We start from the raw sequence: 57,671 nt of genomic DNA, 5'->3' as shown, positions 1-57,671 counted from the left end.
GAATAAAATATTAGCCATACTATTCCTTCTGTTTTTATCACTAACCACTCATGCTCAAAACTTTAACTTTGGATCAATCACTTATGACGATTACGAATTCGACAGAAAAAAATTAGACAGCAATGCGAATGCTGTTGTTTTAAAAGAATTTGGTACCGCATCAATTCAACGCGACGACATTACAGGCAGTTTAGAGTTGATTTTTGAACAGCATGTAAAAATTAAAATCTACAATAAAGAAGGCTTTAAAGAAGCTAATATTGTTATTCCAACCTATAAAGATGAATCCCGCGAAGAGACGATTAGTGATTTAAAAGCTTCTACCTTTAATTATGTAGACAATAATTTTGTTGAAACCATTATGGACAGGAAAGCCATTTTCACCGAAAATCGGTCGAAATACACCAGACTAACCAAGTTTACCCTTCCGAACCTCAAAGAAGGCTCAATAATTGAATATAGTTACAGGTTAAAATCGCCCAACTTATTTAATTTCAGAACATGGGAGTTTCAAGGCGACATTCCAAAGGTGATTAGTGAGTATTTGGTTTATATTCCAGGGATTTACAACTATAACGTTTCTCTACGCGGATTTCAAAAACTGACTGATCAAAAATCAGAATTGAGCAAAGAATGTTTAAGGCTTTCAGGCGTTGCTATCGATTGCTCAAAAATCACCTACGTGATGAAAAATATTCCGGCATTTATTGAGGAAGATAACATGACTGCTCCGAGTAACTTCAAATCGGCCATCTACTTCGAGCTTTCTGATGTTCAGAATTTAAACGGTAGTAAAACGTCCTATACCAAAACGTGGAAAGATATTGATTATGAGCTCTCATCCTATAAAACACTGGGCGACCAGATGAAAAGGAAAGATGTTTTTAAAGACCTCATTCCAGAAATCACAAAAGGAAGTTCAACGGATTTAGACAAAGCAAAAGCCATTTATAATTATATCAAAAAACAGATCAAGTGGAATAATTATTACGGAAAATACGCAGAAGATAATATTAAAAAAGCATTGGAAAACAGATCTGGCAATGTGGCAGATATTAACCTGAGCTTAATTGCAGCACTTTCTGCAGCTGGTTTGGATGCGGAAGCCGTTATACTCTCTACCCGTGATAATGGAACGGTAAACAAGCTTTATCCGGTTATGAGCGATTTTAATTATCTGGTTGCAAAAGTGAATATTGCCGATAAAAGTTATTTGTTGGATGCTACAGAACCACTGTTACCCTTCGGTTTGTTACCACTACGGTGCATTAACGACCAGGGAAGGGTAATCAATTTGAAAAAACCATCTTACTGGATTGATTTAAAGGCCAGCCAGAAAACAACTACCAGTTATATTCTTATGGGAAAAATGACTACCGATGGGAAAATTACCGGCACTTTAACTACCTACACAATGGGTTACGCGGCATATAGCAAACGTAAAGATATTCTTCGATACAATTCTCCGGATGAATATGTCGAGAAACTTGATGAACGTTTAACCAGAATTAAAATACTGGATCATCAAATTTTGAACCTGGATAGTGTAGAAAATTCTTTGATAGAAAAATATGAGGTGGAATTTACCATAAACGATGGTACCAATAGAGATCAGTTTTATTTTAGTCCATTTTTTATCAATACCATTTCAAAAAATCCGTTTAATTTAAACGAACGCACCTATCCTGTTGATTTAGGCGCAGCGTCTGACGAGCGCATCGTCATCAATGTACTTTTACCGGAAAAATACCAATTGCTGGAAAAACCAAAAGATATGGCTATTGCTTTGCCGGATGCTGGTGGAAAGTATTTACTACAGACGGGTTTGGATGAAAACACCATTTCCGTAAGTCAGATTTTACAGTTTAACAATGCTATTTATCAACCAGGAGAATATCTTTTCTTAAAGGAATTTTATAGCAAGATCATCCAGAACCAGAAAACAGAATTTTTATTAAAAAAGGCAAATTAAATGAGATTCTTATTTACCGTATTTTTCTTGCTTTTAATTTCTGCTGTTGGCTTTGCGCAAGACAACTATGATGTCGATTTAATTCCCGCTAACCTGCGCAACCGGGCCAATGCCTGCATCAGAAATGAAGAAACAACCATTGATATGCGCTCGCCTGATAATGTAATGCTCAATGTAAAAAAAGCCATTACGGTATTTAACCAAAATGGAGAGGATGAAGCCCGGCTGGTACTCTATTACGATAAAAACATTTCGATCAAAAGCATAAAGGGAGAAGTTTACAATAGCGTTGGTAAACTTACTAACAAGTTTTCTCAGAACGATTTTGCTGATATGAGCGCTGCCGACGGATTCTCTTTATTTGTTGATAGCCGCGTAAAACACTATCTGCCATCAATAAACCAATATCCTTACACCCTGGTTTACAATTATGAAATTAGAAATAAGCAAAACCTGATTATTCCAGATTGGAGTCCAAAACCAGCAGATGATGTTTCTGTAGAGAAAAGTACCTATACCTTTATTTGTAAGCCAACAGATCAGGTAAGAATAAAAACACAGAATTATAGTGCAACACCAGAAATACTAACTGATGATAAGCAGAAAAAAACAATTTGGAAAGTAAATAATATCCTGGCCGTTAGAACTGAACCCTATAGTCCGGCTCGCGAAACTTATGCCACCAATATCCAGATTGCGCCGCAAGCATTTTATTATTACAACCATAAAGGCAGTTATACCAACTGGAAAGAGCTGGGTAAATGGATTTATGAAGATTTATTAGCAGAACGCAAAGCCTTGCCACCTGCAACCGTTGAAATGGTAAAAGATCTGGTAAAAAACGAAAGAACGGACAAAGATAAAGCGCGTAAAATCTATCAGTATTTACAAGACAAAACAAGATACATCAGCGTACAAATTGGTATTGGGGGTTTTCAGCCCATTGCGGCCGGCGAGGTAGACCGCCTAGGTTATGGCGATTGTAAAGCTTTGGTAAACTACATGCAAAGCCTGTTGAGTGCAGCCGATATAGAATCGCATTACTGTGTGGTAGAAGCTGGTTCTGAAAAAAAGAGTATGGATCCGAAATACGCCAGTATGGTGCAGGGTAATCACATTATTCTTTGTATGCCTTTAAAAGGCGATACCACCTGGCTGGAATGTACCAGCCAAAAAATTCCGTTTGGTTTTTTAAGCGATTTTACTGATGATAGACTGGTACTGGCCTGTACTGCCGATGGCGGAAAACTATTGCGTACGCCAAAACTAACAACAGCTGAGAACTTGCAGACACGTAAAGCCGAGTTAACTGTTCAACCAGATGGAAGTATTTCAGGCAAAATGAGTACCGTTTATGCCGGCTCCCAGTACGAAAATCAGGAATCAATGATTGGTAAACCTGTAACCGAACAACATAAGTTATTAAAAGAAACTTACAACATTGATAATATCGATTTTGAAACAGTTTCTTTCGCTCAGAAAAAAGATATTAACCCTAAATTAATAGAAGATCTAAAAATCAATATCAGAAATTATGCACCAGTAAATGGGAATAAGATGTTTTTACAGCCCAATGCTTTTAACATAAAACGATCAATCCCAGAAATAAAGAACAGAACGCTACCCGTTTACATTAACCGGGGTTATACTGATGAAGATACGATTGTATACACCCTGCCTGATAATGTAGACACCAAATTAATTATAGGACAGGATAAAACGTTTAAAAGCGATTTTGGGCAATATGTGTGTAAAATATCTATAGAAGGCAACAAATTAACCTATCACCGAAAATTTGTTTTAAATGATGGAACATTCCCGGCGGAACAGTACTCAGCATTTTCGAAATTTATAAATGATGTAAATTCGGCTGATTATTTAAAACTTGCCCTTAGCTTAAAGAAATAGACCACTTTTTTAATAATTGTAAAAATCTGCGCTTCTTTTCTGCGTAATCTGTGGGAAACAAAGCGCCCTTAGCTTAAAAAAATAATCCCCAAACCGATTCCAATAATCATAATGAGGTACATTAGGATTTCTGTAGAAGCAAATTTCTTGTACTTAGTCCAGAAGGAATAATCATTTTCGTCGTTTGGCATTTTACTACTTTTGCGACAAAAATAGGCAAATATATTTAATTATCGGGCCTGTAAGTGGTAATCTGCCGTGCCATTCCCTTAAATAAAATAATATGGAATGGCCACATGGCATACCAATATACTCTGCCCCATAAACCTTTTGGTCTGAAAGTAGCGATTTGCGATAAAAAAGCTTTTCCATGAAACTCCACCAGCTTCAATTCGAGCCATGCTTCGCCGGGCACTTTCATTTCGGCATATAATAACAATCTTTTACTCTTTTTATCGGCAAGCAGTACACGCCAGAAATCGAGCACATCTCCTGCCTGTAAGTCAGTATTGCTGGTCCTGCCTCTTCTGGTACCTACCCCACCAAACATTTTATCTAAAAAGCCACGCAAATGCCAAAGCCAATCCATAAAATACCAACCTCTACTACCCCCAATGCTCCAGATATTATCAAAAACTTCTTCCGCTTTGCGTTCAAAAGGCATTTTAACTTTATATTGCAAGGTGCCGTTTTGTGGTACCTTAATCTGGTCCATAAAATTCGAATCGAGATAACCTCGATTCAAAGCATCTTTCCAGCTCGAAACAATAGAATTCTGGTCAATCTTTTCGAAGGCAAGATGTAATGATGCTGCATAACTTAAACAATCCCGGGGTACCACTTTCTGAATACTGTTATCCTTACATATCACTTCATTTTTCATGCTATCCACCAAACTCCTTGCAAGCGAATATGGTACAGGTGTAATCATGTTTAGCCATAAAGAAGACAACCGTGGCGTGAGTACAGGTACGGTAACAATCCACCTCTTCAAATCCCGTTCTTTTGCGTAACCTAGAAGCATTTCTCTATAGGTTAATATATCAGGTCCACCGATATCGAAAGTTTGATCATAAGCTTTATCATTATGCAGTACACCGATCAGATAAGCTAAAACATCGCGTATGCCAATTGGCTGACAGCGTGTTTCGACCCATTTTGGGGTGATCATAAAAGGGATTTTCTCGGTTAAATCACGTATAATTTCAAATGAAGCACTTCCAGAGCCAATAATAATGGCTGCCCTTAATATGGTGCAGGCTTTTCCCGATGATTTAAGTTCTTCCTCCACTGCTAACCTCGATCCTAAATGTTTGGATAAATGTTCATCGTTGGCTATGCCCGTTAAATAGATGATCTGCTTACAATTTGTCTTTTTAACCGCTTCTGCAAAATTTTCGGATGAGGCCTTTTCCATATCCGAAAATCCGGTCTGGCTGGATGACATGGAATGCACCAGGTAATAAGCGGCATCGATATCTTCAGGAATCTCGTTTAAGGTTTCAGCTTCTAACAAATCACCTGTAATAATCTTTACCTGATCGCTTAATTCAGATTCGGAAATGAACCGACGCTTATCCCTGACCATACAAATAATTTCATGCTTTTCTTCCAGAAGAAGTGGAAGCAATCTTGTTCCGATATAGCCATTTGCACCAGTTAATAAAATTTTCATAGTCCGGGATTTAAGAGATAACACTAAATAAATGGCTTTGTTAGCATAATTTTCTGAATAAAGAGAAATTCACATGCTTAACGGCTATATAATCACCGCTTAAGTCATGAGAGTGTAAAACAACCTGTATTTTTATTCCTACAAAATAAATATGGGCAACATTTAAGTAGAACTACCGTATAAATAACTCATTATCAAACCAAACTGAATGAAGAAATACATCCTGGACATTGCTACGATTTTTTTAGCGGGTATGAGCATTGTCGGAACAAGTTGGAAAGCGATAGATCGACCCCAGATACAACAAGATACGATTAAAAATATAGCGGCAGACAGTCTGTACAATCAATACATCTTAAATATATACCACGAAATTCATTTAGATTCTGCAGGATTAAATGAACAGGTTTTTGAAAAGGCATTAACCGGGTTTTATAATATGAAATATTCTGGTTTATTACATGCTAAACCTATTTTAACAATTGCCGATTTCGATCAGGAAAGTACAAAAAAACGTCTGTACATAATCGATTTAGCCTGTAAAAAGCTAATCTTAAACACCTGGGTAGCGCACGGACAAAATAGTGGTGGCGATAAACCTTCATCTTTCTCGAATAACATCAACTCAAACCAGAGCAGTTTGGGCTTCTATTTAACCGGCGAAATTTATAATGGTAAACATGGTCGTTCGCTCAAGTTGGATGGAATGGATCAAGGTTTTAACAGCAATGCCAGAGAAAGATCAATTGTGGTTCATGGCGCAAGTTATGTAAGCCAGAAAAGTATAGATGAATTGGGTAGACTGGGCAGAAGCCAGGGTTGCCCCGCTGTTCCCGCTAAACTGGCAGATCATGTGATTAATACTATCTCAGACCGAACAGTACTTTTCATCAATAATTCAGAGCAGTTATATTATTCTTCCTTTTTAAACGAAACCCTTGCATCCAGCGTAGCTTTAAACCAATCACAGTTTTTTGCATCACAAATGGATTAATAATGCTTAATATTTTTGGCGTTTAGGTTTTTGGGCAGGATGTTAATGAAAAGTGATTGGCTGCCTGCAAGCAAATCCCAAACCCAACGGTTGCTGTCTACCTCTTTTTCGCCGCAATCCACCACCTCGGCACGCTTGAGCAGTTTTTTAACGATATTCTGAATCCATCTTATTTGTATAATGCGGTTAAAGTATAAACCCAGGTAATCGCAGTATACATGTACCAGAATTTCTACAATCAGCGAAGCATTAGAAATAGCAAGTTTTTTACCAAAATGCTGTTCATAGTCGGCTTTAATTGTATTGACCAAAAGCTCGAATCGCTCAAGTCTTGCATCTGCTTTTCCTGCCAGATAAGCCCACAGTTCAGCATTACTGTACACACGGATTAATTGAGGCTCTAGTCCAACTTTAATTTTGTTTCCTTTCAGTTCGTAAATTTTATCCATTCATTAAAATAATAGCAGCGTTTAGATGGAGATATTACTGGATTGTTAATCAATTCAATATAAAAATTGCCGATCCAGATAATGGACAAAGTTATCTGATAATTGTTTACCAAAATGAATGTTAAAAGGCATTGTGAGTAATTTTTTTAATCTGTTGCCAATATTTTAATCATCTTTGGGCTTGAAAAGATAAGCCCATTCATGAAGATTGTAATTGCAGAAAAGCCTTCTGTTGGTCGCGAACTTGCTAAAGTTTTTGGAGCAACCACCAGAAAAGATGGATACATTGAAGGTAAAGGATATTCTTTTACCTGGGCATTTGGACACTTATTACAATTAGCTCCTCCTCAGGATTATGGTTTTATTGGCTGGAGGAAGCAGCATTTACCCATGCTTCCACAAAAATTCAAACTTGCTGTCAGAAAAATTAAAACGAAAGATGGTTTTGTAGAAGATCCAGCAGTACGCAAACAATTAGATACGATAAAAAAACTTTTTGATGAGGCCAGCGAAATTATTGTGGCAACGGATGCAGGGCGTGAGGGTGAATTAATTTTCAGGTACATTTATTATTACCTGAAATGCAAAAAACCATTCAAACGCCTTTGGATCTCTTCACAAACAGATGAAGCCATAAAAGATGGATTCAGAAATTTAAAACCCGGAACAGATTACGATACTTTATTTAATTCAGCCCATTGTCGCTCGGAGTCGGATTGGCTGGTGGGCATGAATGCTACTCAGGCACTAAGTATTTCTGCAGGCAATAGAACAGTTCTTTCTTTGGGAAGGGTACAAACACCTACTCTAGCCATGATCTGTGCCCGTTTTTTAGAGATTAAAAATTTCGTTCCTCAAACCTATTACCAGATCAGCATTTTACTGGCTAAAGATGAACAGGTTTTCAAGGCGATATCAACCTCGAACTATAAGGAAAAGGAAGAGGTAGAAAAGTTATTTGCGCTTGTAGAGGATGTGGCCTCTGGCTTTCCAACAGGTGGAAACATTACTGCTGTAGAAGCTAAACCAAGAAAAGAGCCCCCTCCGCTACTGCACGATTTAAGCAGTTTGCAGCAGGAAGCCAATAAGAAAAAAGGATATACTGCGGATCAAACACTTAATATCCTGCAGAACCTGTATGAGAGTAAATTGGTTTCTTATCCCCGTACCGGATCGCGCTATATTGGTGATGATGTTTTTGCCGGCGTTCCGGATCTGATTGCTAAATTCACCGATCATGCTGATTTTGGAAAACAGGCACAGTTTCTGCAAACCATTGCCTTAAATAAACGAAGTGTTAATGCTAAAAAAGTAACCGATCACCATGCTGTTTTACCGACAGGCGAACAGGCTTATGGATTGAGTCCGGATAAACAAGCGGTATACGATATGGTTGTTGGACGTATGATCGAGGCATTTCACCAGGAATGTATCAAGGAGTTAACCAAAATAACCATTCAATCAGGAGTTACTTTTGTGGCCAACGGAACCGTAATCCGATCTGCAGGCTGGCGGGCTGTTTTTAACGACCCTGAAGATGATAAGAAGGATGAAGACAATGCAGCATTACCAAAAGTTGCTGTTGGCGAACAATTGCCTGTCACAGAAAAATCTCTTTTAGAAAAACAAACGAAACCTAAGCCAATGTACAACGAAGCTTCCTTATTAAAAGCGCTCGAAACATGCGGCAAGGAGATTGAAGATGAAGAATTACGCTACGCCATGAAAGATAGTGGTTTAGGTACGCCGGCAACACGTGCATCCATTATCGAAACCTTAATTACCAGAGAATATATTACAAGGGAAAAGCGAAATCTTGTCCCTACCAATAAAGGTTTGGCTGTTTACGAAGTAGTGAAGGATAAACAGATCGCACAGGCTGAACTTACCGGACAATGGGAAAAAAGACTGGAAGAAATCCGCTCAGGTTCATCAGTAAAAGATTTTAAATCCGAAATTACAGAATACACCAAAACCATTACGCACGAACTATTGATTGCAGGGGCAAGTATATCGGGCAAGCTTGAAGAAGAAAAGAAACTGGAAAAGGTTTAACTTACTTACAGGTCTATAAACTCCCAGGCACTGTGGTAGGCATTCAATTGTTCTGCATAGTGAATAAATTCTGCATAAAAATTAGATTTCGATAATGTAGCGCTATCCCCAATCACAACCAGCTTTTTCCTGGCCCTCGTCATGGCCACGTTCATTCGCCTCGTATCTGATAAAAACCCTATACTTCCATCGCTATTACTTCTGGTCAGGCTGATATAAACCACATCACGTTCCTGCCCCTGGAAACTATCTATTGTATTTACCGAAATTTTATTTCGATATGGAATTAAAATTTCATTTTCCTGAACCAGGGCATTTAAAATCTGAACCTGTTGTTTATATGGAGAAACAATAGCAATAGATGGAAAGCTTTCAGTTGAGGTTTGATCCATCAAACCAGCAACCAGATGCGTAAGATGTTTAACCAAAAACGCAGCTTCATCAGGGTTGGTTGTGCTGGTTCCGTCTAATTTTTCGTCGTAACTACAACCTGCCGTATCGATAAACTGGATCGGTTCATCACCGGTAAATAATAAATTATCGGCAACAGACTGATGGGCTTTTAATGCATTTTTGTAAAATACCCTGGACGAATAACCCATAATATCTTTGTTCATCCTGTATTGTTCATTTAACAACACAACCGATTCTGGATGAAGATTTACAGCTTTTTCTAATAAAGTGGTACCTAAACCATTTCTGGCTGCCTCATTTGATTTTATGGTTGGCGAAAGCTGGAAATGATCCCCGGCCAAGATTACTTTCTGCGCCTTTAAAATCGGTATCCAGCAGGCTGGTTCTAAGGCCTGTCCCGCCTCATCAATCACAATCGTATTATATTTTAAATTCCGAACGGTATAATGGTTAGCCCCTACCAGTGTAGCAGTAATAATCTGTGCTTTGGTAAACAGATTATCCATAATATACTGTTCGGTTTTTTCTACTTCTTTTCCAATTTTGTGTGCTTCATCAAACAAGGCCTTGCGTTGGTCGCGTTCTGCTTTGCCAAAACTACGTTTATATTTGTGGGCCATATTTTTATACTCACTGGCCTGTTTTTTTAAAACTTTAATGGTTTTCATCTCCGGATGATCGGCCATTTGATGATCGAGCGTAGCCGCAAGCAATCTTTCCGAAACCCTTGCCGGGTTACCCACACGGATTACTTTTAACCCTTCAGCAGCTAACTTCTCCGTAAGTAAATCAACCGCAGTATTACTTGGTGCCACCACCAGAATTTTTTGATCACTGTGTTTAACCAACGATTTTATAGCATGTACTAGTGTTGTTGTTTTTCCGGTGCCTGGCGGACCATGAACCACAGCCAGATGATCGGCTGCAATAATTTTATTCACGGCTAATTGCTGCGAGTCGTTTAGTGTATTGGGAATGATAAATTTCTCTTCTCCCTGAAATGAAGGTTTTTCTCCTTTCGTTAAAATATGGATCAGTTTATTTTCCGATTCATTCTCTGCCAAATGCGTAGCCTGTTTAAGGGCATTCTGCATTTCATCATAACTATTATTATCAAAAAGTAAATCAACGCCGAGTTTGCCATCTCTGGTCCAGTCTGGCAGTTCATCCACACGCAAGCTGATTTTCATCCTGTTGCCACTTTGATGATTGATAATCCCCTCTACCCGGTCTTCTTTGGCATCGTGATTAGAAAATAATACCACAGCAGCGCCAAAACGGAACTGATGGGAAAAATCCTGATGGGTAGTTCTTTCCAGCTCAATGGTTAAATAATCACCCCGGCCTATTTCTGTATTCCTGATTGCAATAGGGTACCAGGTTAAACCCAGGGCTCTCCTATCAGCAGCCGAAGTATTTTCAGTAAGTTTTAGGTACGATTGTAAATCTTCGTTGCGTTCGGTATCTAGCAGATCCTGGAGTTTTTTGAAATATTCTTTTGGCAAGGTAGATGGGTTAATTGTGGAAATTAGTTAATTGTTGAATTGCTTGATTGTTAATTGATAACTACCAATTGTAAACTGATTAATTGTTGGATTGTTCAGGAACTGAATATATTTTGTTTTAGAGGTAGTTCAAACGCTTAGCGCCATGCACTTAGCACTTAGCACTATAAAACCAGCTCCTGGTGCAACCTCAATAAAGTCTCTTCCGCATCGTCACAAAATCCGGGGTGCACTTTTGAGCATTGCACTACAGTACTTCTGGTTGCCGTAAGCCACCTAAAACGAGACGCCTGATCGTATTGACCAATGGGGCCAGATCCTTTTGCGGCCGTACTTATTCTTTCAAAAGCACATAAGTTTTCTTTGAGTTCATGTAAATCTATTTCAGTAGAAAAGGCCTTTATTTTTTGCTCATCAAGCGTGAACACACTTTTTAAATACTTTTGCCTGGCACAAAACAAAATAACACCCACATTAATAAATTCTTCACGTTCTACCCTTGGCATTACACGAATTACAGCGTACTCAAATAAGAATTTCTCTGGCATGCTGTGCTTCTTTTAAAAATATAGTTGAATGAGCTAACCTGGTAGAAAGGAAATGTTTATAGGCATTGCGATGCTCCACTCTGCTTTCAAAATTCGTTTCGCCTTCCAGCCAGTTATCAGGAATTAAATTAATTATCGCTGCTATCTTTTCAGGATTGAGTAGTTTACTAAATTCTTCATTTACACTTTCCAGTTCAGAAGCCCATGGCAACAATACATGGTCTTTTACCAAAAAGAAAGGTTTAATGGCCTGCTCTTCCCAATTTTGCCAGGAATGATGAAAATATAATGCGGCACCATGGTCTATTAACCAAAGTTCTTTATGCCACAGTAACATATTGGTATTTCTGCAGGTACGGTCCATATTGGTCAAAAAACAATCAAGCCATACAATTTGCGAAGCAAGTTTAGCATCCACAGTAGTTACTGTTGGATCGAACGTTATCGCTCCTGATAAATAATGTAATGCCAAATTTAAGCCTATACTGGCTTTTAACAAATCCTGAATTTCTTCGTCGGGCTCTGTTCTCCCAAAAGCTTCATCCAAATTAGCAAAAACCAACTCCGGTACACGCAAACCTAAATAACGGGCAATTTCGCCACCAATTAGTTCGGCAATTAAAGCCCGCGGACCCTGTCCTGCTCCTCTAAATTTCAGTACATATAAAAAGTTATCATCAGCCTCGGCAATGGCGGGCATCGAGCCACCTTCGCGCAAAGGCGTAACGTATCTGGTTACATTTACCGTTCTAAGTTGTAAATCGTTCATATCTGCAGGTAGAATGGCCACTTATTTTGTTTATGCACAATTCTAAACTTGCAGCAAATTTAGCAGAATTCCAACAATAAATTGGTCAAAGTTTAGTCGTAAAGATCCTTGTAGGAATGCAATTAATCGTTAAATAGAAAGTTATTTATTTGAAGCGCAATGCCAGTAACCATTATTGAGGGTTCAGTCCTGCTGTACATTACAACCCTTTTGGTTAAAACCATTAAATTAGACAATTCAACGATCATCCAAAAGGGATTTCCATTGCCATCAGGGCTACCGGGGCGCTGGTAGTAGTCAAATTAAAATAATCTTGATATTAAATATAAGATTAAACAGATTCCAAATCATTTTAACCATATAATAACACGCAACCTTATATTTCTAACATGGTTAATATTAAACCTATGCATCTAAGAGTATTAGATTTAGCTACCATCTACAAGTTCCAAATAACGGTTGATTTTTAGTGCAAGCGGGAATTTTAAAACTTATGGCATTAAGATTCCCAATCAAGTTGGGAATGACGATTCATCGAGGATTATTTTCAGTATCGACAGCCACAGGCAGCTTTGTGATCTCAATGCTCCTCACCCTGCGTCATATGTGGTAAACATTGTAATCTGTTCTAATCGTGTCCCAAATAAACAATGCCGGCAGGTGTTATCGCAGACGACCATTGCACCGAATCCCGGTTAATTTTAATCAGGCCCATACTTTCTAATTCTTCATACGCTTCTTCCATCCCGCCCAAAACCGAAGAACTAACCTGTTGATTGATTACCTCAAGTAGAGATATGATTTCTGATCTTTCCATAGAATAAATAATTAACTATATCTTAATTAACATAAATCTAATTAAAATGTTTATTGCTTATTTAAACATTTTCAAGTGTTTAAGGTTGTATTATAATCCGATTTGATTACTATGGAAACACACCTTTATTATCTCTTTATTATGGCTTTGCCTGTAGCTTGCATCGCGTGGACAGTTACCAAAGAAGAAATTTTCAGAGAAGCGCGTGAATTCTGTGTAAATCGCTCTAAAAACTGCAATCAACTGATAAAAAGGAAATTTTTTTATGTATTTACATGCGAATACTGCTTTAGTCACTACGTAACCTTAATACTGCTCTTTATTACCAAATTTACTTTAATTTATCCGGATTGGCGTGGCTATATTATTTCTTTCTTCTCTATTGTATGGATTGCCAATGTTTATATGAGCCTGTACAACATTATCCGTATTGATTTGAAGAAAGAAAAAATCAAAGTTCAGAAAGAAGAATCAACCCTCAAGAATGATTGAAACCATTTATAACGGGCGCTGTTTTTAACGTATAACCTGATATTATGCCGTCATCAGTAATCAAATACTTTAGTTATGATACAGCTACAGAAACATTAAAAATCATTTTTGTAACCGGTATGGTTTATTTGTATAAGAATGTTCCAGGAAAGATTTACGAGATGTTAAAGGCATCCGGATCAAAAGGGAGATATTTTAACAGTAAAATTAAAGATAAATATAAGTTCCAGAAACTGGAGGAAGAATAATATGCCTGAAGGTCCAACAATCGTGATATTAAAAGATTTAATCAAAGCGCTTCATCTGGGTAAGCCGGAAGTACTGAAAGTAGCAGGCAATGCTAAAAATTTCGATAAAGATAGATTGCTCCATCAAAAGATCCAGGATTTTAAAAGCTGGGGCTGATCTTTAAAAACGATGAATTAAATTTCTATACCTGCAAAGTTGACCTCTTGGAAGGGAATGTTAAAAAACATTACAATTGGGAAAATGATGTTATGGCTGATGAATGGAGCAGCAGCGCAGCTATTAAAACATTGAAAGAAAAACCCCTGTCTCTGGTTTGCGACATATTGCTAGATAAGCAAATTTTTAGCGGGGTGGGTAATATTATTAAAAATGAGGTCTTATACCGTAACCGCATACATCCCCTGACCAAAATTGAAAATATACCACCTGCAAAATTAAAAGCATTGGTTAACGATACCCGGAATTATAGTTTTGATTTTTTAAACTGGAAAAAGCAAAATACATTCAGTAAACATTGGCAAGTATACAGTCAGAAAGAGTGTCCGCTTAAACACAAAATAGAGAAAAAGGAACTTGGCAAAACACATCGTCAAACTTACTTCTGCGAAAAATGCCAAAAACTATACCGCTAGCAAAAAAATATTTTTTGTATTAAACTTTTCAGCATATAAACATAAAACACTAATTATTAACCATTTAAATTAGAGTAAAACCTTTTATTAAACAACAAACTATAATCTTAAAGTAAAAGAATTATTAAATTATTGGAATTTTCTAAAGTAGTCCTATATTTGTCCTCGAGAGCGTTAATTTAGATACGGGTATATGGCTTAGGCTGTATGCCCGTTTTTTATTTTAGCCGTTGATGCATGTGCAATTACTTCATCTAAACAGATTCTTAACCAAGGTGTATAGGCATCTGGATTAACCGCAATATCATTTGCTAAAGTATCCAAATCCACATATTTAAAGGAGGCTACTTCATCCTGATTTATAACTGGTAATTTATCGCTCATGCCAAAAAAAACATGGTCTATCTCGTGTTCCGTTAAGCCATTTTCAAATATTGCTTTATATGTAAATTTAAACAAAAAGTTTAACTCGCAGGCAATACCCATTTCTTCCATCAATCTCCTGTTAGCCCCCTGGATACTACTTTCTCCAATCCGTGGATGACTGCAGCACGTATTCGTCCATAAGCCACTCGAATGGTATTTGTTCATCGCTCTTTGTTGCAACAACAATTCACATTTAGAATTAAAAATAAAAACAGAAAAGGCACGATGCAATAAACCTTTTTCATGCGCTTCCATTTTATCCATCTGCCCTTTCGGCACATCTTCCTGATCAACCAGAATAACCTGCTCTTCCATTTAAATTACGTTTAACTTATTACGGATAATCGAATCAAACATCAAACCAACTTTACGGGTGTTCGAAATTCTTATTCGTTCAGTCATTATCTTTTCAGCACTTAAGCGCTTTATCTTAGCAAATAGTTTTTTATAGTAGATATAAGACAAATATACACCATTTCTGGAAGCAACTGGCAATAGCTTAATACCGGTAAGTGCCATGGCAAATTCTGTTTCAATTTCTTCTTCGATTTCCCTTTTCTGATTATCGCAAAATACCGCCAGATTAACATTAGGAAAATAATTCCTGCTAAGTGTTTGATGATCAGCCTTAACATCCCTCAAAAAATTAACCTTCTGAAATGCAGAGCCCAACTTCATGGCATAAGGTTTCAACTGTTCGTAATCTACATCGCTCCTATGGGTAAAAACTTTTAGGCACATCAAGCCTACTACTTCTGCAGAACCTAAAATGTAATCGTTGTAAAGTTCGGGAGTGTATTTTTGTGTAGAAAGATCCATCTCCATACTTCTTAAAAAAAGAACAATAAGTTCAAGATCTATCTGGTATTGATTTACAACCTCCTGAAATGAATTTAAGATGGGGTTTAAACTAATGCCCAGGTTAATGGCTTCGAAAGTATCCTCCTTAAATTTAGCTAACAAAAATTTCTTGTCATAATGATGAAAGCTATCTACAATTTCATCTGCTAAACGTACAAAGCCGTAAATAGCGTGTATGGGTTGTCGGAGTTCTTTACCAAGAAAATAAATACCATACGAAAAGCTGGTACTATATAATTTAGTGGTAAGCCGGCTACAATCGGCAGATAGTTGATCAAAAATTTCTTTCATGTAAAATAAGGGATTCTATTGTTTTTTCGAATTCATCAAGCGTTTTAATCCAGTTGATGTGATCGATATGATTTAGTTTACCAATAACCTGACTATTTCCAGCAAGATGGATTTTAGTGGTCGAGCATATTTCGGATAAATGATCTATATATTCTTGTGCTGCAGGTGCTAATCTGGATTTTACCATAAAAAGCAGCACATGGCTAACATTTAAGGTAGAAAATACCCGTTTAATTGAATCCAGCGGGACTTTGCTACCTAAAAAAATAACATGCTGATGCTGCATTCGCAGCATATAACAGGCAAAAAGCAGCCCAATATCATGATCTTCGTCCTCTGGTAAAAAAAGCAGCCAACTTTGGCCTGAATGCTCATTTATAGGAAGATTATCAATATGGGTAAATATTTTCTGACGGATAATATTTGATAAAAAATGTTCGTGTGCAGGACAAATATCGTCTTTTCGCCACATTAAGCCTAAGCGCAACAACAGAGGATATATTATTTTCCTATAGCAGCCAGAAAGCCCCAATTGACCGATGCATTGATCAATTAAATGATTAAAAGAGGGCTCGTCAAAGGCCAGACCATACTTTATAAGTTGAGAAACATAATAATCATCTTGCTTATCATCAGTAGGATGATATAATTGCTGGTCGAGAAGTTCATCAATCTCCTCATCTGAGAGACTGCAGATTTTAGAAATTTTTAAGCCACTTTTATTTAAGGTTACAATGTTTAATAGTTTTACAAGCTGCTGATCATCATATAAACGCGTATTGCCTTGGGATCGCAACGGACTCAATGCATTATAGCGTTGCTCCCAGATCCTGATGGTGTGAGAATGGATGCCCGAAAGCTGTTCAAGATCTGCAATAGAGTAAGTCATTATTTTGTTTAAATATATTTAATAAAACTTAAACAAAAAAAAAGAAAAAAAAGTTTTCACTACATCTACAGCAAATTTATTTTAAAAGAAAACCTCAAGGCGTTGAGTCAATAGTTCAAAACCAAGAATTAAACGCTTTGATTAGATGAGGCTGTATCAAAAACAAGTCTCCCTAAATATTTTATTATATTGAACCCGTCTTATGCTTAGCTTGAAGAAATATTGGAACGAATTAAATGGCATTAAAGCAGGCCCTCAACAGCATGATCATTCTTTGTTTTACTCGCGTGGCCTATAATAGTTCCGATCAGGTATAGTATTTAAATTTTAGGTTAAGGATAAATTAGAAGACCAGGAAACTACAGATTAAAATAGCTGTTCTGTCAATAATACACCTCTTTCACCATTACCTGTCTCTATAGTATGTACATTTTTGTAAGAATGGCTGAAGAAATCGTAGCCATGTTCTCTCTGTTTAATAGCTACAGTGCCCAACGGATAATTGAAGTTAGTTTGCATACATTGCAAACTACCATTGGCCAGCAGAAGAAAATCACAATCGTAACCTTGCTCCTGTAGTTCAATAACCTTTTTGGTAATAGATACATTTAATCTGTTGATGGTTTGGATTCTATTTTTCATGGGGATATTGTTTTAGATAATTAAGAATAATTACTCTGGTTATTAAATATATCTATTAATTATTACGTTTCAAAATACAATATATTATCATACAAGTCATTATATCTTTTTTTTAGTAAATTTCTGCTTTAATTTTTTGTGTTGTTATTCTTGCCAGCGTTTAGCCAAAGCCAGTTGCAAATGCTTAATTTAAAACAACTTTGCTGGTTTAAACCAGTATTCAGCTAATGCGGTTATAAAATTAAATAAGGAATTGTTTTAATATCTTTAAACAAAAATTTTAAATTATACATAATCTCAAAAAAAACCTATTTTTCCTTGCCGAATACATAAAAATTCATTGCAAATGTGTTTTTTTTTCGTTTTACTTGTCGAAATTGTAATTTGCATTAACTAAACCTATAAGAAATGTCAATAAGTTGTATTGCTATTGATGACGATCCTCATTCCCTGGAAAGCTTAATGGCATATATGGAAAAGCTTCCTGATTTAAAGCTTATCCAAGTTTTCACCGAACCGCTCCAGGCACTGACAGAGATATCGGTATCTAACCCTGTAGACATTATTTTCATGGATATCGAAATGCCCTCACTATCCGGAATCGAACTGGCAACATTGTTAAGGCAAAAAACAACATACCTCGTTTTCACCACTGCACACCCAAGGTATGCCATTGATGCCTTCAAGGTAGAGGCGGATGCTTATTTGCTTAAGCCCTACTCTATTTTACATTTAGCCAAAACGATAAATAACCTTTACCCAACCGGAAAAAAAGCCAAACATCCTTTTTCCATTTTAGACGACCATTTCTTTTATATTCCTTTACATGGAGAAAATAGTGACTTGGTAAGAATAGATTTGAATGAGTTAATTGCTGTTGAAGAAATAGGAGATGATATTGAGTTTAAAACTACAAAAAATGCTTTTTTGAGTTCGAAATCTAATTTTACCAAGACCTTGAAAATGCTTAAAGAGCATCCCGCATTTATTCAGGTTACTCCTTCTGTTGTAATTGCAAAACAGCATATCAAAAGTGTACTTAATCATAAAATATTGCTCTCAGCTGAAGTATCCATTAACATTTCAGAATCCTATGCTGAACTTTTCGAAAATTTTATCAAAAACAATCTGCAACAAGAAAAACCCCGCCCTGACGCCATTATATAGTATTTAATCACCCATGATCAGCATCTTCCATCCATTTTAATGCATAATCAAAACATTACGTCCAAAATTTTGTATTAGGATAATCTATTTATTATTTAATTGATTAATCTGTTTTGAAAAGAGTGCTGATTGTGGATGATGATCCAGATGTATTAGAAGTTTTCCAGGAAGTATTAGAAACTGAGCATTATAAAGTTTATCCACTACTTTCACCACGGTATATTTTTAAAACGATAAAAGATTTTAGACCCGATCTGATTATTCTAGATATCATGTTGAATGGCATGGATGGCCGTGCCGTATTTAAAGAGTTACGGTTAAATCCTGAAACAGCGCATATACCAATTATTATGGCATCGGCCAGATATGATGAAAATTACATCACATCACAAAAATATCACCCCGATGATTATTTAGAAAAACCTTTTAATATAGCAGATTTACTCAGAAAAGTAGATGCTTTAATCGAAAATTAAAAAAATCAGATATGAAATTAAAACTACTAACACCTCTTTTATTGCTGGTTACCATGGTATCAACCAGGGTAATAGCACAAAACAGACCCGACAAACTCTATTCGATGAGTGGAATTGGATTTGCATTCCCTATGGGTGAAACCTCAGATTATTTTAAGCCAAAATTTTCAACATCATTAGGTTTAAACCTGGGTCTAGGCGATGGCGGCTTGTTCCTTTATCCTAAAGTAAGTTTACATGCTTTTACCTTCAACCAGATTACCCCAGATGCAGGATACACTTATACCTTGCAAAAAGGAAGAGCTACCACTTACTTATTAAATGTAGCATTAGGTTACCGTAAGATTGTAAACAAATGGGCATTTTATTGTTTTGCGGGTGCTGGTGGTGGAATTATACTTACCCCACAGGCAGCCGTTAATACATCAACTTTGCAGGTTACGCAGGATAATAAATCAAATGGATTGGGCATTGCCGAAGGTGGTGCAGGTATTGAATACAATATTGGTGGCGCTAATTTATTTGTGGAGGCGAGTTATATGTACGGTTTTAGTAAAATCCAGAACAGAACTTTTAATACTGTACCTATCTCTGTTGGTATTAAGCCTAATTTAAGCAAATTACTCAGTAAACTTAAATAATATCTGCATACAAAATAAAGGCGCGGTTACGTTAAATACGTAGCCGCTTTTTTTATGCTAAAGAAATAATCAAAATTATTTTTATACTAATTATTTTAGCATAGATTTGTATTTCAAATTATTTTAATGTTATACGCAGTTGTAGATATCGAAACCACTGGCGGTCATGCTTCAGCAAATGGCATTACCGAAGTTGCCATTAATATCCATGATGGCAATCAGATTGTTGAATCTTACACTACCCTGATCAATCCAAAACAACCGATCCCGGATTACATTACGGCTTTAACCGGCATTGATAATGCCATGTTGAAGGATGCGCCAACTTTTCCTGATGTTGCGCTGCAGATCTATCAGTTGCTGAATGACAAGGTTTTTGTGGCGCATAACGTAAACTTCGATTATTCCTTTTTAAAGCACCATTTGGCCGCTGTGGGCTACGATTTACAATGTAGAAAATTATGCACAGTAAGATTAAGCAGGAAATTAATTCCCGGTAAATCTTCTTACAGCCTGGGTAAATTGTGTACAGCCCTCCAGATACCGATACAAAACCGGCACAGGGCTGCAGGCGATGCCGATGCCACCAGCATCCTCTTTAATATGTTATTGGATAATGATCTGGAAGGGATCATTCCAGAAATGTTAAAGAAAACTTCGAAAGAACAGGTTTTACCGCCACATTTAGATAAAGCTTCTATTTTAAGATTGCCCAATCAGCCTGGGGTTTATTATTTTAAAGACAGTAAAGGCAAAATTGTTTACGTGGGTAAAGCCAAAGACCTAAAAAAACGCGTAACCAGTCATTTTACGGGGAACACCCCTAACCGGCAGCGGCAAGACTTTTTGCGTACCATACATCATGTCGACTTCGTGATCTGCGGAACTGAACTGATGGCCTTAATTTTGGAAGCCAATGAAATTAAGCGTCTTTGGCCTGAAAACAACCGGGCCATGAAACGTTATGAGCATAAATATGATTTATACGTTTTTGAAGATCAGAACGGCTACCTGCGTTTAGCCGTTGATAAACATAAAAAGAATAATAATGCCATACAGAGTTTTAACAGTTTATTGGAAGGTTATAACTTTTTAACCCAGTTAATTAATAAATACCAACTTTGTGCTAAGCTCTGTTATCTTCAAAAAACAGCTACAAAATGTTATGCACACGAAAACGGGCAATGTTTTGGTGCCTGCAGCGGAATAGAAACCGTGGCCGTTTACAACAAAAAATTAAATGCAGCTTTAAACGATATCCAAAATCAGCAACCCAGTTTCGCCTTGGTTGACGAAGGCAGAAAAGAAGAAGAATTTAGCTGTTTAGTTGTGGAAAACGGAAAATTTTATGGAATGGGTTATTTTACAAATAAAAATTACCTGGCAGATGGATTGGCCCCGATCAAGAACGATTTATCCACTTATCAATCCAATAGTTATATTTTAAATTTAATTCTGAATTACGCAGAGCAACATCCACAGAAATTGTATAAATTGTAGAAAACTCGATTCAATGCTAATGAGGTATTCTGCAATAATCCTGCTATTGTTACTTTCATCTACTTTATGTTTTGCACAAAATGTAATATTCATTGAAAAGAATATTGGGAAGGAGATATTTCAAAAAACGGAAAATGGTGATACCAGATCTACATATCTAGGAAAAATAACAGATAAAAATAAAAGAAATCGATTTTATGTAGTTAAAGAATTTAGCCGAATAAAGGCTGCCATGGTATACCACGGAAATAGCTGGCTTATATTTTACAGTCCAAATAAAAAATTCAAAGCCCGGTATCATTTCAGTATGCCCAATGAATTGCCTTTTAAACTGAATAACAATACCCTTTATTTTTACGACACAGATGAAAAACCTGTTAAAGTGTTAACTCTTAAAATTAATAGCCAATTGCCTAAGCAAATATTCAATAGTTCTTCGATTTCTTTCATGCAATAAAACCAATGGATAGTTTAACTTTTATAGCTTACTGCCTATCTTTTGATGAAGTTATTGAGCTGCCGCATTTCGAAAAAACTTCATTCCGCGTAAATAAAAAGATCTTTGCTACGCTAAATCTTCAAAAAAAACAGGCGACATTCAAATTATCGGCAATCGATCAGTCTGTTTTTTGTGATTTTGACCCGAACAGAATACGGCAAGCTACAGGAGCCTGGGGCAAACAAGGCTGGACAATTTTTGACCTAACGGAATTAGCAGATGAAATGCTTATCGATGTACTTACACTTTCTTATTGTAATGTATCGCTTAAAAGGCTGTCCGAAAAGTACAAAGCTTAAGTACAATTCCTAAGATTATGAGCTGAAATGGCTTTAAATGCCTTACATGGTAAGAATTAGCACAATAAATCACTAACCAATAAGCCTATAAACCACAATTCGATTATTAATATTCCTTTAAAAATCTACTACAGGCATTTTTCTTTCATAGCCGTCACCCTGAATTTATTTCAGGGTCTATTTAGCAGTAAAGATGCTGACGACGTAGTAGCTACAAGACGATTTAAAACACTATTTCTACTTGTAAAATGAATTCAGCATGACGATCGCACTAGTTTCAAGAATTTAAAACTAGTCAATGTGAATAAGTATTAATCGAACTGAGGTTATAAAATTTAAAAACGTAGGCTAATAAAGCATTGTGCTTTATAACGCGCAACATTGCCGCAATACTTTAACCATATAAGGAATAGAAGAAATAAGCTAATCATAATAACCTAAATTGTCTCAAATACCCTTGTAGTTTTTCGCTTTTAGCAAGGTCAACCCCACAATTCGTTACCTATCTTTACTCACAACAAAATATAAAACGTTATGACAAAATCACTCTGGATAAACCTTCCGGTAAAAGACATTAATAAATCGAAAGCATTTTTTACAGCCTTAGGCTTCAACCTTAATCTCCAATATGGCGCACGTGAAGATTCTGCCTGCTTTTTTGTCGGAGAAAGCAATCTAGCCATCATGCTTTTCGAAGAAACATTGTACGAGAGTTTTGCAGGAACCAGCATTGCCGATAAACGAAATGGCGGAGAAGTATTATTCTCCTTTGATACAGAAAGTCCGGAAGAAGTAGACAGCCTGGCTGAAAAAGTGGTAGCTGCAGGAGGTACACTCTATGGCGAGCCTGGTTACAAAGATGGTTGGATGTATGGCTGTGGTTTTGTTGATCTCGATGGTCAAAGATGGAGTATCCTTTATATGGACATGAGCAAGATGCCTTTAGGGTAGTTTTTTTAAAAAAAAAACTAAAATTTGCCTGAGCGGTTAATATACAAATCACTTTATGAGAAGAGATGTATTCAAATCTAATACTGGTTGTGGTGTCGCATTACGACCTAAAAGCACCTGTACTTCTTCTAAAGTCGATTTTTATAGTGAAGTCAGGTGTTACCACCTGACTTATCATATACTTAAAAGATTTGATGAAGTGTAAGATGGTAACATCTTACACCACAGACAATACTTTAGTTTGATTTATAGGTTGCTTTAAGATTCCCACCTGCGTGGGAATGACGACTATTCTAAAAAGACAATTACTAGTCGTAGTGTCTCGCTACGACCTTACAAACTACCTATATTTCTTCTAGTGCTAATTTTATCGTTGCATAAATATAATCCAAATCTTCATCACTGATTATATACGGTGGAAGGATATAGATAATATTGCCCAATGGCCTTAATATAATTCCCTTGTCTAAGAAGTAGGCATACAATAAATTACGCAGATTACTTAAATAAGAAGTTTCATTTCCTGTTTCCCACTCTATAGCGATAATGGTACCGGTTTGTCTAACCGCTTTAGCTTTAGGATGCGCTTTAATCTCCTGTAAAAACATGGCATGTTTAGCCTCTACCCTTTTAATATTGATCAGTGTTTCTTCCCGCAATAAAATATCTAAACTCGCTAAAGAAGCTACACAAGCAATTGGGTTCGCGGTAAAAGAGTGCCCGTGGTAAAGCGTTTTTAATTTATCATCGCTTAAAAAGGCTTCAAAAATCTCATTCGTACAGGTGGTTACCCCTAATGGCATTGTTCCACCGGTTAAGCCTTTGCTTAAACAAATAATATCAGGCTTATTAGTTAATTTCTCGCAGGCGAAGTAGGTGCCTGTCCGGCCAAACCCCGTCATTACCTCATCAGCAATAATTAAGATACCTGCTTTTTTACAGGCAGCAACCAGTTCATCAAGGTATTTCGCTTCGTACATCAGCATGCCACCCGATCCTAGAATGAGTGGTTCGAAGATAAAACAAGCGGTATCTGTAAGATTTGAAATGTGAGAGGTGAGGTATGAGATATTGCCCTCTTCGGGCAGATCGATAAACTCAACATCGAATAATAAACTATTAAAGGCATCTGTAAAAATACTGCGCCCACTTACTGACATAGCGCCAAAAGTATCGCCGTGATAGGCATTTTTAAAGGCTAAAATCTTCGTTTTTGGTGTGCCCTTATTGTCCCAGTACTGCAGGCACATTTTTAAAGCCACTTCTACCGCTGTTGATCCGTTATCGGTATAAAAAACTTTATCTTGTTTGCCCGGTAAAATAGGCAACAACCTTTCTGCCAACAATACAGCGGGCTCGTGCGTAAAGCCTGCAAAAATTACATGTTCCAGTACATTGAGCTGATCGGCTACTTTTTTTGCGATATGAGGGTGTGAATGGCCATGAATATTCACCCACCAGGATGAAACCGCATCGATATACCTTTTTCCATTTTCATCAAAAACATAGACACCCTCACCCCTCACAATCGGGATGTGCGGTAGCGCATTCTTCATTTGGGTATAGGGGTGCCAGATTACTTTTTTATCACGTTCAGTTAAATTTAATGGGGAGGAAGAAGCTAAGGCTTGAGACTTATCGGATATCATAATTATAATTTAGCTGAATATTGATTTTTTAAAAGCTGAGCTACAGTTTTATCGGTTTTAAAGGTGATATCTTCAATACTTAAATCATCTATTTTCACCCATCTGAAAGCCTGAAGAATTTCACCATCTCCATCAAAATCGTAAATGGTATCTTTAAAGGCCAACTGCAACGGAGCTTTTTCCTTAACGACATAATATACGCTAATTACCTGGCTATCATTAAATGAAGATTTTTCAAAAAAATCTGTAGTATAAAAATGAGATAATACTTCAATTTCCGCATTGCACTCTTCCATAAACTCACGTTTTAATCCATCAATTAAGCCTTCGCCAAATTCTAATCCACCACCCGGAAACTTACTGAAACGAAAACCGTATTCCTCCTCATCACTTACCAAAATCTCATTGTCCTGGTTAATTAACAATCCATAAACCCTTACATTAAAGTAGCTCATTTTCGAAATGCTTTTTATTTTTGATTACTATTTCAGGTGTCCACACAATTTCTTTTTTAAAGGCCTCTGCCCTCACCGGACATTCGCTCATGTGGCAATAATGACAGCATTCGGGCAAACATGGATCTGCATGAATAAAGAGTTCTGCTTTACGAACGCCATTTTTATTGATCAATTCATCAATCTGCGATATTTCGCGGTGAACCTTATTTAAGTCAAAATAATAAGGCAACGTTACGTGGCAATCAATGTGAAATTCAGGACCATATTGCTGAGTACGTAGATTATGTACATCAATCCAGGGATTATGCCTGTTCTTCTGCAACACTTCAACCACCTCTTCAACCAGCGTAAAATCGCTTTCATCCATTAAACCACCTACCGAACCCCGGGTGAGTTTATAACCAGAATAAACAATGTAAAAACCTACTATAAAGGAGAGTAAGCTATCTAGCCAAATAATATTTGTCAACTGAATTAAGATTAATCCAATCACAATCGCTCCACTGGTATAAGTATCCGTTAATAAATGTTTGCCATCAGCTTGCAAGGTAACCGAATGCTCATCTTTGCCAACATTAATCAGGTATTGTCCAACTATTAGGTTAATCAAGCCCGTAATACCAATAATTAGTGTTCCGGTTAACAACTCGCCCACTACATGAGGATAAATAAGGTTGTACGATGATTTGAAAATAATCACCACGCCCGCAATCAAAATCAATATTCCTTCCACAAAGGCAGAGAAAAATTCAACTTTTCCATGTCCATAAGGATGATTTTCATCTCGGGGCTGTGTACTCAGGTAGATGCTGTAAAAAGCAAAACTACCTGCTATTACGTTTACAATACTCTCCGCTGCATCTGTTAATATGGCGTTCGAACCTGTAATAAAATACGCAACAAACTTAGCCAGCATCAACACCACACTCACCACCAGGGAAATTATTATCGCTTTCTTTTTTACCGACACAGGAATATTTTTTTCAAAAATACGCTTATCGAATAAATTAAATGAGAAAAACTATGCCTTTTTTAGTGCAGAATAATATTTGGTTTATATATTTGCGCTCAAAGTAATTAACCATGAGCACCTTATCTAAAAGAATCAACAGTCTATCCGAATCTGCAACCCTTAAAATGACCAAACTTGGCCGCGAATTAGCGTCTAAGGGCATTAACATCATTAGTTTAAGCGTTGGTGAACCCGATTTTAATACACCCGATCACGTCAAAAATGCTGCTAAAAAGGCATTAGATGAAAATTATACACGTTACTCACCAGTACCGGGCTATCCAGACCTGCGCCAGGCGATTGTAAATAAGCTAAAGACAGAAAACAACCTGGACTATGATATTTCGCAGATTGTTGTTTCAACAGGTGCAAAACAATCTTTATCAAATGTTATTTTAACCTTGATCGATCCGGACGATGAAGTCATTATCCCAACACCTTACTGGGTTTCTTATTCAGAAATGGTAACCCTTGCAGAAGGAAAATCTGTTTTTATTGACACGGATATCGAAAGTGATTTCAAAATTACTCCTGCACAATTAGAAGCAGCTATTACACCTAAATCGAAATTATTCATGTTTTCTTCGCCATGTAACCCAACAGGTTCGGTTTACAGTAAAGAAGAATTAGCAGCCCTGGTTGCCGTTTTCGAAAAACATCCAAATATCTATATCTTATCTGATGAGATTTATGAACACATCAACTTTGTTGATAAACATGAATCTATTGCTCAATTCAGCAGCGTTAAGGACCGCGTAATCATTGTTAACGGTTTCTCTAAAGCTTTTGCCATGACAGGCTGGAGATTAGGTTACATTGCAGCAAATAAAGAAATTGCAGCCGCTAACGATAAATTACAGGGACAAACTACTTCAGGAACATGCTCTATTGCACAAAGAGCCGGAATTGTTGCTTACGAGCAAGGTTTAGCAAGTGTTCTAGAAATGAAAGAAGCATTTTTACGCCGTCGAGAACTGGTTTATAATCTGTTAAATGAAATTCCAGGTGTAAAAACGAATCTTCCTGATGGTGCATTTTACTTTTTCCCTGAAATCAGTTCTTTCTTTGGCAAAAAAGATGCTGAAGGAAACGTAATTAAAGATTCGTCAGATCTCGCTTTATACCTGTTAAACGTTGGTCACGTAGCAACCGTTGGTGGTGATTCGTTTGGAAACAATAACTACATCCGTTTATCTTATGCAGCATCTGACGAAAGTTTAGTTGAAGCGTTGAGAAGAATTAAAGAAGCTCTGGGTAAATTAGCCTAGTCTTTTACAATTGGCTGTTTTCAGTTAACAGTCATGTAAGCAGAAATCCCCTCATTAATTAAATTTAACGAGGGGGTTTTATATAGTATAATCATCGTCTTACTACATTCCCATCTCCAGGCCGTCATCTCGACCGGAGCACAGCGTAGTGGAGAGATCTATCTCCAGAAATAAAGAAATAAGACGTTCGATGCTCTACTAATTTTCCTCTAGTCGTTGCCTCACCGACTAGCAGAATAGTGTTCCTGATTCTGAAATGGAAGCAAGCATTTCATCGGAGAACCCGGTCCTTCTTTCCGTTACTAGTCCGCACCCGGTGAAAAACCGGCTTTGCGGGCTATCCACTTCAATAAGGTTTATTCACTATGGCAAGTGCAGGTAACTGCAAATTGCGAAATAAAAACTGCCAACTGAATTAACTTCTAATTGCCTCTACCGGATCTAGCCTTGATGCTGAATATGCAGGCCAAAAGCCAGAGATCGTGCCAATAATAATCGATATGCCAATGCCTAAAGCAATATTATTCAAGCCTAATATAATATGAAAATCTGTCGCTGCCCCAATCCCCAAAGCAAGCAGAAAGACCAGTAATAAACCCAGCAAACCGCCTAAAATACATAGCGAAATGGACTCAAAAATAAACTGAAGCAGGATAAAATAGTTTTTCGCGCCCAACGATTTCTGGATACCGATAATATTAGTACGTTCCTTAACCGATACAAACATGATATTGGCAATACTAAAACCACCAACCAAAATCGAAAACCCGCCAATTACCCAACCGGCAATATTTACCATTTTAAACATCGAATCTAACTGATTAGAAATAATGGTGGTTTTATTTAACGCAAAATCTTCTTCCTGGCCTGGTTTAATCCTATGGATGGAGCGCATTAAACCTTTCAATTCACTTTCAACTTCTTCCAGGCTCACATTATCCTTACCACGAACGGTAATTTGCGGACCATAACGTTCACTCTGTATATCTAAAACACCTTTTGCAAAAGCAATGGGAATATTGACGTTTTTATCGAGAGAAGTACCCAACATATCTTCTCCTTCCTTTTTAAAAACACCAATAACCGTTAATCTTCTTCCTAAAATCTGAACCTGCTTACCTACTGCCGCATCTCCATCAAAAAGTCCGTCGGCTATATCAGAACCTAAAATACAAACAGGCGATCCGTTTTTACTTTCATTATCAGTAAAATACCGGCCATCCTGGAGCTCAAAATTCCAGGTTTTATTAAAATCGTGCGATGCCGCCCATACCGAAATCCCTTCAACAGAACTGCTTCTGTATTTAATGGTCCTATCGCTGGTCGATATTTCGAAGGTAACGCCCTGAGCATTTTCAATTCGCTCTCTTAGGGCTTCAAAATCGCGTAATGAAGGCTGAGGACGGTTCATATATTTCCACCATGGGTAATTATCCCCAAAACTCCAGGGCCATTTTTGAATATAAATGGTGTTAGAGCCCAGCTTATCTACACTGGCCTGCAATTTACCGCGAAAGGTATCTACTGCAGAAAATACAGCGATAATGGTAAAAATACCAATTGTTATGGCCAGAAGCGATAACATGGTGCGCAATTTATTCTGGCGCAATGCATCAAATGCAAAACGGAAACTCTCGCCTATTAGCCTAAAGATTATCATAATTAAAGGTTAGATGCAAAGCCTCTCAAAAGGTTACAGCTTATCTTCAAAACTAATTAATTTTACGTCTACAATTGCATTAATCAGGCTGTATTATTTGATTTAAAATGATGAAAACATTATATACACAAATTGCGTTTGATAAAATACGAAAAAGAAAAATTAAATTCGTATTTTTGCACCTCAAAAAATTCATCAAGAATGAAATTATCACAATTCAAATTCAACTTACCTGAATCATTAGTTGCCAACAATCCGGCAGAACAACGCGACGAAGCTCGCCTAATGGTTTTACATAAAGACAGCGGTAAAATTGAACATAAAATTTTCAAAGACGTTTTAGGTTATTTCGATGACAAAGATGTAATGATATTGAACAACACCAAGGTTTTTCCTGCCCGCTTATATGGCAACAAAGAAAAAACCGGTGCAACCATCGAGGTTTTCTTGCTTCGTGAATTAAACAAGGAATTACGTTTATGGGATGTTTTGGTAGATCCGGCACGTAAAATTCGTGTAGGTAATAAATTGTACTTTGGCGACGACGATTTATTAGTTGCCGAGGTTGTAGATAATACCACATCACGTGGTCGTACTATCCGTTTCTTATTTGAAGGTACTGACGAAGAATTCAGAAAAAACGTTGAAATTTTAGGTGAAACTCCTCTTCCTAAGTATATTAAACGTAAAGCTACCGCCGAGGATAAAGAACGTTATCAAACCATTTTCGCTAAACACGAGGGTGCAGTAGCCGCTCCAACTGCTGGTTTACACTTCAGTCGTGAGCTAATGAAACGCCTTGAGCTTAAAGGTGTAGAATTTGCAGAAGTAACTTTACATGTTGGTTTAGGAACTTTCAGAACGGTTGAGGTTGAAGACTTAACCAAACATAAAATGGATTCGGAGCAATTTATCATCGAGCCAAAAGATGCGAACATTGTAAACAAAGCTTTAGAGCATAAAAGAAAAATCTGTGCGGTAGGAACTACTTCAATGCGTGCTATTGAATCGGCTGTTTCTGCTAACAGAACTTTAAAAGCAGCTAACGACTGGACTAGTAAGTTTATCTTCCCTCCTTACGACTTCAGTATTGCAAACTCCATGATAACCAATTTCCACACCCCGGAATCTACTTTATTGATGATGGTTAGCGCATTTGGCGGATATGAGAATGTGATGAATGCTTACGAAGTTGCAGTAAAAGAAAAATATAAATTTTACAGTTATGGCGATGCCATGCTAATTATATAAGTTTTGCGGTTGGCGTTTGGCGGTTTAGCGCTAAACGCCTTACCCTAAACGCTCAACTATGAAATACTACGCTATAATTGTAGCAGGCGGTTCTGGAAATCGGATGCAAACAGAAACCCCAAAACAATTTCTACTGCTCAAAAACCTTCCGGTTTTAATGCATACGATAAAAGCTTTTGCACAAAGCGATACTCAACCTAAAATTTTATTAGTCCTAAACAAGGATCAACAGAGTTACTGGACCAGATTATGCGAGGAATTTAATTTCCATATACCGCATCAGGTTATAGACGGCGGAACAGAGCGTTTTTACTCTGTAAAAAATGCCATTTCCGCTATTGAAGAGGAAAGTTATGTTGCCATTCACGATGCTGTTCGTCCGCTCGTTTCCAAATCTCTTATAGACAACTGTTTTAAAGAAGCTGAATTAAAGGGGAATGTCATTGCAGCCGTACAATCCAGCGATAGCGTACGCTTGCTTAGAAGCAACAAAACAACGGCATTAAAACGTGATGAAATCTTTTTGGTGCAAACGCCGCAAACTTTTAGCCATAATATTCTTAAAGAAGCTTACAACCAAGAGTTCAAAGTCCATTTTACTGACGACGCAAGCGTGGTAGAATCTATCGGGTATGAGATTAATATCATCGAAGGAGAAAGAGGAAATATTAAAATTACTTTCCCTATTGATCTCGAGCTGGCAGAGCTGTTATTGAAGAATTAAAAGTATTAAATTCATCTAATAGACAGCCATAAAAGTTCTGCGGCGATTTAAACACAGCGCTGTCCCCTGATCCGATAGCACTAATCAAAGGAATAAAAAATTAATCAACATCTGATTTTAACATTTAAAAAAAAGAGTTTCAAAAATGAAACTCCTTTTTTTAATCCATCTATTTCAAAGTGTTCCCTACTTCTAAACGAATGAATGTCGGTGCGATATATTTTTACGCTGCCCTGCCAATTACTTTTAATAAGATGGCAATTACTGCGATTACCAATAATACGTGGATTATATTACCAACATCGCCGAAGCCGTGAAATACAAATCCGATCACCCATAGTATCACCAATACTACTGCGACTAAGTACAATAAATTTCCCATAGTGTTAATTTTTTTTAAGTAATGTTACATTTTTGCATTATTAACACACGGCTTTTAGATTTTGTTTAGAAAATGTAAAGATTTCGCTTATCTTGCTGATTTACATCATTAAAATAAATAAACAAAAAAACCTTCCAGTTTTACTGAAAGGTTCTTTTATCTGTTTTAAAATCCTAGTATTCGTCCTCGTTAAAGAAGAAATCTTCTTTAGTTGGGTAGTCAGGCCAAATTTCCTCAATGGTTTCATAAGGTTCGCCATCATCTTCTAGTGCCTGTAAGTTTTCAATTACTTCTACCGGGGCACCAGAGCGGATACCATAATCAATTAATTCGTCTTTAGTTGCAGGCCATGGTGCGTCTTCCAGGTGCGATGCTAATTCTAATGTCCAATACATATCTTCAATTCAATTAAATTCTTATTATTGCGCAAAGTATATTAAAATTTTTGAGCAAAACAAACTTATTTTTCCACTATTATACCCTCGGAATCCAAATGTTTTCTTCCGCGTTAAAATATACGGTCAGTTTTCGTGCCAAAACGAATAAATAATCACTTAAACGATTTAAATAAACTGTTACACGCTCATCTACAAAGCTATTTTCTGCAAGCGCTACTGTCAAACGTTCTGCCCTTCTGCAAACACACCGGGCAATATGGCAGTAAGCAACAACAGTATTTCCGCCAGGTAAAACAAAATGTTTTAAGGCGGGTAGCTTTTCGTTCATCAGATCCATCTCATTTTCCAACAAGGTAATATCTGCATCGTGCAGATCGGGGATCTTCATTTTAGATGTTTCCGGGTCTGCCGCTAGTGATGAGCCAATGGTAAATAACCTATCCTGAATCTCTTTTAGCAATTTCTGGTCCTGCGACTCAATATCCTGACACATAATTAAACCGATGTACGAATTTAACTCGTCAACAGTACCATAGGTTTCGATACGTAAATGATATTTAGGTACACGGGTACCACCTATTAGTGAGGTTTGCCCTTTATCGCCGGTTTTAGTGTAGATTTTCATGTCCCCTAGCCCCCTTAAGGGGGAATAATATGGTTAGTCCTAAAAGTCCCCTTTAGGGAATTTAGGGGTTAATTGATTTTCTCCCAATCGCTGCCGTTATCTTTCAAGGCCTGCAAGCGTGGAGATACATTTTTGATATCGGTGTTTAAATAATCATTTTCAATCAAACCATCACGCATGCGTACAATGCGGTGGGCGTGTTGCGCAATATCTTCCTCATGCGTAACCAGAATAATGGTATTGCCTTTACTGTGAATTTCTTCAAGCAGGCCCATAATTTCTACTGATGTTTTGGTATCTAGGTTACCGGTAGGCTCATCAGCCAGAATAATAGAAGGATTATTGATTAATGCCCTCGCCACTGCCACACGCTGACGTTGACCACCTGATAGTTCATTGGGTTTATGATCCATACGATTACCTAAACCAACATTTTCTAATGCTTTAGCTGCCCTCGCATCCCTATCCTTTTTGCTTGTTCCGGCATAAATTAAAGGTAAAGCAACATTATCTAAAGATGTTGATCGTGGCAATAAGTTAAAAGTTTGAAAAACGAAACCGATTTCCTGGTTGCGTACTTCTGCCAAGGCATCATCACTCATCTGACTCACATTTGTTCCATTTAAAACATAAGTTCCGCTTGAAGGTGTATCCAGACAGCCTAAAATATTCATTAGGGTTGATTTACCAGAACCAGATGGACCCATCAATGCTACGAATTCGCCTTTATTGATATCTAAAGAAACTGATTTTAAAGCGTGAATCACTTCAGATCCAATAACATATTTACGGCCAATTTCTTTTATAGTGATGAGTGGTTTCTCCATGTTTTTTCTTTTTTAGACAGGCATAGCAGGTAAGATGTTACAAGCAATTTAAAAATTACTGCACAAATGTTAATCTTATGATGCTGAATTAACTCCCATAGCTGTGGGATTAGCTTGAAGATAAAGCATTATTTTTCAATAATTTTTGGGACCATAAAAAATTGGTCGGTATGTTTTGCGGCATTTTTCAGACCATCGGCGGTAGAAATTTCTTGTTTCACTACATCTTCGCGCCAAACATTTACCGATTCGTTCATATAAACCAATGGTTTTACATTTGAGGTATCCAATTCGTTTAACTTTTCCATGAATGATAAAATTTTGTTCATTTCAGGAATCAACGTATCCACCTGCTTTTCATCAATATGAATTCGGGCCAGATCGGCTATTTTATGGATGGTTTTTGCGTCTAAATTCATATCTATATTAACTTACTATCGATCAAACTGTAAACCTTTTCTTTCAATATATCAGAATCAACATCAACCAGGGTTAATGTTTTTATAGGTTTGTGGACGTAAATATCGCAAATTCCTGGCTTACTTCCGTATTTTGCGCCATCATCCCAATTAATTTTCCAAACATTGACAATACTTACAGGCACCAAGGGGATATTTTTATCAATGGCTAAACGAAACGGACCATTTTTAAACTCGCCTAACTTTGGTGGATAATGGTCATCAATTTTGCCCTCCGGAAAAATAATCAGGCTCATCCCTTTTTCAAGGTTTTCGCCAGCTTTTTTAAAGGCTTTAAAAGCTGAAATTTTACTGTCGCGGTTCACAGAAATATCAATTGTTTTAAAGAAAATGCCCAATACAGGATTATTCAATAACTCATCTTTTCCCATAAAATGGAATTTACCATGCCCCATGATGCAAAAAATCATAATATCCAGATTAGAGGTATGGTTGGCGCAATAAATATAAGTTTGTTTAGGATCAAGTTTTTCCTCGTATTGATAACGAAAAAAAACGCCTGAAAATAAACTGCATAAAAAACTATTGGCTTTACGGCAAAAGTTTAAAATACCGTAATATTTTTCATTACGTGAAGTAATGTAGTAAAAGGGGTAAAAGAGGGCGAAAAAAAACAGTATCCAGAATAAAAACCAAACCCGGTGTACCTGCCTTAGAAAGTGGATCATAGTTATACCAAAAATATAAAATAGTTTGATATTTCAAACTAAGGATCAAGATTGTGGTGAGGGCCAACAGAAAGAACCAGCTCACAGATCTCTCCACTGCGCTGCGCTACGGTCGAGATGACGATTTAGCTACGGAACTCCGGTCGAGATGACGACCGCTTGATGAAGACTCTAGATTCGATGATGCTAGCAGGTTAAAATGGCTCCATGTTTGCAGAAACATTTGTTTATAAACCTTATTGAAGTGCAAAGCCCACAGCGCAGCGAGGACTTGCAACGGAAAGAAGGACTGAAGCCTCCGATGAAATGCTGACTTTCATTTTCAAATTATAAATACCGTATAGTTGTGCATGAGAGACCAAGCGCTATGAAAAGCATAAGCATAGATCTCTCCACTACGCTGCGCTACGGTCGAGATGACGACTACACTAAAAATTCTTACCATGAAAATTAAGGTGATTTGCGGATTGCTTACATTTTATTTTTAATTTCGTGCCATTATGAAAGAAACAGTGGTGAGCGGCATTCGCTCAACAGGAAAATTACATTTGGGTAATTATTATGGTGCAGTTAAAAACTTCGTGCAAATGCAGAACGAATATAACTGCTACTTTTTTATCGCCGATTTACACTCTTTAACTACACATCCTACTCCAGCCGATTTACACGGAAATATCAAACATGTTTTGGTGGAGTATCTGGCAAGTGGAATTGATCCAGAAAACAGCACCATTTATATACAAAGTGATGTTCCCGAAATTGCGGAGCTATATTTATACCTCAACATGAACGCTTATATGGGTGAATTAGAGCGTAGTACTTCTTTTAAAGATAAAGTACGTGCCAACCCTGATAACGTAAATGCGGGTTTATTAACCTATCCGGTATTGATGGCAGCCGATATTTTAATCCATAAGGCGACCAAAGTACCTGTTGGAAAAGATCAGGAACAACATTTAGAAATGGCCCGTACTTTCGGAAACCGTTTCAACAGATTGTATAGTACAGAATATTTTCCAGAACCTTATGCTTTTAGCTACTCTGATAAACTGGTTAAAGTACCAGGCTTAGATGGAAAAGGTAAAATGGGTAAATCAGAAGGTGAGGCCAATGCGGTATACCTATCTGATGATCCTGAAACCATTCGTAAAAAAGTAATGAGAGCGGTTAGTGACGGTGGTCCGACAGAAGAGAACCAACCAAAACCTGAACCGATCCAGAACCTTTTCGACTTAATGAAAGTGGTATCGAGCGCAGATACTCATCAGCATTTTGACGACCTGTATAATAAAATGCAGATCCGTTACGGCGATTTCAAGAAACAACTGGCAGAAGATATGATCATTGCTACCGCACCAATGCGCGAGCGCATCCAGGACATTGCCAAAGACGATTCTTACTTAAGGCAAGTGGCTAAACATGGTGCATTAAAGGCTCGTGAAAGTGCACAAAAAACCATAAGAGAGGTACGCAGTTTAATCGGGTTTAAAAGTTTTTAATTAATATTGCGGTAAGCGACAGGCGGTTGGCGTTATAATCGCCTATCGCAAAACGCTCACCGCAAAACGCAAAAAAAGATGCACATAGCAATTGTAGGAAATATAGGTGCCGGTAAAACCACTTTAACAGGTTTATTGGCTAAGAATTATGGATGGGAAGCTTTATATGAGGCGGTGGACAACAATCCTTATCTGGAAGATTTTTACAGCGACATGAAACGATGGAGCTTTAATCTTCAGATTTATTTCCTGAACAGCCGTTTTCAGCAAATTACGGATATTGAGGTCAATAAACGCAATGTGATCCAGGATAGAACCATTTACGAGGATGCGCATATTTTTGCAGAGAACCTCCACGATATGGCTTTAATGACTACCCGGGATCATGATAACTACCGTGCTATTTTTGATAATATTACCTCTTTTATCAAACCGCCGGATTTATTGGTTTATTTACGGGCATCGGTACCGACATTGGTTAATAATATCCAGCGCCGTGGCCGTGAATACGAAGCAGGGATCCGTATCGATTACCTTTCTAAACTGAACGAAAAATACGAAGCCTGGATAAAAGGTTATAACCTGGGCAAATTATTAATTTTAGATAAAGACAAGTTGGATTTCACCAATAATCCTGAAGATTTAGGTACGGTGATCCAATCGATTGAGGCAGAGATTAACGGGTTGTTTTAATCCCCAGCCCGTAAAAGGGAGTTGAGTTCATAATAAATGGTTTAATTTTTAATGCGATAAATATGCAAAAAGATTTCGAGCATGAAAATCCAGAAAACTGGAAATGGGATACTTTTTATTTCAATAAAAAAGACTCCAGGTTAATTGTTCCAAAGCGCATAAAATTGCTTGGGTGGACATTTAATTTTGCTCATCCTGTATCTTTTATTATTGTTGCATTGATCTTTACATTTGTTTTTTATCAATTTTTATAGCAACAATATATGATCGATAAAAACTTAAAGTCCCCACTTGAAGATTTAAGGATTATAGGCATTATTCCAGCACGATATGCCTCTACCCGTTTTCCCGGAAAGCCTTTGGTAGATATTGCCGGAAAAACCATGATCCAAAGGGTTTATGAACAAGCATCGAAAGCCAAAAGCTTATCAAAAGTAGTAATTGCCACCGATGATGTACGGATTGCAGATGAAGTGAAAAGGTTTGGTGGAGAACTTATCTTTACTTCATCCGATCACCAAAGCGGAACCGATAGGTGTGCCGAAGTGATTGAGCAATTACCAGGATTTGATATTGTGATCAACATTCAGGGCGATGAACCTTTTATCGAACCTGCACAAATTGAATTATTGACAAGCTGTTTTACTGAAGAAAAAGTACAGTTAGCAACATTAATCAAATCTATTCAAAGTCAGGAAAGTGTATACAATCCCAATAGTCCTAAAGTGGTGATTGATGTAAATGGCCGGGCGATGTATTTTAGCCGGAGTCCAATCCCTTTTATCCGAAACGGAGAACCAGGCGTATGGGCAGAAAAACACCAGTTTTATAAACACATCGGGATTTACGGTTACCGCACCGAATCATTAAAAGCCATTACCAAATTACCACCTTCTTCTTTAGAAATTGCTGAAAGCCTGGAGCAACTGCGCTGGATCGAGAATGGATTTTATATCCAAACAAAAGTTACCGACCTTGAAACAGTTGCTATTGATACTCCGGAAGATTTACTAAAATTAAATAATCTATTGGATGCGCTGAAGCACGAGTAAGGTTATGGTTCATTAGTCATTAGTTCATTGGTTGGTTCATGGTTGATATTTTGATGGTTCATGGCCAAGTGCTAATAACTTGAGATTAATCTTCCTCAGACTGCGGACTACCGACTTCGGACTATTTTACCACCAGTTCCATCTGAATATTACATCGCGCATAAGGTGTAGGCTTACCTGCCACTTTTTTAAAACCCAATTTGTGGTAAAGATTTATGGCCGGTTTTAAAATGGTATTGCTTTCTAAATAAATTTTAGATGCACCTAATGACCTTGCTTTTTCAATAATAGCATTTGCCAATAAATAGCCTACATTTTTTCCCTGGGCTTTTGGCGATACGGCCATTTTGGCCAGTTCAAAATCATATTCGCCATCGTTCATTTTAATTAATGCGCAAACGCCTAAAGGCTCACCCTGGTAAAGTGCAACTAATATAAAACCTCCTTTATCTAAAATATAACCCTGCGGATTATCCAAAGCTTTATAATCAGATTCTTCCATGGTAAAATACTCTGAAATCCATTCTACATTCAGCGATCTGAATATTACCTGGTATTTGGGCAGGTAATCTACAATTTCAACCTTTAAACTATCTCTTTCCTTTTTCTTTTCCATTACCCTTCTCAACAAGTTTTTCTGCTCCAATAAAAACTCCCATTCCCCTATTGCTTCCCAAAGGTTATGCTGCGCTTGTGCCGAGATTTCTTCAATAGCGGCATTTACATCAACCAGCTGATCTTTTATTTTTTTTGAAATCTCCACTCCTTTTTTAGAAAGGCTCACTACATTTCTTCGTCCGTCGGTTTTGTCTTTACTTTCTTTAACATAACCTTTTTTCAGCATCTCACTGATGATTTTGCTCACAGATGGATGAGAATGGCCAATATCTTTAGCCAGTTCAGTAATCGTTTTTTCTTTCTCCTGAACCAAAGCATAAAATACAGGAAACCACTTGGGCTGCATATCAATATTATACAATTTATAAATCTGTGCAGCGTCTTCAGTCACCATATCAGTTAACATTCTTAACCTGCTACCTATAGCTACTTTGCCTACTTCTTCAAAAAAATTCACAATAAAATCAGTTACGTAATCAGTTACGCAAATATAAGAACAAAATGATATTATCCAATAACATTTAATGGCTTCGCTAATATTTTAGTATTTTAGTTTATCTATGACAAAGCAAACACTCTTAATTATCGCTATTGTGTATGGTAATGCGATTTTTGCCAGGCAACCGGCTGGATTAATTGTAAAAACCAATGTCTTAAATTTAGTGGCGAAAAGGCCTACCCTATCTGTAGAAAAAACCTTTGCTAATCTTTATGGATTGGAAGCGGCTTATACTTTTGGCGAAATTAAAAACTTCGGTTATCGCGACTATTACCACTATAATGGCTTTTTACTCCGGGCGAAAAAATACCTCAGGCCAATTAAAAATAAAGAAGCTAACGCTTTCTATGGTGCCTATTTTGGAAACCTGAACAAAACAGTGGTGTCGCATGGCACGGTAGACAATACCGGCTTTTTTAGCTGGGGTCATGACAGGGATTTCAAAGCGAATTCTTTACGTTATGGCGGAACATTTGGGGTATCTTTATTCCTGGAAAACATTTTCTTTTAGAGGGTTTGACAGGCCTGGGTTACGGAGATTATTATCATATTCAAAATAATTTAGAAAATAAGCTTCCTGGTGGTTATTTCGACTTTCAATTGTGGTTATCTATTGGCTATTCTTTCTAAATTTAACGAATATCATAAAATACGGACCTGAACTAAAACATAAAATTTGTAGTTTTGAATATGAGAAATATACCGCTCTTTGTTACCATCTGTTTATTAGCACTTGTTGCCTGTAATTCGAAAGATAAAAAGGAAAGCACTGCCATTGAATTTAAAAATGTGAACCAAAGCCTGGCTAAATCTTTTTCTGATTTAAAACGTCTGGACACTTTCAAGATAGAACTTACCGGCAGGAAACCCGAAGAAATGGTGTTGAATTTCACCATCAAAAATGCAGAGGGAAAAGAGATTTACAATGCTAAAATTAAGGGAACAGAACTGGTTAACAATACCGACCCAAATGTTGACCTTTCTAAAGAGAAAGACCAGATTATTTTCTTAAAAACCATTGCAGACGACTTTTTCAGCGATGATAATTTTCTTGAACCTGCAGTAATGCCTGAAGATAAGGCTGATAAATATACCCCGGATAAGGCTCTTTATGAAGAGCTAAAAAAATCAGGTTTAAATGGCTTCAAATACCGTTTGGGTAAAGAAAACAACATTTACATTGCCTGGAGCGAGAAAGAGCAGAAAGTGAAAATTTATTATAATTGCTGTTAATCAAAAATATTTAAAAGTTTAGCAATGAAAAAATCTGATTTTATTGCAAATCGCTTAAGAGAGATTTTTTTAAATGGTTATTGGATAGCTAATACCAATTATAGAGATCAGTTAGCAAGCATCAATTGGCAACAGGCCACCCATCAGGTAGAAAATTTAAATACCATCGCGACCCTAACCTATCATATCAATTATTATTTAGCCGGAATTTTAACTGTGTTTAATGGTGGTGTGCTGGAAATTAAAGACCAATATAGTTTCGATCTTCCACCTATACATTCGGAAGCTGATTGGAATAAACTAGCTTCTGAATTATTTGACAATGCTTCAGTTTTTGCTAACGCAGTAGAAAAAATGCCGGAAGAACAATTTGATGAGGTATTTGTAAACGAAAAGTATGGCACTTACCTGCGGAATTTAGAAGCTGTAATTGAACACAGTTATTATCATTTAGGACAGATTGTACTCATCAAAAAACTGATTTTGGCGGCAGGGGAATAAAATACTATCATTCTGCGTTTTAAGCTTTCCCTCCTCTGTTTCGCCACAAAAAAATATTTTAATATTTATTTTTAAACTAAATAAATAGTTGTACTTTAGAGCATTGAACCAAACACAAATTATTTAACGTTTCTCTACAACATACATGCTCAAGCAACTATTCACGGTTTTTATTTTTTCATTATTATTTTTTCCAGCACTGGCACAAAAAGCAAGCATAAAAGGCGTTGTGGTCGATACCGTTGAGAAAAGAAAATTACAAAACAGTTCTATCCTGCTGATATCAAGCAAAGATTCCGTTTTAGTTAAAGATACGCGGGCCAGGGCCAATGGCGAATTCGAATTATCGAACCTAAAAAAAGGCAATTATACTTTAGTCATCACCTTCCCAAAAATGGCCGATTTCATCAGGGATATCCAATTGTCAGATTCCTCGAAATTTAATCTTGGCCATATTACAATGGACAGTAAGGCCACACTTTTGAATGAGGTGACAATAAAGGCACAAAAACAGGCCATTAGCATGAAAGGCGATACGATAACCTACCAGGCAGATAGTTTTGCGGTAAAACCACATGCCAATTTACAGGATCTGTTAAGGCGATTACCTGGAATTGAGGTAGATAAAGATGGTGCAATAAAAGCAGGTGGAAAAGACGTAAATACGCTTTTGGTTGATGGAGAAGAATTTTTTGGCGACGATCCGCTTTTGGCTCAGAAATACCTAAAGGCGAATGCAGTTAGTGAAGTTCAGGTTTACGACAAAAAAACCAAAGAAGAAGAGTTATCAGGAATAAAAGAGGGTGATGCCAAAGAGAAGGTGATGAATATCAAACTCAAGGAGAATGCCAAAAACGGCTATCTCAGCACTCTGGATGCGAACAGTGACTTAAATCATTTTAAAAACATTGGCGGCATGGCCGGCATCTATAAAAGCAAATTAAAAGCGGCAGTATTTGGATTTAACTCCAATATCAATCAGGATTCGAAGGCAAGTGCCGCCATGAGCAAATTAAAAGGAAATGATTATGATTTAATTGAAGTTGGCGATGATGGCAGTACCGTTATGATTATGTACGGCAACAGAGATGATGATGGTTTTTCGCCAACAAACGGCTTGCCTGATATCACCAGTTATGGTGCACACTTCTCCGATAAATGGAATGAAAATAAAGTAGGCCTGAAACTAAATTATAAAGGCAATAATCGGGATATCATAGATAGAACAACATATAAAAACCAGTCACTATTGCCTAATGGAACAAATTTCTTTAGTTCCGGCAGCACAAACAGTGAAACTAAAAGTACGGGACAAAGTTTAAAAGGAAGTGTGGATGTTAAGATAGACTCGCTTTCTACATTAAAAATATCATTTGCCACGAGTAAAAACAAAAACAATAATGAGTACACCAGCACAAACGAAACCAAAAACGGTGAAGGTTTTTTTGTAAATAATAGTGATCAAACAAACAACAGCAACGGAGTTGACAATCTGTTTAACGGCAATATCAATTATTCAAAAAAGTTTGCCAAAAAAGGAAGAACGCTGTCTATCGATTTACAACCAGAAACCAAAAACGGCACCAGTCTCGGCAACAGTAAAAGTGTCACCAATTATTATGATGACAATGGTGTATCAAAAGGGCCGCCAATCACTCAGGACTTTCTCAATGATAATTCAGGCAAGGAAACGTCACTTGGCGCAAGAATATCATATACTGAACCTTTGAACAAACAATTCTCCTTGCAAACCGCCTATAGCTTTAAAACGGTAAACTCCAATAGTCATAAACTGGTTTTCGATAAATCATTAAATAATAAACGGATCGATTCGCTAAGTAATAATTTCGATTTTAATAATTTTTCGAATATAGGCAAGGTGGTATTACAATATCGGGCAAAGAAATTTACTTTGTCTGGTGGTGCAGAAGCTACACAAACAACATTCGAGCTGAATGATTTAGACCGAAGCAACAAATTTAACCGAAATTACTTAAACTGGGCACCACAAAGTAATCTTAACTATAAACTCGGAAAAAATACAAGTGTATCCTTAAACTATAACGGAAATACGCGACAGCCTGGCTTAGACCAATTACAACCGATCAGACAAATAAACAATCCACTTTACGAAATAAAAGGTAATCCAAATTTAAAACCATCGTTCAACAATAATTTTGGCTTTAACTTAAATACCTACCAGCAAAAATCGGAAATGTACGCATACGTGTATGGAGGCTACAGTTTTACTAAAAATGCAGTAGTGAGTACGAGTACTGTAGATGAGGTAAACAAAACCACCAGCAGTTACATCAATCTAAATGGTAATAACAATTTTTACGCCGGCGCAAGTTTTAATAAAAGTTTCAGCAAGATTAATTTTAGTACAGGCTTAAATGCCAGTTATAACCATTCAAACTCGGTTTCTATTTTAAACAATAAACTGAATGAAAATGTAAACAATAGTATCAGTTTACGCCCACGCTTGAGTTACTATAGCGATAAACTTCAAATTCAGTACGATCCATCCTTTACCTTTTCAAACAGCCGCTCATCTATCGGCTCCATAAATAATGGTAAAAACTTTTACCATAACCATGAAATTTCCGGTACCATCGAACTGCCATACAATACCGAATTCAACACCTCAATATCATTATCATACCAACCTGCCAACACTTCGTTCAGCAGGCCGGTAAATGTTGCTATCTGGAATGCCTATTTATCAAAGAAGATGCTTAAAGCTCAGGAACTGGAATTAAAAGTAGCGATTTCAGATATTTTAGCCGAAAGGATCGGTTACAATCGATACGTTGGCGGTAACAATATTAGTGAGAATACCAACAGTTTTATTCCAAGGTATGTACTGATCGGTGTCACCTATAATTTAACCGGAAACTTTGTTAAACAAGACAAAAAATAACGTCAGATGAAACATTTAGGATTAAGCATAATTTTATTTTTTGCAGTTACAATAATCAGGGCACAAACTGTTTTCATCAGAAGTGCAAAAATAACATTTGAAAAAAAGATAAACCAGAAGCAACAAATTGCAGAAAACGATTGGATATCAGACGATGCTAAAGATAAAATGAGCAAGTACAGGACTTCCAGCTGGCATTATAGTTTTAACGATAGTAGCTCCATATATAAGGCTAAACCGAAGGAAACCTTAAACGACAATAATTTCTTTTTTATTGCTGGTGAGAATACCAATGAAATGTATACCGATTTTAGTAAAAAAGCAAGGGTAATCAGAAAACCAGTAAGTGGTGAAGACTTCATTTTAAAAGATACTATCCCCCATCTCCAATGGAAAATTATGCATGATGTGCGCCAAATTGCAGGTTATGAATGCCGTAAAGCGACAACCGTAATAAACGATTCTGTTACAGTGGTGGCCTTTTATACTGATGAAATTTTATTAAAAGGTGGCCCGGAGGGATTTACCGGTTTACCAGGAATGATATTAGGTTTGGCTATACCACGTTACAACACCACCTGGTTTGCCACAAAAGTGGAAGCGAAAAATGTTCCGATCTTAAACATCGTAGCTCCGGCAAAGGGAAAGAGAACCGACACAGAAAAAGATTTCAAAAAAATGGTCGACCTCTATACCCGTTATGATGATAAAAAGAATCCCAGAAAGATAGAAGATATTAAAAAAGAACTTTATACGCTGATACTTTAAACCGGTGTTTTTCCTTAAACCAGTCAATATCAAAGACATAATGCACTTAAAAAATATTCGGGCAAGTATCTAACGAGCGATAATTTTTTTGTACCTTTGTATCCCGTACAAAAACAATTAACCAGACCTAAAAAGCCTGGTTAATTCCACAAATTATCAATCATGACAAAGTATATTTTTGTTACGGGCGGTGTAACTTCCTCTTTAGGTAAGGGCATCATTTCCGCATCTTTAGCTAAACTTTTACAGGCACGTGGCTACCGTGTAACCATTCAAAAATTCGATCCGTACATTAATATCGATCCAGGAACATTAAACCCTTATGAGCATGGAGAGTGCTTTGTAACTGAAGATGGTGCTGAAACCGACCTGGATCTTGGTCATTATGAGCGTTTCCTTAATGTTCCAACTTCGCAGGCAAATAACATTACTACTGGCCGCATTTACCAAAACGTAATTAACAAAGAGCGTAAAGGCGAATATTTAGGTAAAACGGTGCAGGTTGTTCCACATATTACCGACGAGATTAAACGCAACATGCGCATTTTGGGCGAAAGTGGTGAATACGACATTGTGATTACTGAACTTGGAGGGACAGTTGGCGATATTGAATCTCTGCCATTTATCGAAGCTGTTCGTCAGTTTAAGTGGGAAGAAGGCAGTACTAATGCCATTGTTATACACTTAACCCTGGTTCCTTATTTAGCTGCTGCAGGTGAATTAAAAACTAAACCAACACAACACTCCGTTAAAGCCCTTTTGGAATACGGAATACAGCCAGATATACTGGTTTGTAGAACAGAACACCACATCAGCCCTGATATCAGAAAAAAAATTGCATTATTTTGTAACGTTAACATCAATGCGGTAGTCGAATCGATGGATGCATCTACTATTTATGATGTGCCATTGTTGATGTTAAAAGAGCAACTGGATAAAACTGTTTTATCGAAATTAAAACTGCCTACCAAAAACGATCCGGATATGGAAAGCTGGAAAGATTTTCTGGGCCGTTTAAAAAACCCAACTGCCGAAGTAAAAATTGGCTTGATTGGTAAATATGTAGAATTACCTGATGCTTATAAATCAATTATCGAATCTTTTGTACACGCAGGTTCGAGAAACGAATGTAAAGTCAGGGTAGAATATATCCACTCGGAAGGTATTTTCCCGGATAACGTCAAAGAGAAATTGAGTCATTTACAAGGTGTTTTAGTGGCGCCAGGTTTTGGCAGCCGCGGTATTGAGGGTAAAATTGATGCCATCAAATATGTTCGCGAAAACAACGTTCCTTTCTTCGGAATCTGTTTGGGTATGCAATGTGCAGTTATCGAATTTGGCCGTAATGTTTTAGGTTTGAAAGACGCACACACGACAGAAATTGAAGAAAATTCGCCAAATCCGGTAATTAACATGATGGAAGAGCAGAAAAAAATAACCAATAAAGGTGGAACCATGCGTTTAGGCTCTTATCCTTGCGATATTAAAAAAGGAACAAAGGCTTTTTCTATTTATGGTAAATCTCATATCAACGAGCGTCATCGTCACCGTTATGAATTTAACAATGCTTATTTAAAGCAATATGAAGATGCAGGAATGATTGCTTCAGGTATGAATCCGCAAACCAATTTAGTTGAAATTGTAGAGCTTAAAAATCATCCTTTTTTCGTTGGCGGGCAGTTTCACCCAGAATTAAAATCAACAGTTGCTAATCCTCACCCACTTTTTGTTAAATTTGTCGCCGCTGCGATGGAGTTTGCAAAAAAGAAAACGAATTAAAAGCAGTACAAACATAAATAATGGATAGAAATACCTTTACAGGACTGTTCCTGATTATGATCATTTTGGCAGGATCATTCTACTTTTTGAGGCCGAACGAGGCTGAAATGAAAAAAGCCAAAGAAACAGAGCGTTTAGATTCTTTGAAAAAAGCTGGTGTAACACCTGCGCAAAAAGATACCACCAAAACTGCAGCGATTGCTAATCCGGCTGTAGATTCCTTAGCCTTAAAAGGCCCTTTTGGTAGCGCCATAACCGGTACTGAAGCCAATACTGTTTTAGAAAACGAAAATTTATTAATCACTTTAAGTAATAAAGGTGGTAAAATTACATCTGTTGAAGTTAAAGGACAGAAAACCTTTACGGGTAAACCACTTATTTTATTTGCTGGTAGCGAAAACAAGTTTGGTTTAAGTTTAAATGCAGCTGGTAAGGTAATTAATACCAACGATTTATATTTTACTTCGACAAAAACAGGTAACACGGTTACCATGCGTGCCAATTATGGTGCTAATGCTTACGTAGAATATGTTTACGATTTAAAGGCTTTGAGCAACAAAGTAGCTTTCAATGTTAATGTAGTTGGTTTACAACAAGTAATTGCAGGCAATACGATTGGTTTAAACTGGTCTACTATTTTATTACAACAAGAAAAATCCATCGAAAGTGAGCACCGTTATTCTGCACCATACTACAAATATTTAGATGGTGATGTTAACCACCTAAGTGTTTCTAAAGATGAAAAAGAAGAATTATCAAAAGGTAAAATTCAGTGGTTCTCTTTCAAACAACACTTTTTCTCCGCTTCTTTAATCTCGAAACAAGCTTTCGAAAAAGGAAGTTTAGAAGTTAAAATCCCAACTGCTCCTGGGCAGGTAAAGTTTTATGATGCCAATATGCAATTGCCTTATGTACATACAGCCAACCAGGTTTACGAAATGGAATTCTATTTCGGAACAAACAAATTCTCTACTTTAAAAGCGCAGGGATATGATTTAGAGCAGCAGGTTGATATGGGCTACTGGCCATTGAAATACATTAACCGCTTTATTGTATTGCCTGTATTTAATTTCTTAAACAGTTTTAACTGGAACTACGGCTTGATCATTCTGGTATTAACCATCTTGTTAAAACTTGCTTTATCGCCACTTACCTACAAGTCATACTTATCAATGGCTAAAATGAGGGTATTGAAACCAGAGATGGACGAAATTAAAGCTAAGGTAGGCGAAGATAACCCAACATTGGTTCAACAGGAATATTTAAAATTATATAAGAAAGCTGGCGTAAATCCTTTAGGAGGATGTTTACCAATGGTGCTTCAATTGCCTTTGGTTATGGCTTTCTTCTTCTTCTTCCCTAACTTGTTTGAGTTACGAGGCGAGAGTTTCCTTTGGATGAAAGATTTATCAACTTATGATGAGTTTATCAAATTTGGCGTAAAAATTCCTTTCATTGGCGATCACTTAAGTTTAATGTGTGTATTGATGACCATCTCTACATTGATTATGACTTATTTCAATAACCAGGTTTCAGGTGCTACCGGTCAGATGAAATATATTGGTTACATTATGCCGGTTATTTTCTTAGGTGTATTAAACAGCTACCCTGCCGGATTAAACTATTATTATTTCTTAGCCAACTTAATGACTTTCGGACAGCAGTTCTTAATTCGTAGAATGGTTGACGATGAGAAAATCCATGCGCTAATCCAGCAAAACAAAGCCAGACCAGCTGATGAAAAAAAGAAAAAATCTAAATTCCAGCAGCGTTTAGATGACTATATGCGTCAGCAACAACAAGCTAAAAAATAATTTAGCCTTTAATGATACCACAACCCTCGATTGCTTAAAGCAATCGGGGGTTTTTAGTTTTGAGCAGAGGGCATGGAACTAAGGGCGCTACGCGTGAGGCGTTTGGCCTACACAGCTTAAACTTTTAGGCCCCCGACCTCTGCCTCTCCAGACTAGTTCCATTTAGTCTCTTCAAAAACACCTTTTTATTGTAATATTTGGTATACAAGTTTCCTAATAAGCTAAAAAATTCCAATTTTAGAAGATTAAATCTCAACCAACAAATTAATAAATTAAAAAATGCAAAAGAGACTAACAATTATTCTGTTTTTCGTTGTCAGCTTTGCCTACGCACAAAAGAAACCTCTAGATCATTCGGTATATGATACCTGGGAATCAGTAGGCACAAAGCAATTATCAAATAATGGTCAATGGGCTATGTACAATATCTTACAGCAAGAAGGAGATGCACAATTATATCTTACTAATATTAAAACAAATGCAAAGATAAATATCCCAAGAGGGATGAACCCGCAATTTAGCAATGATTCCAAGTTCGCGGCATTTAACATCCGTCCATTAAATAAAGATTTGCGCCAGGCTAAAATTAAAAAGAAAAAGACAGATGAATTGCCAAAAGATTCATTAGGGATCCTCAGCCTCACTACCAGTGCCGTTACAAAAGTAGCAAGGGTAAAATCTTTCAAATTCCCTGAAGAAGGCGCTGGTGTAATGGCCTATTTAACTGAAAAGCCAGATACAGCAAAGAAAACGGTAAAGCCTGCTGATAAAAAAGATGGCGAAACTGATTTTGCTGAGGATGAACCTGCCGGAAAAGACAAAACTGAAGAGGGAACCGATCTTGTGGTAAAAAACCTTTTAACAGGCACAGATAAAACCTATAAATTCGTCACCGATTATTATTTTAGTAAAGACGGCAAACAGTTGGTTTTTGCCTGCAGTGGATCTAAAAAGGACAAAACGGCAGCTCAAGGTGTATTCTTACTCAATACAGAAAAAGGCACATTAAAAACCTTGATTAAAGGGAAAGGAAGTTTTAAAAACTTCACTTTTGATGAGGAAAGCGAACATGTTGCTTTTGTGGGTGAGCAAAGTCCGGAGAAACAAGAAATAAAAGATTACAATATTTATTACAACTCTTTAACACTTGATACGGCGCAGATACTGGTAGATTTTGATATGCCGGGCTTACCTGCAAAATGGTCTGTGAATGGCGATGGAAAGATAATTTTCAGTAAAGATGGCAAGAAATTATTTTTTGGCATCTCTCCCATTAAAAAGCCAAAAGATACTACAATCGTAGATTTCGAAGTGGCAAAAGTTGATGTTTGGAACTACAAAGATGATTATCTACAGCCGATGCAGCTTAAAAATGCGGATAGGGACAGCAAAAAAAGCTATTTATCCGTTATTGATGTTTACAGCAGCGATCCTAAAGTAATTCCATTAACAGACCTAAAACTACCGGATGCCAATATCATTGCGGAAGGTGATGCCAATATGGTTTTAGCATCTACAGACTATGGTCGTAGAATCGAATCACAATGGAGTGGTTCTACCACAAAAGATTACTATTTAGTTGACACTAAAAACGGTCAGAAAAAGAAAATCATTGATAATTTAAGCGGATATGCTATGGCGTCTCCTGGCGGAAACTATGTTTTATATTTTGATAGAAAAGCAGGTAGCTGGAATACTTATAACATAACCACGGGCAAATTAACCGTACTAACTGCCGGATTAACTGAAAAATTTGTTGATGAAGAAAACGACGTACCCGATTTACCTTCTGCTTATGGTTTAGCCACCTGGACTGAAGGCGATAAGGCTGTATTAATTTACGATAAATATGATATCTGGTCGTTCTCTCCTGATGGAAAAGCGGCACCAAAAAATATTACCGCCGGTTTCGGAAGGGCCAATAACCTTACTTTCCGTTATGAAAGAGTACAACAGGATAACAGGTTTGAACGCAATGCAGACAGCAAATTTGTAAAAACAAATGAAATAGTTTGGTTAGATGGCTTTAACAATTTGACAAAAGAAAACGGTTTTTATCGCACCAACGTAGGTTCATCTAAAGCGCCTGAACTGGTTGTAATGGCTAAATTTAAATACTCCAACCTGGTAAAAGCTAAAGATGCTGATATTTACATTTACGATAAAGCCAATTATGTAGAATCGCCAAATGTTTATATCACCACCGATTTCAAAACTGAAACAAAATTAAGCAATACCAACCCTCAGCAAAAAGACTACAATTGGGGTACTGCTGAATTGGTTAAGTGGACTACACCAAAGGGATATAAGGCCGAAGGTATTTTATACAAACCGGAAAATTTCGATCCAAATAAGAAGTATCCGATGATCGCTTATTTCTACGAAAAACTAACAGATGGCTTATATACTTATCAAGCGCCGGCCCCTACTCCATCCCGCTTAAATATTTCTTACTTCGTAAGTAACGGCTACCTGGTATTTGCGCCAGATATTAGCTACGAAACTGGTCACCCAGGTAAGTCAGCAGTTGAATTCATCAATTCGGGTGTGGAAAGTCTGAAGAAAAATAGTTGGGTAGATGGTAGTAAAATTGGTATTCAGGGCCAAAGCTGGGGTGGCTACCAGGTGGCTTACCTCATTACCCAAAACAATATGTATGCTGCTGCCTGGGCGGGAGCACCTGTAGTTAACATGACCTCTGCTTATGGAGGTATCCGTTGGGAAACCGGTATGAACCGTCAGTTCCAGTACGAGAAAACACAAAGCCGTATTGGTGCAACACTTTGGGAAAAACCAGAATTATATATCGAAAACTCTCCACTATTTATGTTTCCAAAGGTTAATACGCCTGTTGTGGTCATGGCTAATGATGCAGATGGTGCCGTGCCCTGGTATCAGGGTATCGAAATGTTTACCGCTCTGCGCCGTTTAGGTAAACCTGTTTGGATGTTAAACTATAATGGTGAGGCACACAACCTGGTTCAACGCCAGAACCGTAAGGATATTCAAATTCGCGAACAACAATTTTTCGACTATTATTTAAAAGGGGCAAAAGCCCCGGCCTGGATGACAAGCGGAATCCCTGCTACTGAAAAAGGAAAAACCTGGGGTTTTGAATTAACAGAAGATAAACCTTAGTTACTCCCAAGTCCGGAGTCAGAAGTCCATGGTTAGGAGTATTTAATACTGGCCATGGACTTTTTATTTTGAGTTGATGATTTCATTGCGAATAGCTCTTAGTCAAATATTCTGAATAAGCAGGCTATCAACTACTTGACTATTGACCATGTACCATTATTTAGTATGCAGAATCCAACTTCGGACTAAAGACTACCGACTCCAGACATCTCCACTATGAACTTTCGCTTAAAAGCGGTATTTTAACCCCTTCAAATAAAACTAAGCAACCCTAATGGCATTAAGCAGAATTTGGTCGGCATTTATTATTGTGGCTATCGTTGTAGCGAGTATTAAATGTTTCTTTTTCGGACATAGCGATATTTTTAACTGGATGGTAATCGGTAAATCATCCGACCCCTTAAATCCTTTAAAATTAGATGGCATTATTGAAACCTGCTGGATTGCGGTTGATCTTTGTATTAAATTGATCGGAACATTGGCTTTATTTATGGGCTTAATGAGCATTGCCGAAAAAGCAGGTGGCATCCGTTTATTATCCAGGATTATTGGCCCTTTCTTTTCGAAACTTTTTCCCGAAATTCCAAAAGGGCACCCGTCTATGGGACACATGATCATGAATTTCTCTGCCAATTTATTAGGTTTAGATAATGCAGCCACTCCATTTGGTATAAAGGCGATGGAAAGTTTGCAGGAGCTTAATCCAAATAAAGATGTTGCCAGTAATTCGCAGATTATGTTTTTATGCCTGCACGCTGCTGGTTTATGTCTAATTCCTGTTAGTGTAATTGCCATCAGGTCAACTCAAAATGCGCAAGACCCAACTGATATTTTCATCCCATGTTTAATTGTAACTTTTGTTGGCACCATGGCCGCCATGCTCATTGTATCCTTTAAACAAAAGATAAACTTACTTCAACCTGTTATCATTACCTGGGTACTCAGTATTTCTGCTGTTGTAGGCTTACTGGTTTGGTATGTGAGCAAATTAAATGCGGAAAGTATAAAATCATTTTCAGGCTTATTAAGCGGCGGAATAATTTTATTGATCTTTTTATTGATTGTATTGGGCGCGCTCTATAAAAAAATAGATGTTTTTGACGCATTTATCGATGGAGCCAAAGGCGGATTTGAGACCGCACTTAAAATTATCCCATATTTAGTTGGAATTTTAGTGGCCGTAAGCATGTTGAGAACCAGCGGAACCTTTGATGTGATCATGAGCGGGATTAAAAACATGTTTGTATTTTTTGGAGCCGACACCAAATTTGTTGATGCATTACCCACAGCCTTAATCAGGCCTTTAAGTGGTGGTGCTGCCCGGGGAATGATGGTAAGCACCATGATTTCAAGCGGACCAGATTCATTTGCCAGTAAGCTATCCGGTGTTTTTCAGGGTGCTTCTGATACCACTTTTTATGTAGTAGCAGTTTACTTTGGCTCTGTTGGCATTAAAAATACGCGTTACGCTATCGGCTCGATGTTATTGGCTGATTTAGTTGGGGTTTGTACGGCGATTGCACTCAGTTATATGTTTTTTGCGTAAGGTTCGTTCATTAGTCATTGGTTTATTAGGCATTGGTGTATCAAGCTCCTTGTCGTCATTGCGAAATAAATTCTTCATCAGCGAAGCAATCTGTTTTAATAGTCAATACGCACCAAGAGTATTCATTCAGGAAAAAGTTGCAAATCCTTCCATTCGCCTTCTTTTAAAGATTCTTCATTTCATTCAGAATGACAATTCAGGAAAAAGAAGAGAATAAAGAGTAAAGCAGCATAAATCCTATAGGTCAGCTATAAGATTTATGCTAAAGTATTTTTATTACGTAATATTAGCAAGATGGTTGCGGAATAGATATCCTGGTAATGATTTCATCAATAGCATCAGGATCAATTGCTACGTTTTTTGAAGCACACCATTTTTCTGTTTTATTATCCAGCCAGATACAGAAAGAATGGTAGCCATCTAAAACAACGGCATAAGTTTCGTGAAAATCATCTTGAATACGCATGCAAAATCCCTTAAAAATTTTGCCTCTCACATTGAATTGCAGGGTGGAATAATTTTCTAACATGGCTCATTATATTTTTGGTTAATTTACAACAAATTATAAACGAGAATGTTTCGTCAATTTAAAGGAATTAATAATTAATTCTTAAGCTAACAGAAAAGACTTAACCTATGTTTAACATATTGGAATAACCTTTAGCTATTAAACGCTTTTTTGAGGGTAAAAATATTTCGCATTGCAGATTTAATATTGTTCGTCCTCTTTTTACAATCGAGGTTTCTGCAACAACTTCGTCGCCTTCGCTGGCTGTAGCAAAATAATCGATATAATTATTTACAGTAGTATACCGTTCATTTAATCCCATAGTAAAAACTGTTGCACCAATTAAATCATCTATAATGCCTGCTGTTACGCCCCCGTGTAAAATTTGATAAGGATTGGTCATTTCTTTACGGATGGTATACTGGCAAATCAATATGCCATGCTCTGCTTTAACTAAAACAGGCGCCAGCCAGTTCATAAAGTTAGAAGGCGAATTGGTAATGACCTTGCCAATTGACTGCCTTAAAAAAGTTAAACGCTGTTCGCTTAAAGAGGCTTCCATAGCTATAAGTATTTAATATAATATGCTTCAGGTAAATATAGATAAAACTAAATGCCAAATATAATATTTCATTTTCGGAGTTACTGGGTGCACAAACCTTTGTTCCTAAACCCGTATTGCAGTGGTAGCTGCAGGCTCCATGCCGGCAATACCAACGAAAAGCGGGAACATGCTTATATAGTAGCACGAACCGCTTATTTCCTGATTAAAGGGCATCATTTTATTTGGAGCGCAAGGCCTCTACTGTGAACAACTAATTTCTGCCCGTTTTACGCTTATACGCTTCGCTGCCTCGTGCCTCGTTGCTGCAGGGTAATGCTGCAACCGGAGCTAAATGGCCAAAACAGTATTTCATTTGTTGGGTTGCAGGGTGCACAAACCTTTGTTTCTAAACCTGATTGAGCGGAATAGCCCGGAGCATAGCGAGGACTATAAGCGAAAGCGGGACTGCAAGCCCTAAGAACGATTAAATGCTCATTTTCAAGTAATATGCCTTCAATTAAAAGATTGCTTCCCTGAACGAGCCAGACAAGCTATCGTTCAACCTTGCAATACGAAAAAAACAAGAGGCTATATCTTAAATCGCTATTTAACCTAGAATTTGTCACGTTGAGCCTGTCGAAACGCTATTAAGACATCTAAACAATGTACTTCGACAAGCTCTGTATGACAACTTGATATCATGATACATCCTCATTATTTTCACTCTTAAATTGGAATAATCAATTTAAAACTCAAATTCCTGCCCATATTGTAAATCCCTGACCGGCCATTAGGCGAGCGGTTGTAATATTCGAAATACTTCAATCTGTTTAGATTAGATTGATAAGCGATATTGAAAATATTATCGGCCTGAAGAAAAATATCGCAGATGGTTTTTCCTTTTCTTGTTTTCAGGGCTGCCCCTATTCCCCCGTTAATCAAAGTATAACCTGCTGTAAAACTTTCAGTATTATCAAGCGCATAAAATTTGTCCTGATCTGCGAAAAAAGCAGCATCGATTTTAATATAAGGTTTATCAAAAATACCAACAGGCTTTTGCGCTGTTGCCTTAATTTCCGTTCTAAATTGTAAAGGCGGAATAAAAGGAAGGTATTTGGCATCGCCGCCGTGCTGATCCAATAGCGCCTGGTTTTTATTCAATCCTACCGTATAAGCCAAACTATTGTTAAAACTTAGCCATTTTAAAGCCTTTGGATGGAGATTCACAGAAATCTCTGCACCATATAACCTGGCTTTTGATTGTTGGTACTGATAAGTCAGGTTTCCGGGAACGATAACCACTGGATTTCCGTTGGCATCGGTTAAGCGAGATTGGTAAATGTAGTTCTGAATATTGTTATTAAACAGTTCCACACTTATTTCAGCATCTTTTAAGTAAACAATAATGCCAATATCTTCCTGAAGGTTAAATTCTGGGTTAAAGGTCCTGTTGCCCAGATATACAATGTGCGCACCCGGATCTAATCCGTTAGAACCGATTTCTGTAATATTTGGAGCCCTGTAACCTCTCGCAATATTGGCCTTAATCAAAAGCCTTTCGGAAATATTGTAAGTTAAACCTAAACTTCCTGATACGCCATAATAGTTTTTATTAAAAGAAGGGAATTGCAATTTTCCAGTGGCATCGGTCGAACTTACCTGTTTACCAAAACCTGTTTGTGAATCGGTACCAACATAAAAATCACTCCAGTGTATATTTCTTCTGTCTATCCTAATCCCTCCTGAAACATCTACCTTACCCATCGATTTTTTCGCAAAGTAAAAAGCACCAACATCGAAAAGATCATAATCGGGTATAGGAAAATCGGTAGCATCTTTACTCCTGTTTGCCTGATACATACCATTAAGCCCGATGGTACTTTCGATACCTGCAAAATCGGGCAGGTTGTATTTAAGATCATAATTAAAAGTGTTTAACACAACGTAAAGCCCCGCCTGACCTGGTAATGTCGGGTGATTATATTCTCTCCTTACACTTTGCTGTCCGCCAATCAATAAATTTAAATCACTCGTTCCAAATTTAAACTGACTGGTGTTGTAAAACCGGTAATGCTGGATATTTTGATGCAAGGGATTAATGGAATAGGTCTTTAGATCACTTTCAGGCACAACAGGCCTGTTTTTGATATCATCTCCATCATCCAAAACCTGTCTGGTAAATCTTCTGGACAAAGAATCTCTGCTGCCATCAGGAATTTCCATCAAATTATCGTAAAAGGTAATGGCTGTTTTAGTAAAACCCCAGGCCTTATCTACCCTGGCACTGGCAGATAAATTGTATTCTCTAAAAGCTGTTCCATATACCAATCCATCAATTTTATTTTGGTAATTATGCGCTGTTTTCCTGGTCGCCCTAAAGGTATATTTCCAATCGTTTTTAATGTAAGCTAGTCCGAGCGACGAACCAATCATCCCATTACTACTTTGGTAATTCGCGGTAAAATCGCCTTTCAATTTTCCATCTTCAAAATTCGGTGTATAAGGAATCATATTAATTACCCCGGCCAATGCATCTGAACCGTAAGTTAAACTGGCAGGTCCTTTTACTACTTCAGCTCTGGTAATGCCATATTCATCCACCTCTATTCCATGCTCGTCGCCCCATTGTTGCCCCTCTTGCCTTAAGCCATCATATAAAGTTAACACACGATTATAACCTAAGCCCCTTATAAAAGGTTTAGAAACATTTGGACCTGTGGTAACCGCCGTAATTCCTGGCACTCCCTTCACAATGGCTTCTATCAAATTGGTATTGACGTTTTGGTCCATCGTTTTTTTAGAAAGCACAGCAATAGGCACAGGACTTTTCCGTAATTGTGTTGCCCGGTTTACGCCGGTAATCACTACATCATTTAAATCGGAAGCTAAACTTAGTAAGTCAGCATTAACAAAAACCGTATCTCCATTTAATGTTATCCTAATTCTTTTGGACTGATAACCTACACCTGAAAAAACGAGATCGCAATTTCCAAAAGGGATTTCATTTAATTGATAAGTACCTGAATTATTTGATTTTGTAAATCTGTTGGTACCCAAAATTTTAATAGTGATATTTTCTACAGGTTCATTCTGAGAAGTCACTACTCCTTTAACTATAACCTTTTGAGCGATGGCATTTAGCGTTATAAAAAAACAGAAGCAATATAGTAACAGGGATTTCATGAATATAAATGATTTATCTAAATATAATTTTAGACAAATCTAAATTTTAATTTAAATAAATCAAATAAAATATTTAGACAATATTTAGCAGAATCCAAATCAATGAATCTTACTAAATAAAAAGATGGCTGGTGTTGTGCGAGAAGGCTGGTAAAATATTATTTTCGCAGTTGTAATATTTAGACTCTGGCTACTTAAGTTAGCCACAAAGATCTTAGCGTTCGGAAGATTCCATCATCCATCTTATATTTTACATTTTCTCAAAACAGGTATGTACTGATAACCAAGCAGCATTTGTTAGCCACAGATCAACCGAGTGCCATTTTTTTATACCGGACTTCTTTTATTAAGATTTTTTAATCAGCAACTTAGGCACTTATCTAGCTGATTATAAATAACCTAAAAACCAAAGCAATATTGAGCAATGTTTTTTTTTAAAATATTTTTATCCGTAGCCTTTAAACACATCGTTATTATGATTATCATTGAATACAAAAACGTGAATGAAACTATATACCTGAGGGATTGTTGTACCTAAAGGACGTGTTAAAACAGTACTAATCCTATAAACAGAATATATGTTGGTGATCAATAATTTTGAAGAGTATGAATCGCATCTAGGTAAAGAACTAGGCATTTCGCAATGGCATACTATAGACCAGTAGCAGATCAATAAATTTGCCGATGCAACCCTGGATCATCAATGGATACACACCGATCCGGAAAAAGCTAAAAATGAAGGACCATTTAAGGCGACAATTGCACATGGGTATTTAACTTTATCCTTAATTCCTTATTTATGGAAGCAAATTGCAGATGTTCGCAATACTAAAATGGAAATTAACTATGGT

54 protein-coding genes and 1 pseudogene (2 of these 55 only partly in view) are annotated in these 57,671 nt (G+C 37.1%); 31 read left to right on the top strand and 24 right to left on the bottom strand.

All coding sequences use genetic code 11. The features are described from left to right. Both FFJ24_RS07255 and FFJ24_RS07250 read left to right on the top strand, forming a co-directional pair. Window positions 1–1,972, top strand: partial view of a DUF3857 domain-containing protein gene (locus FFJ24_RS07255; protein ID WP_138823926.1) — the 3' portion only. Its footprint begins 2 nt before the window's first position; the window shows 1,972 of its 1,974 coding nt (coding positions 3–1,974); its start codon straddles the left edge of the window (only 1 of its three bases is visible, at window position 1); the stop codon is at window positions 1,970–1,972. After that, a complete protein-coding gene (locus FFJ24_RS07250) occupies window positions 1,973–3,880 on the top strand; it encodes a DUF3857 domain-containing protein (protein WP_138823924.1) in 1,908 nt (635 codons plus the stop codon). It begins immediately after the preceding gene. Between the two features lie 226 nt (window positions 3,881–4,106). Here FFJ24_RS07250 and FFJ24_RS07245 read toward each other — a convergent pair whose 3' ends face one another. Then, window positions 4,107–5,555, bottom strand: a complete 1,449-nt coding sequence (locus tag FFJ24_RS07245; protein WP_138823922.1) for an SDR family oxidoreductase — start codon at window positions 5,553–5,555, stop codon at window positions 4,107–4,109. Window positions 5,556–5,763: 208 nt separating this feature from the next. Between FFJ24_RS07245 and FFJ24_RS07240 the strand changes: the two genes are divergently transcribed. Further along, the gene (locus tag FFJ24_RS07240) at window positions 5,764–6,549 is read left to right on the top strand and encodes a murein L,D-transpeptidase catalytic domain family protein (protein ID WP_138823920.1); all 786 of its coding nucleotides are present in this window, start codon (window positions 5,764–5,766) and stop codon (window positions 6,547–6,549) included. On the opposite strand, the gene FFJ24_RS07235 is transcribed toward FFJ24_RS07240, so the two are convergent. Then, window positions 6,546–6,998, bottom strand: a complete 453-nt coding sequence (locus FFJ24_RS07235) for a hypothetical protein (RefSeq protein WP_138823918.1) — start codon at window positions 6,996–6,998, stop codon at window positions 6,546–6,548. The two genes, FFJ24_RS07240 and FFJ24_RS07235, sit on opposite strands and share 4 nt — an antisense overlap. Window positions 6,999–7,199: 201 nt before the next feature. Here FFJ24_RS07235 and FFJ24_RS07230 point away from each other — a divergent pair, with 201 nt between their 5' ends. Beyond that, window positions 7,200–9,053, top strand: coding sequence for a DNA topoisomerase 3 (locus tag FFJ24_RS07230; protein WP_138823916.1), 1,854 nt, complete (start codon window positions 7,200–7,202; stop codon window positions 9,051–9,053). A 5-nt stretch (window positions 9,054–9,058) separates the two neighbouring features. Here FFJ24_RS07230 and FFJ24_RS07225 read toward each other — a convergent pair whose 3' ends face one another. The 4 genes from FFJ24_RS07225 to FFJ24_RS07210 all read right to left on the bottom strand — a co-directional run bounded on the left by FFJ24_RS07225 (window position 9,059) and on the right by FFJ24_RS07210 (window position 13,106). Then, complete coding sequence (locus FFJ24_RS07225; protein ID WP_138823913.1) at window positions 9,059–10,972, bottom strand: AAA domain-containing protein; 1,914 nt, start codon at window positions 10,970–10,972, stop codon at window positions 9,059–9,061. Between the two features lie 164 nt (window positions 10,973–11,136). Further along, the gene (locus FFJ24_RS07220; RefSeq protein WP_138823911.1) at window positions 11,137–11,520 is read right to left on the bottom strand and encodes a DUF3037 domain-containing protein; all 384 of its coding nucleotides are present in this window, start codon (window positions 11,518–11,520) and stop codon (window positions 11,137–11,139) included. Next, window positions 11,498–12,289, bottom strand: coding sequence for a HipA family kinase (locus FFJ24_RS07215; protein ID WP_138823909.1), 792 nt, complete (start codon window positions 12,287–12,289; stop codon window positions 11,498–11,500). The genes FFJ24_RS07220 and FFJ24_RS07215 overlap by 23 nt, the downstream gene beginning before the upstream one ends. A gap of 628 nt (window positions 12,290–12,917) precedes the next feature. Beyond that, window positions 12,918–13,106: a hypothetical protein gene (locus FFJ24_RS07210; protein WP_138823907.1), complete on the bottom strand. Its 189-nt coding sequence runs from the start codon at window positions 13,104–13,106 to the stop codon at window positions 12,918–12,920. 111 nt (window positions 13,107–13,217) lie between these two features. Between FFJ24_RS07210 and FFJ24_RS07205 the strand changes: the two genes are divergently transcribed. Genes FFJ24_RS07205 through FFJ24_RS07195 form a run of 4 tightly spaced genes read left to right on the top strand, consistent with a single transcriptional unit; the run spans window position 13,218 to window position 14,479 of the window. Further along, complete coding sequence (locus FFJ24_RS07205; RefSeq protein WP_138823906.1) at window positions 13,218–13,598, top strand: hypothetical protein; 381 nt, start codon at window positions 13,218–13,220, stop codon at window positions 13,596–13,598. Window positions 13,599–13,642: 44 nt separating this feature from the next. After that, window positions 13,643–13,846 (top strand): KTSC domain-containing protein, encoded by a 204-nt coding sequence (locus FFJ24_RS07200; protein WP_138823904.1) that lies wholly within the window; start codon window positions 13,643–13,645, stop codon window positions 13,844–13,846. Between the two features lies 1 nt (window position 13,847). Then, window positions 13,848–14,003 (top strand): hypothetical protein, encoded by a 156-nt coding sequence (locus FFJ24_RS26465; protein ID WP_246862762.1) that lies wholly within the window; start codon window positions 13,848–13,850, stop codon window positions 14,001–14,003. A gap of 47 nt (window positions 14,004–14,050) precedes the next feature. Further along, a complete protein-coding gene (locus tag FFJ24_RS07195; protein ID WP_246862761.1) occupies window positions 14,051–14,479 on the top strand; it encodes a hypothetical protein in 429 nt (142 codons plus the stop codon). A 198-nt stretch (window positions 14,480–14,677) separates the two neighbouring features. Here FFJ24_RS07195 and idi read toward each other — a convergent pair whose 3' ends face one another. From idi to FFJ24_RS07175, 4 genes are all read right to left on the bottom strand, one after another. Beyond that, entirely contained in the window at window positions 14,678–15,220 is a 543-nt protein-coding gene (gene idi, locus FFJ24_RS07190; protein ID WP_138823902.1) for an isopentenyl-diphosphate Delta-isomerase, read from the bottom strand. Then, entirely contained in the window at window positions 15,221–16,057 is an 837-nt protein-coding gene (locus FFJ24_RS07185; protein WP_138823900.1) for a phytoene/squalene synthase family protein, read from the bottom strand. Then, window positions 16,041–16,946, bottom strand: a complete 906-nt coding sequence (locus FFJ24_RS07180; RefSeq protein WP_138823897.1) for a MerR family transcriptional regulator — start codon at window positions 16,944–16,946, stop codon at window positions 16,041–16,043. Before FFJ24_RS07180 ends, FFJ24_RS07185 begins: the two co-directional genes overlap by 17 nt. A 366-nt stretch (window positions 16,947–17,312) precedes the next feature. Then, entirely contained in the window at window positions 17,313–17,588 is a 276-nt protein-coding gene (locus FFJ24_RS07175) for a hypothetical protein (protein WP_138823895.1), read from the bottom strand. 408 nt (window positions 17,589–17,996) lie between these two features. Between FFJ24_RS07175 and FFJ24_RS07170 the strand changes: the two genes are divergently transcribed. The 6 genes from FFJ24_RS07170 to FFJ24_RS07145 all read left to right on the top strand — a co-directional run bounded on the left by FFJ24_RS07170 (window position 17,997) and on the right by FFJ24_RS07145 (window position 23,121). Then, window positions 17,997–18,755, top strand: a complete 759-nt coding sequence (locus tag FFJ24_RS07170) for a LytTR family DNA-binding domain-containing protein (protein WP_138823893.1) — start codon at window positions 17,997–17,999, stop codon at window positions 18,753–18,755. A 122-nt stretch (window positions 18,756–18,877) separates the two neighbouring features. Next, window positions 18,878–19,231 carry a PleD family two-component system response regulator gene (locus FFJ24_RS07165; RefSeq protein WP_246862805.1) on the top strand — a complete coding sequence of 118 codons (354 nt, stop codon included), beginning with the start codon at window positions 18,878–18,880 and terminating at the stop codon, window positions 19,229–19,231. A gap of 11 nt (window positions 19,232–19,242) precedes the next feature. After that, the gene (locus FFJ24_RS07160; protein WP_138823888.1) at window positions 19,243–19,872 is read left to right on the top strand and encodes a hypothetical protein; all 630 of its coding nucleotides are present in this window, start codon (window positions 19,243–19,245) and stop codon (window positions 19,870–19,872) included. Window positions 19,873–19,998: 126 nt separating this feature from the next. Next, on the top strand, window positions 19,999–21,372 hold the full coding sequence (locus FFJ24_RS07155) for an exonuclease domain-containing protein (protein ID WP_138823886.1): 1,374 nt from the start codon (window positions 19,999–20,001) through the stop codon (window positions 21,370–21,372). 462 nt (window positions 21,373–21,834) lie between these two features. Further along, window positions 21,835–22,170 carry an MmcQ/YjbR family DNA-binding protein gene (locus FFJ24_RS07150; protein ID WP_138823884.1) on the top strand — a complete coding sequence of 112 codons (336 nt, stop codon included), beginning with the start codon at window positions 21,835–21,837 and terminating at the stop codon, window positions 22,168–22,170. Between the two features lie 534 nt (window positions 22,171–22,704). Beyond that, window positions 22,705–23,121, top strand: a complete 417-nt coding sequence (locus tag FFJ24_RS07145; protein WP_138823882.1) for a VOC family protein — start codon at window positions 22,705–22,707, stop codon at window positions 23,119–23,121. Window positions 23,122–23,465: 344 nt separating this feature from the next. Here FFJ24_RS07145 and bioA read toward each other — a convergent pair whose 3' ends face one another. The 3 genes from bioA to FFJ24_RS07130 are packed head-to-tail and all read right to left on the bottom strand — an operon-like array spanning window position 23,466 to window position 26,198. After that, window positions 23,466–24,770, bottom strand: coding sequence for an adenosylmethionine--8-amino-7-oxononanoate transaminase (gene bioA, locus FFJ24_RS07140; RefSeq protein ID WP_138823880.1), 1,305 nt, complete (start codon window positions 24,768–24,770; stop codon window positions 23,466–23,468). Window positions 24,771–24,772: 2 nt separating this feature from the next. After that, window positions 24,773–25,225 (bottom strand): NUDIX domain-containing protein, encoded by a 453-nt coding sequence (locus FFJ24_RS07135; protein WP_138823877.1) that lies wholly within the window; start codon window positions 25,223–25,225, stop codon window positions 24,773–24,775. Then, window positions 25,212–26,198, bottom strand: a complete 987-nt coding sequence (locus FFJ24_RS07130) for a cation diffusion facilitator family transporter (RefSeq protein ID WP_138823875.1) — start codon at window positions 26,196–26,198, stop codon at window positions 25,212–25,214. The genes FFJ24_RS07135 and FFJ24_RS07130 overlap by 14 nt, the downstream gene beginning before the upstream one ends. Before the next feature lie 113 nt (window positions 26,199–26,311). On the opposite strand from FFJ24_RS07130, the gene FFJ24_RS07125 reads away from it, so the two are divergent. Further along, on the top strand, window positions 26,312–27,508 hold the full coding sequence (locus tag FFJ24_RS07125) for a pyridoxal phosphate-dependent aminotransferase (protein ID WP_210419481.1): 1,197 nt from the start codon (window positions 26,312–26,314) through the stop codon (window positions 27,506–27,508). 415 nt (window positions 27,509–27,923) lie between these two features. On the opposite strand, the gene FFJ24_RS07120 is transcribed toward FFJ24_RS07125, so the two are convergent. Continuing rightward, window positions 27,924–29,168 carry an ABC transporter permease gene (locus FFJ24_RS07120; protein ID WP_138823873.1) on the bottom strand — a complete coding sequence of 415 codons (1,245 nt, stop codon included), beginning with the start codon at window positions 29,166–29,168 and terminating at the stop codon, window positions 27,924–27,926. A gap of 201 nt (window positions 29,169–29,369) precedes the next feature. On the opposite strand from FFJ24_RS07120, the gene queA reads away from it, so the two are divergent. Both queA and FFJ24_RS07110 read left to right on the top strand, forming a co-directional pair. Continuing rightward, on the top strand, window positions 29,370–30,419 hold the full coding sequence (gene queA, locus FFJ24_RS07115; RefSeq protein WP_138823871.1) for a tRNA preQ1(34) S-adenosylmethionine ribosyltransferase-isomerase QueA: 1,050 nt from the start codon (window positions 29,370–29,372) through the stop codon (window positions 30,417–30,419). A gap of 58 nt (window positions 30,420–30,477) precedes the next feature. Next, entirely contained in the window at window positions 30,478–31,143 is a 666-nt protein-coding gene (locus FFJ24_RS07110; RefSeq protein WP_138823869.1) for a 2-C-methyl-D-erythritol 4-phosphate cytidylyltransferase, read from the top strand. Window positions 31,144–31,366: 223 nt separating this feature from the next. On the opposite strand, the gene FFJ24_RS07105 is transcribed toward FFJ24_RS07110, so the two are convergent. The 6 genes from FFJ24_RS07105 to FFJ24_RS07080 form a co-directional block, all read right to left on the bottom strand. Continuing rightward, window positions 31,367–31,525 carry a lmo0937 family membrane protein gene (locus FFJ24_RS07105; protein ID WP_138823867.1) on the bottom strand — a complete coding sequence of 53 codons (159 nt, stop codon included), beginning with the start codon at window positions 31,523–31,525 and terminating at the stop codon, window positions 31,367–31,369. A 173-nt stretch (window positions 31,526–31,698) separates the two neighbouring features. Next, a complete protein-coding gene (locus tag FFJ24_RS07100; RefSeq protein WP_010603503.1) occupies window positions 31,699–31,920 on the bottom strand; it encodes a DUF2795 domain-containing protein in 222 nt (73 codons plus the stop codon). 79 nt (window positions 31,921–31,999) lie between these two features. Continuing rightward, window positions 32,000–32,548 (bottom strand): cob(I)yrinic acid a,c-diamide adenosyltransferase, encoded by a 549-nt coding sequence (locus FFJ24_RS07095; protein WP_138823864.1) that lies wholly within the window; start codon window positions 32,546–32,548, stop codon window positions 32,000–32,002. Between the two features lie 68 nt (window positions 32,549–32,616). After that, entirely contained in the window at window positions 32,617–33,375 is a 759-nt protein-coding gene (locus FFJ24_RS07090; protein WP_138823862.1) for an ABC transporter ATP-binding protein, read from the bottom strand. 128 nt (window positions 33,376–33,503) lie between these two features. Beyond that, window positions 33,504–33,794 (bottom strand): Asp-tRNA(Asn)/Glu-tRNA(Gln) amidotransferase subunit GatC, encoded by a 291-nt coding sequence (gene gatC, locus FFJ24_RS07085; protein WP_138823860.1) that lies wholly within the window; start codon window positions 33,792–33,794, stop codon window positions 33,504–33,506. A 2-nt stretch (window positions 33,795–33,796) separates the two neighbouring features. Then, a complete protein-coding gene (locus tag FFJ24_RS07080) occupies window positions 33,797–34,522 on the bottom strand; it encodes a lysophospholipid acyltransferase family protein (protein ID WP_138823858.1) in 726 nt (241 codons plus the stop codon). A 500-nt stretch (window positions 34,523–35,022) separates the two neighbouring features. On the opposite strand from FFJ24_RS07080, the gene trpS reads away from it, so the two are divergent. The 4 genes from trpS to kdsB all read left to right on the top strand — a co-directional run bounded on the left by trpS (window position 35,023) and on the right by kdsB (window position 37,766). Continuing rightward, the gene (trpS, locus tag FFJ24_RS07075; protein WP_138823856.1) at window positions 35,023–36,021 is read left to right on the top strand and encodes a tryptophan--tRNA ligase; all 999 of its coding nucleotides are present in this window, start codon (window positions 35,023–35,025) and stop codon (window positions 36,019–36,021) included. Window positions 36,022–36,099: 78 nt separating this feature from the next. Then, window positions 36,100–36,714 carry a deoxynucleoside kinase gene (locus FFJ24_RS07070; RefSeq protein ID WP_025144984.1) on the top strand — a complete coding sequence of 205 codons (615 nt, stop codon included), beginning with the start codon at window positions 36,100–36,102 and terminating at the stop codon, window positions 36,712–36,714. Window positions 36,715–36,776: 62 nt separating this feature from the next. Next, on the top strand, window positions 36,777–36,968 hold the full coding sequence (locus FFJ24_RS07065) for a DUF5808 domain-containing protein (protein WP_138823854.1): 192 nt from the start codon (window positions 36,777–36,779) through the stop codon (window positions 36,966–36,968). A 9-nt stretch (window positions 36,969–36,977) separates the two neighbouring features. Further along, window positions 36,978–37,766: a 3-deoxy-manno-octulosonate cytidylyltransferase gene (gene kdsB, locus FFJ24_RS07060; RefSeq protein WP_138823852.1), complete on the top strand. Its 789-nt coding sequence runs from the start codon at window positions 36,978–36,980 to the stop codon at window positions 37,764–37,766. A gap of 121 nt (window positions 37,767–37,887) precedes the next feature. Here kdsB and FFJ24_RS07055 read toward each other — a convergent pair whose 3' ends face one another. Further along, entirely contained in the window at window positions 37,888–38,841 is a 954-nt protein-coding gene (locus FFJ24_RS07055) for a GNAT family N-acetyltransferase (RefSeq protein ID WP_138823850.1), read from the bottom strand. Window positions 38,842–38,944: 103 nt separating this feature from the next. Between FFJ24_RS07055 and FFJ24_RS07050 the strand changes: the two genes are divergently transcribed. The 9 genes from FFJ24_RS07050 (at window position 38,945) to FFJ24_RS07010 (ending at window position 52,585) form a co-directional block, all read left to right on the top strand. Next, window positions 38,945–39,394 carry a hypothetical protein gene (locus FFJ24_RS07050; protein ID WP_138823848.1) on the top strand — a complete coding sequence of 150 codons (450 nt, stop codon included), beginning with the start codon at window positions 38,945–38,947 and terminating at the stop codon, window positions 39,392–39,394. A 179-nt stretch (window positions 39,395–39,573) separates the two neighbouring features. After that, window positions 39,574–40,116 carry a hypothetical protein gene (locus FFJ24_RS07045; RefSeq protein ID WP_138823846.1) on the top strand — a complete coding sequence of 181 codons (543 nt, stop codon included), beginning with the start codon at window positions 39,574–39,576 and terminating at the stop codon, window positions 40,114–40,116. A 24-nt stretch (window positions 40,117–40,140) separates the two neighbouring features. Continuing rightward, a complete protein-coding gene (locus FFJ24_RS07040; RefSeq protein WP_138823844.1) occupies window positions 40,141–40,617 on the top strand; it encodes a DinB family protein in 477 nt (158 codons plus the stop codon). A 145-nt stretch (window positions 40,618–40,762) separates the two neighbouring features. Then, the gene (locus FFJ24_RS07035; RefSeq protein ID WP_138823842.1) at window positions 40,763–43,540 is read left to right on the top strand and encodes an outer membrane beta-barrel protein; all 2,778 of its coding nucleotides are present in this window, start codon (window positions 40,763–40,765) and stop codon (window positions 43,538–43,540) included. A 6-nt stretch (window positions 43,541–43,546) separates the two neighbouring features. Continuing rightward, entirely contained in the window at window positions 43,547–44,308 is a 762-nt protein-coding gene (locus FFJ24_RS07030; RefSeq protein ID WP_138823840.1) for a GLPGLI family protein, read from the top strand. A 162-nt stretch (window positions 44,309–44,470) separates the two neighbouring features. Continuing rightward, window positions 44,471–46,087: a CTP synthase gene (locus FFJ24_RS07025; RefSeq protein ID WP_138823838.1), complete on the top strand. Its 1,617-nt coding sequence runs from the start codon at window positions 44,471–44,473 to the stop codon at window positions 46,085–46,087. 20 nt (window positions 46,088–46,107) lie between these two features. After that, a complete protein-coding gene (yidC, locus tag FFJ24_RS07020) occupies window positions 46,108–47,901 on the top strand; it encodes a membrane protein insertase YidC (protein ID WP_138823836.1) in 1,794 nt (597 codons plus the stop codon). Between the two features lie 279 nt (window positions 47,902–48,180). Further along, window positions 48,181–51,039: a prolyl oligopeptidase family serine peptidase gene (locus FFJ24_RS07015; RefSeq protein ID WP_138823834.1), complete on the top strand. Its 2,859-nt coding sequence runs from the start codon at window positions 48,181–48,183 to the stop codon at window positions 51,037–51,039. A gap of 274 nt (window positions 51,040–51,313) precedes the next feature. Beyond that, window positions 51,314–52,585, top strand: coding sequence for a nucleoside recognition domain-containing protein (locus FFJ24_RS07010; RefSeq protein WP_138823832.1), 1,272 nt, complete (start codon window positions 51,314–51,316; stop codon window positions 52,583–52,585). A gap of 286 nt (window positions 52,586–52,871) precedes the next feature. Here FFJ24_RS07010 and FFJ24_RS07005 read toward each other — a convergent pair whose 3' ends face one another. The 3 genes from FFJ24_RS07005 to FFJ24_RS06995 form a co-directional block, all read right to left on the bottom strand. Beyond that, window positions 52,872–53,051 carry a hypothetical protein gene (locus FFJ24_RS07005; protein ID WP_138823830.1) on the bottom strand — a complete coding sequence of 60 codons (180 nt, stop codon included), beginning with the start codon at window positions 53,049–53,051 and terminating at the stop codon, window positions 52,872–52,874. Window positions 53,052–53,214: 163 nt separating this feature from the next. Further along, complete coding sequence (locus FFJ24_RS07000; RefSeq protein ID WP_138823828.1) at window positions 53,215–53,655, bottom strand: PaaI family thioesterase; 441 nt, start codon at window positions 53,653–53,655, stop codon at window positions 53,215–53,217. 708 nt (window positions 53,656–54,363) lie between these two features. Beyond that, window positions 54,364–56,820, bottom strand: coding sequence for a TonB-dependent receptor (locus FFJ24_RS06995; protein ID WP_138823825.1), 2,457 nt, complete (start codon window positions 56,818–56,820; stop codon window positions 54,364–54,366). 578 nt (window positions 56,821–57,398) lie between these two features. Between FFJ24_RS06995 and FFJ24_RS06990 the strand changes: the two are divergent. After that, window positions 57,399–57,671 (top strand): annotated as a pseudogene (locus FFJ24_RS06990) (MaoC family dehydratase); it runs 186 nt beyond the window's last position.

Origin of the sequence: Pedobacter sp. KBS0701, from assembly GCF_005938645.2 — a bacterium.
In the GTDB taxonomy this organism is placed as follows: Bacteria; Bacteroidota; Bacteroidia; order Sphingobacteriales; family Sphingobacteriaceae; genus Pedobacter.
This window is presented reverse-complemented; position numbering and strand designations above follow the sequence as displayed.

Bases quoted from the DNA above. Each gene is read 5' to 3' on its own strand.
- FFJ24_RS07250 (WP_138823924.1), top strand. From the start codon at position 1,973: ATGAGATTCTTATTTACCGTATTTTTCTTGCTTTTAATTTCTGCTGTT.
- FFJ24_RS07245 (WP_138823922.1), bottom strand. From the start codon at position 5,555: ATGAAAATTTTATTAACTGGTGCAAATGGCTATATCGGAACAAGATTG.
- FFJ24_RS07240 (WP_138823920.1), top strand. From the start codon at position 5,764: ATGAAGAAATACATCCTGGACATTGCTACGATTTTTTTAGCGGGTATG.
- FFJ24_RS07235 (WP_138823918.1), bottom strand. From the start codon at position 6,998: ATGGATAAAATTTACGAACTGAAAGGAAACAAAATTAAAGTTGGACTA.
- FFJ24_RS07230 (WP_138823916.1), top strand. From the start codon at position 7,200: ATGAAGATTGTAATTGCAGAAAAGCCTTCTGTTGGTCGCGAACTTGCT.
- FFJ24_RS07220 (WP_138823911.1), bottom strand. From the start codon at position 11,520: ATGCCAGAGAAATTCTTATTTGAGTACGCTGTAATTCGTGTAATGCCA.
- FFJ24_RS07215 (WP_138823909.1), bottom strand. From the start codon at position 12,289: ATGAACGATTTACAACTTAGAACGGTAAATGTAACCAGATACGTTACG.
- FFJ24_RS07210 (WP_138823907.1), bottom strand. From the start codon at position 13,106: ATGGAAAGATCAGAAATCATATCTCTACTTGAGGTAATCAATCAACAG.
- FFJ24_RS07205 (WP_138823906.1), top strand. From the start codon at position 13,218: ATGGAAACACACCTTTATTATCTCTTTATTATGGCTTTGCCTGTAGCT.
- FFJ24_RS07200 (WP_138823904.1), top strand. From the start codon at position 13,643: ATGCCGTCATCAGTAATCAAATACTTTAGTTATGATACAGCTACAGAA.
- FFJ24_RS26465 (WP_246862762.1), top strand. From the start codon at position 13,848: ATGCCTGAAGGTCCAACAATCGTGATATTAAAAGATTTAATCAAAGCG.
- idi (WP_138823902.1), bottom strand. From the start codon at position 15,220: ATGGAAGAGCAGGTTATTCTGGTTGATCAGGAAGATGTGCCGAAAGGG.
- FFJ24_RS07185 (WP_138823900.1), bottom strand. From the start codon at position 16,057: ATGAAAGAAATTTTTGATCAACTATCTGCCGATTGTAGCCGGCTTACC.
- FFJ24_RS07180 (WP_138823897.1), bottom strand. From the start codon at position 16,946: ATGACTTACTCTATTGCAGATCTTGAACAGCTTTCGGGCATCCATTCT.
- FFJ24_RS07175 (WP_138823895.1), bottom strand. From the start codon at position 17,588: ATGAAAAATAGAATCCAAACCATCAACAGATTAAATGTATCTATTACC.
- FFJ24_RS07170 (WP_138823893.1), top strand. From the start codon at position 17,997: ATGTCAATAAGTTGTATTGCTATTGATGACGATCCTCATTCCCTGGAA.
- FFJ24_RS07160 (WP_138823888.1), top strand. From the start codon at position 19,243: ATGAAATTAAAACTACTAACACCTCTTTTATTGCTGGTTACCATGGTA.
- FFJ24_RS07155 (WP_138823886.1), top strand. From the start codon at position 19,999: ATGTTATACGCAGTTGTAGATATCGAAACCACTGGCGGTCATGCTTCA.
- FFJ24_RS07150 (WP_138823884.1), top strand. From the start codon at position 21,835: ATGGATAGTTTAACTTTTATAGCTTACTGCCTATCTTTTGATGAAGTT.
- FFJ24_RS07145 (WP_138823882.1), top strand. From the start codon at position 22,705: ATGACAAAATCACTCTGGATAAACCTTCCGGTAAAAGACATTAATAAA.
- bioA (WP_138823880.1), bottom strand. From the start codon at position 24,770: ATGATATCCGATAAGTCTCAAGCCTTAGCTTCTTCCTCCCCATTAAAT.
- FFJ24_RS07135 (WP_138823877.1), bottom strand. From the start codon at position 25,225: ATGAGCTACTTTAATGTAAGGGTTTATGGATTGTTAATTAACCAGGAC.
- FFJ24_RS07125 (WP_210419481.1), top strand. From the start codon at position 26,312: ATGAGCACCTTATCTAAAAGAATCAACAGTCTATCCGAATCTGCAACC.
- FFJ24_RS07120 (WP_138823873.1), bottom strand. From the start codon at position 29,168: ATGATAATCTTTAGGCTAATAGGCGAGAGTTTCCGTTTTGCATTTGAT.
- queA (WP_138823871.1), top strand. From the start codon at position 29,370: ATGAAATTATCACAATTCAAATTCAACTTACCTGAATCATTAGTTGCC.
- FFJ24_RS07110 (WP_138823869.1), top strand. From the start codon at position 30,478: ATGAAATACTACGCTATAATTGTAGCAGGCGGTTCTGGAAATCGGATG.
- FFJ24_RS07105 (WP_138823867.1), bottom strand. From the start codon at position 31,525: ATGGGAAATTTATTGTACTTAGTCGCAGTAGTATTGGTGATACTATGG.
- FFJ24_RS07100 (WP_010603503.1), bottom strand. From the start codon at position 31,920: ATGTATTGGACATTAGAATTAGCATCGCACCTGGAAGACGCACCATGG.
- FFJ24_RS07095 (WP_138823864.1), bottom strand. From the start codon at position 32,548: ATGAAAATCTACACTAAAACCGGCGATAAAGGGCAAACCTCACTAATA.
- FFJ24_RS07090 (WP_138823862.1), bottom strand. From the start codon at position 33,375: ATGGAGAAACCACTCATCACTATAAAAGAAATTGGCCGTAAATATGTT.
- gatC (WP_138823860.1), bottom strand. From the start codon at position 33,794: ATGAATTTAGACGCAAAAACCATCCATAAAATAGCCGATCTGGCCCGA.
- FFJ24_RS07080 (WP_138823858.1), bottom strand. From the start codon at position 34,522: ATGATCCACTTTCTAAGGCAGGTACACCGGGTTTGGTTTTTATTCTGG.
- trpS (WP_138823856.1), top strand. From the start codon at position 35,023: ATGAAAGAAACAGTGGTGAGCGGCATTCGCTCAACAGGAAAATTACAT.
- FFJ24_RS07070 (WP_025144984.1), top strand. From the start codon at position 36,100: ATGCACATAGCAATTGTAGGAAATATAGGTGCCGGTAAAACCACTTTA.
- FFJ24_RS07065 (WP_138823854.1), top strand. From the start codon at position 36,777: ATGCAAAAAGATTTCGAGCATGAAAATCCAGAAAACTGGAAATGGGAT.
- kdsB (WP_138823852.1), top strand. From the start codon at position 36,978: ATGATCGATAAAAACTTAAAGTCCCCACTTGAAGATTTAAGGATTATA.
- FFJ24_RS07050 (WP_138823848.1), top strand. From the start codon at position 38,945: ATGACAAAGCAAACACTCTTAATTATCGCTATTGTGTATGGTAATGCG.
- FFJ24_RS07045 (WP_138823846.1), top strand. From the start codon at position 39,574: ATGAGAAATATACCGCTCTTTGTTACCATCTGTTTATTAGCACTTGTT.
- FFJ24_RS07040 (WP_138823844.1), top strand. From the start codon at position 40,141: ATGAAAAAATCTGATTTTATTGCAAATCGCTTAAGAGAGATTTTTTTA.
- FFJ24_RS07035 (WP_138823842.1), top strand. From the start codon at position 40,763: ATGCTCAAGCAACTATTCACGGTTTTTATTTTTTCATTATTATTTTTT.
- FFJ24_RS07030 (WP_138823840.1), top strand. From the start codon at position 43,547: ATGAAACATTTAGGATTAAGCATAATTTTATTTTTTGCAGTTACAATA.
- FFJ24_RS07025 (WP_138823838.1), top strand. From the start codon at position 44,471: ATGACAAAGTATATTTTTGTTACGGGCGGTGTAACTTCCTCTTTAGGT.
- yidC (WP_138823836.1), top strand. From the start codon at position 46,108: ATGGATAGAAATACCTTTACAGGACTGTTCCTGATTATGATCATTTTG.
- FFJ24_RS07015 (WP_138823834.1), top strand. From the start codon at position 48,181: ATGCAAAAGAGACTAACAATTATTCTGTTTTTCGTTGTCAGCTTTGCC.
- FFJ24_RS07010 (WP_138823832.1), top strand. From the start codon at position 51,314: ATGGCATTAAGCAGAATTTGGTCGGCATTTATTATTGTGGCTATCGTT.
- FFJ24_RS07005 (WP_138823830.1), bottom strand. From the start codon at position 53,051: ATGCGTATTCAAGATGATTTTCACGAAACTTATGCCGTTGTTTTAGAT.
- FFJ24_RS07000 (WP_138823828.1), bottom strand. From the start codon at position 53,655: ATGGAAGCCTCTTTAAGCGAACAGCGTTTAACTTTTTTAAGGCAGTCA.
- FFJ24_RS06995 (WP_138823825.1), bottom strand. From the start codon at position 56,820: ATGAAATCCCTGTTACTATATTGCTTCTGTTTTTTTATAACGCTAAAT.